Origin of the sequence: Pilimelia anulata (assembly GCF_014647895.1) — a bacterium.
Lineage (GTDB): Bacteria > Actinomycetota > Actinomycetes > Mycobacteriales > Micromonosporaceae > Pilimelia > Pilimelia anulata.
This window is the reverse complement of record NZ_BMQB01000009.1, coordinates 1-57,671: the sequence shown is the minus strand read 5'-3', so window position 1 is coordinate 57,671 and position 57,671 is coordinate 1. Positions and strand designations below refer to the sequence as shown.

The 57,671-nt window shown below is 76.6% G+C and carries 44 protein-coding genes and 1 riboswitch (1 of these 45 running past the window's edge); of the genes, 21 read left to right on the top strand and 23 right to left on the bottom strand.

Going from position 1 to position 57,671, the window contains the following annotated elements:
- The 4 genes from IEY94_RS18490 to IEY94_RS18475 all read left to right on the top strand — a co-directional run.
- A protein-coding gene (locus tag IEY94_RS18490) for an enoyl-CoA hydratase (protein WP_189171486.1) crosses the window boundary here: on the top strand, positions 1-172 show its final stretch. 608 nt of this gene lie to the left of the window's left edge; the window shows 172 of its 780 coding nt (coding positions 609-780); its start codon lies off the left edge, out of view; its stop codon occupies positions 170-172.
- A 57-nt stretch (positions 173-229) separates the two neighbouring features.
- A complete protein-coding gene (locus IEY94_RS18485; RefSeq protein WP_189171485.1) occupies positions 230-721 on the top strand; it encodes an SRPBCC family protein in 492 nt (163 codons plus the stop codon).
- 235 nt (positions 722-956) lie between these two features.
- Complete coding sequence (locus IEY94_RS18480; RefSeq protein WP_189171484.1) at positions 957-2,621, top strand: copper resistance CopC/CopD family protein; 1,665 nt, start codon at positions 957-959, stop codon at positions 2,619-2,621.
- A 96-nt stretch (positions 2,622-2,717) separates the two neighbouring features.
- Positions 2,718-3,857 carry a DUF2157 domain-containing protein gene (locus tag IEY94_RS18475; RefSeq protein WP_189171483.1) on the top strand — a complete coding sequence of 380 codons (1,140 nt, stop codon included), beginning with the start codon at positions 2,718-2,720 and terminating at the stop codon, positions 3,855-3,857.
- A gap of 10 nt (positions 3,858-3,867) precedes the next feature.
- Here IEY94_RS18475 and IEY94_RS18470 read toward each other — a convergent pair whose 3' ends face one another.
- Complete coding sequence (locus IEY94_RS18470) at positions 3,868-4,437, bottom strand: TIGR03086 family metal-binding protein (protein WP_189171482.1); 570 nt, start codon at positions 4,435-4,437, stop codon at positions 3,868-3,870.
- 107 nt (positions 4,438-4,544) lie between these two features.
- Here IEY94_RS18470 and IEY94_RS18465 point away from each other — a divergent pair, with 107 nt between their 5' ends.
- Positions 4,545-5,141 carry a YdeI/OmpD-associated family protein gene (locus IEY94_RS18465; RefSeq protein ID WP_189171481.1) on the top strand — a complete coding sequence of 199 codons (597 nt, stop codon included), beginning with the start codon at positions 4,545-4,547 and terminating at the stop codon, positions 5,139-5,141.
- Positions 5,142-5,150: 9 nt separating this feature from the next.
- On the opposite strand, the gene IEY94_RS18460 is transcribed toward IEY94_RS18465, so the two are convergent.
- The 3 genes from IEY94_RS18460 to IEY94_RS18450 all read right to left on the bottom strand — a co-directional run bounded on the left by IEY94_RS18460 (position 5,151) and on the right by IEY94_RS18450 (position 6,287).
- Positions 5,151-5,630: an SRPBCC family protein gene (locus IEY94_RS18460; RefSeq protein WP_189171480.1), complete on the bottom strand. Its 480-nt coding sequence runs from the start codon at positions 5,628-5,630 to the stop codon at positions 5,151-5,153.
- The gene (locus tag IEY94_RS18455; RefSeq protein ID WP_189171479.1) at positions 5,627-5,989 is read right to left on the bottom strand and encodes a metalloregulator ArsR/SmtB family transcription factor; all 363 of its coding nucleotides are present in this window, start codon (positions 5,987-5,989) and stop codon (positions 5,627-5,629) included. Before IEY94_RS18455 ends, IEY94_RS18460 begins: the two co-directional genes overlap by 4 nt.
- Before the next feature lie 124 nt (positions 5,990-6,113).
- Entirely contained in the window at positions 6,114-6,287 is a 174-nt protein-coding gene (locus IEY94_RS18450) for a hypothetical protein (protein WP_189171478.1), read from the bottom strand.
- 514 nt (positions 6,288-6,801) lie between these two features.
- On the opposite strand from IEY94_RS18450, the gene IEY94_RS18445 reads away from it, so the two are divergent.
- A complete protein-coding gene (locus IEY94_RS18445) occupies positions 6,802-7,008 on the top strand; it encodes a hypothetical protein (RefSeq protein WP_189171477.1) in 207 nt (68 codons plus the stop codon).
- 282 nt (positions 7,009-7,290) lie between these two features.
- Here IEY94_RS18445 and IEY94_RS18440 read toward each other — a convergent pair whose 3' ends face one another.
- Both IEY94_RS18440 and IEY94_RS18435 read right to left on the bottom strand, forming a co-directional pair.
- Positions 7,291-8,520: a helix-turn-helix domain-containing protein gene (locus IEY94_RS18440; protein WP_189171476.1), complete on the bottom strand. Its 1,230-nt coding sequence runs from the start codon at positions 8,518-8,520 to the stop codon at positions 7,291-7,293.
- 64 nt (positions 8,521-8,584) lie between these two features.
- A complete protein-coding gene (locus tag IEY94_RS18435) occupies positions 8,585-9,064 on the bottom strand; it encodes a hypothetical protein (RefSeq protein ID WP_189171475.1) in 480 nt (159 codons plus the stop codon).
- 134 nt (positions 9,065-9,198) lie between these two features.
- On the opposite strand from IEY94_RS18435, the gene IEY94_RS18430 reads away from it, so the two are divergent.
- The 3 genes from IEY94_RS18430 to IEY94_RS18420 all read left to right on the top strand — a co-directional run bounded on the left by IEY94_RS18430 (position 9,199) and on the right by IEY94_RS18420 (position 10,881).
- A complete protein-coding gene (locus IEY94_RS18430; RefSeq protein WP_189171474.1) occupies positions 9,199-9,471 on the top strand; it encodes a hypothetical protein in 273 nt (90 codons plus the stop codon).
- 100 nt (positions 9,472-9,571) lie between these two features.
- Positions 9,572-10,096, top strand: a complete 525-nt coding sequence (locus IEY94_RS18425) for a UTRA domain-containing protein (RefSeq protein ID WP_189171473.1) — start codon at positions 9,572-9,574, stop codon at positions 10,094-10,096.
- Positions 10,097-10,242: 146 nt separating this feature from the next.
- Positions 10,243-10,881 carry a GyrI-like domain-containing protein gene (locus IEY94_RS18420; RefSeq protein WP_189171472.1) on the top strand — a complete coding sequence of 213 codons (639 nt, stop codon included), beginning with the start codon at positions 10,243-10,245 and terminating at the stop codon, positions 10,879-10,881.
- Positions 10,882-11,318: 437 nt separating this feature from the next.
- On the opposite strand, the gene metE is transcribed toward IEY94_RS18420, so the two are convergent.
- The 4 genes from metE to IEY94_RS18400 all read right to left on the bottom strand — a co-directional run bounded on the left by metE (position 11,319) and on the right by IEY94_RS18400 (position 17,437).
- Positions 11,319-13,586 carry a 5-methyltetrahydropteroyltriglutamate--homocysteine S-methyltransferase gene (metE, locus tag IEY94_RS18415; RefSeq protein WP_189171471.1) on the bottom strand — a complete coding sequence of 756 codons (2,268 nt, stop codon included), beginning with the start codon at positions 13,584-13,586 and terminating at the stop codon, positions 11,319-11,321.
- 147 nt (positions 13,587-13,733) lie between these two features.
- Positions 13,734-13,928, bottom strand: a riboswitch (cobalamin riboswitch).
- A gap of 97 nt (positions 13,929-14,025) precedes the next feature.
- Complete coding sequence (locus IEY94_RS18410; protein WP_189171470.1) at positions 14,026-15,654, bottom strand: ricin-type beta-trefoil lectin domain protein; 1,629 nt, start codon at positions 15,652-15,654, stop codon at positions 14,026-14,028.
- Positions 15,651-16,304 (bottom strand): prepilin-type N-terminal cleavage/methylation domain-containing protein, encoded by a 654-nt coding sequence (locus IEY94_RS18405; RefSeq protein ID WP_189171469.1) that lies wholly within the window; start codon positions 16,302-16,304, stop codon positions 15,651-15,653. The genes IEY94_RS18410 and IEY94_RS18405 overlap by 4 nt, the downstream gene beginning before the upstream one ends.
- Before the next feature lie 248 nt (positions 16,305-16,552).
- Positions 16,553-17,437 carry an alpha/beta fold hydrolase gene (locus IEY94_RS18400; protein ID WP_189171468.1) on the bottom strand — a complete coding sequence of 295 codons (885 nt, stop codon included), beginning with the start codon at positions 17,435-17,437 and terminating at the stop codon, positions 16,553-16,555.
- 232 nt (positions 17,438-17,669) lie between these two features.
- Here IEY94_RS18400 and IEY94_RS18395 point away from each other — a divergent pair, with 232 nt between their 5' ends.
- Positions 17,670-18,122, top strand: a complete 453-nt coding sequence (locus tag IEY94_RS18395; RefSeq protein ID WP_229784244.1) for an SRPBCC domain-containing protein — start codon at positions 17,670-17,672, stop codon at positions 18,120-18,122.
- 125 nt (positions 18,123-18,247) lie between these two features.
- Positions 18,248-18,544 carry a hypothetical protein gene (locus tag IEY94_RS18390; protein ID WP_189171466.1) on the top strand — a complete coding sequence of 99 codons (297 nt, stop codon included), beginning with the start codon at positions 18,248-18,250 and terminating at the stop codon, positions 18,542-18,544.
- Positions 18,545-18,601: 57 nt separating this feature from the next.
- On the opposite strand, the gene IEY94_RS18385 is transcribed toward IEY94_RS18390, so the two are convergent.
- The 7 genes from IEY94_RS18385 to IEY94_RS18355 all read right to left on the bottom strand — a co-directional run bounded on the left by IEY94_RS18385 (position 18,602) and on the right by IEY94_RS18355 (position 25,970).
- Positions 18,602-19,456 carry a S1 family peptidase gene (locus tag IEY94_RS18385; RefSeq protein ID WP_189171465.1) on the bottom strand — a complete coding sequence of 285 codons (855 nt, stop codon included), beginning with the start codon at positions 19,454-19,456 and terminating at the stop codon, positions 18,602-18,604.
- Complete coding sequence (locus tag IEY94_RS18380; protein WP_189171464.1) at positions 19,456-21,144, bottom strand: CocE/NonD family hydrolase; 1,689 nt, start codon at positions 21,142-21,144, stop codon at positions 19,456-19,458. Before IEY94_RS18380 ends, IEY94_RS18385 begins: the two co-directional genes overlap by 1 nt.
- Positions 21,145-21,265: 121 nt before the next feature.
- A complete protein-coding gene (locus IEY94_RS18375) occupies positions 21,266-22,015 on the bottom strand; it encodes a S1 family peptidase (RefSeq protein WP_189171463.1) in 750 nt (249 codons plus the stop codon).
- A 36-nt stretch (positions 22,016-22,051) separates the two neighbouring features.
- Positions 22,052-23,281, bottom strand: coding sequence for a S8 family peptidase (locus tag IEY94_RS18370; RefSeq protein WP_195826243.1), 1,230 nt, complete (start codon positions 23,279-23,281; stop codon positions 22,052-22,054).
- 146 nt (positions 23,282-23,427) lie between these two features.
- Entirely contained in the window at positions 23,428-23,613 is a 186-nt protein-coding gene (locus IEY94_RS18365; RefSeq protein WP_189171461.1) for a hypothetical protein, read from the bottom strand.
- A gap of 50 nt (positions 23,614-23,663) precedes the next feature.
- Positions 23,664-24,245: a M23 family metallopeptidase gene (locus tag IEY94_RS18360; protein WP_189171460.1), complete on the bottom strand. Its 582-nt coding sequence runs from the start codon at positions 24,243-24,245 to the stop codon at positions 23,664-23,666.
- 204 nt (positions 24,246-24,449) lie between these two features.
- Positions 24,450-25,970: a S8 family serine peptidase gene (locus IEY94_RS18355; protein ID WP_189171459.1), complete on the bottom strand. Its 1,521-nt coding sequence runs from the start codon at positions 25,968-25,970 to the stop codon at positions 24,450-24,452.
- Between the two features lie 18 nt (positions 25,971-25,988).
- Between IEY94_RS18355 and IEY94_RS18350 the strand changes: the two genes are divergently transcribed.
- Positions 25,989-26,276 (top strand): hypothetical protein, encoded by a 288-nt coding sequence (locus IEY94_RS18350; RefSeq protein ID WP_189171616.1) that lies wholly within the window; start codon positions 25,989-25,991, stop codon positions 26,274-26,276.
- The gene (locus IEY94_RS18345; RefSeq protein WP_229784243.1) at positions 26,263-28,590 is read left to right on the top strand and encodes a glycosyl hydrolase family 18 protein; all 2,328 of its coding nucleotides are present in this window, start codon (positions 26,263-26,265) and stop codon (positions 28,588-28,590) included. The genes IEY94_RS18350 and IEY94_RS18345 overlap by 14 nt, the downstream gene beginning before the upstream one ends.
- Positions 28,591-28,612: 22 nt before the next feature.
- On the opposite strand, the gene IEY94_RS18340 is transcribed toward IEY94_RS18345, so the two are convergent.
- A complete protein-coding gene (locus IEY94_RS18340; RefSeq protein ID WP_229784242.1) occupies positions 28,613-29,545 on the bottom strand; it encodes an alpha/beta fold hydrolase in 933 nt (310 codons plus the stop codon).
- Between the two features lie 394 nt (positions 29,546-29,939).
- Here IEY94_RS18340 and IEY94_RS18335 point away from each other — a divergent pair, with 394 nt between their 5' ends.
- The 8 genes from IEY94_RS18335 (at position 29,940) to IEY94_RS18300 (ending at position 44,984) form a co-directional block, all read left to right on the top strand.
- Entirely contained in the window at positions 29,940-31,553 is a 1,614-nt protein-coding gene (locus IEY94_RS18335) for an aspartate aminotransferase family protein (RefSeq protein WP_444544022.1), read from the top strand.
- The gene (locus IEY94_RS18330; protein ID WP_189171456.1) at positions 31,550-35,614 is read left to right on the top strand and encodes a Pls/PosA family non-ribosomal peptide synthetase; all 4,065 of its coding nucleotides are present in this window, start codon (positions 31,550-31,552) and stop codon (positions 35,612-35,614) included. Before IEY94_RS18335 ends, IEY94_RS18330 begins: the two co-directional genes overlap by 4 nt.
- Positions 35,615-35,772: 158 nt before the next feature.
- On the top strand, positions 35,773-36,129 hold the full coding sequence (locus IEY94_RS18325; protein WP_189171455.1) for a hypothetical protein: 357 nt from the start codon (positions 35,773-35,775) through the stop codon (positions 36,127-36,129).
- 72 nt (positions 36,130-36,201) lie between these two features.
- Entirely contained in the window at positions 36,202-37,821 is a 1,620-nt protein-coding gene (locus IEY94_RS18320) for a SulP family inorganic anion transporter (protein WP_189171454.1), read from the top strand.
- On the top strand, positions 37,818-40,784 hold the full coding sequence (locus IEY94_RS18315; RefSeq protein ID WP_189171453.1) for a putative inorganic carbon transporter subunit DabA: 2,967 nt from the start codon (positions 37,818-37,820) through the stop codon (positions 40,782-40,784). Before IEY94_RS18320 ends, IEY94_RS18315 begins: the two co-directional genes overlap by 4 nt.
- Positions 40,781-42,070: a proton-conducting transporter transmembrane domain-containing protein gene (locus IEY94_RS18310; protein WP_189171452.1), complete on the top strand. Its 1,290-nt coding sequence runs from the start codon at positions 40,781-40,783 to the stop codon at positions 42,068-42,070. The genes IEY94_RS18315 and IEY94_RS18310 overlap by 4 nt, the downstream gene beginning before the upstream one ends.
- Entirely contained in the window at positions 42,067-43,515 is a 1,449-nt protein-coding gene (locus IEY94_RS18305) for a proton-conducting transporter transmembrane domain-containing protein (RefSeq protein ID WP_189171451.1), read from the top strand. The genes IEY94_RS18310 and IEY94_RS18305 overlap by 4 nt, the downstream gene beginning before the upstream one ends.
- 536 nt (positions 43,516-44,051) lie before the next feature.
- Positions 44,052-44,984 carry a LysR family transcriptional regulator gene (locus IEY94_RS18300; protein WP_189171450.1) on the top strand — a complete coding sequence of 311 codons (933 nt, stop codon included), beginning with the start codon at positions 44,052-44,054 and terminating at the stop codon, positions 44,982-44,984.
- An 86-nt stretch (positions 44,985-45,070) separates the two neighbouring features.
- On the opposite strand, the gene IEY94_RS18295 is transcribed toward IEY94_RS18300, so the two are convergent.
- From IEY94_RS18295 to IEY94_RS18275, 5 genes are all read right to left on the bottom strand, one after another.
- The gene (locus tag IEY94_RS18295) at positions 45,071-45,745 is read right to left on the bottom strand and encodes a YbhB/YbcL family Raf kinase inhibitor-like protein (protein ID WP_229784240.1); all 675 of its coding nucleotides are present in this window, start codon (positions 45,743-45,745) and stop codon (positions 45,071-45,073) included.
- Between the two features lie 73 nt (positions 45,746-45,818).
- A complete protein-coding gene (locus tag IEY94_RS18290) occupies positions 45,819-47,732 on the bottom strand; it encodes a non-ribosomal peptide synthetase (protein ID WP_189171449.1) in 1,914 nt (637 codons plus the stop codon).
- Complete coding sequence (locus tag IEY94_RS18285) at positions 47,729-51,841, bottom strand: non-ribosomal peptide synthetase (protein WP_189171448.1); 4,113 nt, start codon at positions 51,839-51,841, stop codon at positions 47,729-47,731. The genes IEY94_RS18290 and IEY94_RS18285 overlap by 4 nt, the downstream gene beginning before the upstream one ends.
- Positions 51,834-53,069 carry a MupA/Atu3671 family FMN-dependent luciferase-like monooxygenase gene (locus tag IEY94_RS18280; protein ID WP_229784239.1) on the bottom strand — a complete coding sequence of 412 codons (1,236 nt, stop codon included), beginning with the start codon at positions 53,067-53,069 and terminating at the stop codon, positions 51,834-51,836. Before IEY94_RS18280 ends, IEY94_RS18285 begins: the two co-directional genes overlap by 8 nt.
- On the bottom strand, positions 53,062-57,471 hold the full coding sequence (locus tag IEY94_RS18275; RefSeq protein WP_189171447.1) for a type I polyketide synthase: 4,410 nt from the start codon (positions 57,469-57,471) through the stop codon (positions 53,062-53,064). The genes IEY94_RS18280 and IEY94_RS18275 overlap by 8 nt, the downstream gene beginning before the upstream one ends.
- Between the last annotated feature and the right edge of the window lie 200 nt (positions 57,472-57,671).

Below are 57,671 nucleotides of genomic sequence, written 5' to 3'. Positions count from 1 at the left end.
GCCGGCGGCGCGGATGGTCAAGGAGGCGGTGAACCGGTCGTTCGAGGTACCGCTGGGGGAGGGGCTGCTGTTCGAGCGGCGGCTGTTCCAGGCGACCTTCGCGACCGACGATCAGACGGAGGGGATGGCGGCGTTCATCGCCAAGCGCCCACCCGCCTTCACCGACCGCTGAACCGCTCCGGAAGCTGTTAGTGTGCGTCCGTTCACTCGGGAACCGGAGCGCTCCGCCATGAAGTACGCCGTCTCGATGGAGATCGCCCTGCCGCGGGAGAGGGTGGCCCAGCTACTCGCCGACCCCGAACACCTGCCGAAGTGGCTGCGGGGCCTGGTGCTGCATGAGCCGCTGAGCGGGGTGCACGGGCAGGCCGGCACCAGGTCGCGAGTGGTGATGCAGATGGGGCAGCAGAGGATCGAGTGCACCGAGACCATCACGCGCCGGGAACCGGTGGACCTGCACGCGATCGCGAGGGAGGGCGTCGTCCAGTTCGACCGCGAGATCGTCGGCAACGGCATGTGGAGCGCCGTGCGCGACCGCCTGACCGAAACCGGCCCGGGGACGACGCGCTGGGTGAGCGAGAGCGAGTACCGGTTCAACGGCTTGCTGATGCGGCTGGTGGGGCTCCTGATGCCCGGCGCCTTCCGCAAGCAGTCGCTACGGCACATGCGGGACTTCAAGGCGTTCGCCGAGCACGGAACGGACGTCCGCGAAGCGAAGGGTTGAGCTGCGGCCCGCCGAGAGGCTGAGCGAACGGCATTCGCTGACGCATTCTTTACCACCTGCTCAGCCGTCACACCCACCTCACGGCCACGCGCAAGGCGAACCGCCGACGGTGGCGTGCGCCGCCGGCCGGCCGGCGGGGAGTCCCGATCGGGCACCGCGCGGGGCTGCTGGCCACCGGCGCCGAGTATTTCTTACCGCGCTGAACCAATCGTGCCGGTGAGCTGTACTAGAGGGCGTGACCCCACTCCACGGCCCGCCGCGACTGCGCCGGTGGGCCGCCACCGCCGTGGCCGCGCTCGTCGGTGCACTGTCGGTCCCAGCCGGGCCCGCCCAGCCGGCGAGCGCCCACGCGATCCTGACCGCGGCGACCCCGCAGCAGGGTTCGGTCGTCCCGCAGGCCCCGCCGACGGTCACGCTGGTCTTCAACGAACCGGTGGTCCCGGTGGCGGGAAGAACGCAGGTGGTGGCCCCCGACGGCAAGCGGATCAACGTCGGTGACCCGGTCGTCGACGGCCCGCGCCTGTCCATCGCGATCCGGGCGGCGGACCGCCCGCTCGGTACCTATGTGGTGAGCTACCGCATCGTCTCGGCCGACAACCACACGATCCCGGGCGCGTTCGCGTTCTCGGTCGGCGCCCCCTCGGAGCCCCCGCAGGCCGAGGACACGGGGGTGAACCCGACCGTCGAGACGGCGGCCGCGGCCGCCAGGTACGCCGGCTACGCCGGCCTGACCCTCACGGTCGGCCCCCTCCTGCTCCTGCTCGTCCTCTGGCCGCGGCGGCTGTCCAGGCGGGGACCGCTGCGCATGGTGGCCGCCGGGTTCGGGCTGTTGACGGTGTCGACCCTGGCGTCGCTCTGGTTGCAGGCGCCGTACAGCTCCGGGGCGGGCCTGTTCGACGTCTCCGGCGCGGAACTGCGCCAGGTGGCACTCAGCCGGTTCGGGCTGGTGCTGCTCGCCCGCCTGGCCCTGATCGCCGTCGCCGCCCTGCTGGTCCGCGAGATCCTCGGGGCGGGCAGGACGAGACCGGCGCGGATCGCCCTGGTCGGGGTCCTGCTGGCCGGAGCGGCGACGTGGCCGCTGGCCGGCCACCAGATCGCCTCCCCGCTGCCCGCGGTCATGGTGGCAGCGGACATGGTCCATCTGCTCAGCATGGCCGTGTGGCTGGGCGGCCTGGCGCTACTGGTCGGCTTCCTGCTCCGGCGGGCCGATCCGCGGGAGCTGCACGTCATCCTGCCCGCCTGGTCGCGCTGGGCCGCCGCCGCGGTGTGCTGCCTGGTCCTGGGCGGGGCCGTTCAGGCCCTCGTCCAGGTCGGCGCCCTGGACCTCCTGCCGAGAACCGACTACGGACGGCTCGTCATCGCCAAGCTGGTGTTGATGGCCGGCATGCTGGCGGTCGCGGCCTTCTCCCGCCGGCTGGTGCGCCGCCGCAAGGGCCCCTCCTACGCGACGTCGCTCCGGCGGTCGGTGTGGGCCGAGCTGGGAATCGCCGCGCTGATCCTGGCGGCGAGCGCCGCGCTGGCGCAGACCACACCCGCACGCTCGGCGGCCGTCGAGGCCACCGCACAGGCGAAAGCCAAGGGCTTCGCGACCACGCTGAACAGCCCGCTGTACGCCGTGCAGTTCGAGATCTTCCCCGTCCAGCTCGGCGAGAACAACACCTTCCACGCCTTCGTCTACACGCCCGACGGCAAACCGCTCGACGTCGCCGAGTGGAAGGTCACCGCCGCGCTGCCCGGCAGGGGAATCGAACCCATGGACAACCCGGTCGCGCCCCTGCTCGGCAACCAGGGCCTCGGCGGCATCAATTTCCCGGTACCGGGCGACTGGCAGCTCAGGGTGACAATTCGCGTATCCGACATCGACGAGGCAACCGTCACCGCCACCGTGCCGGTCAAATAGCGAGCGCCGAGCAGGGCTGAGTATTCGTACTCTGCCGGGTTGCCGCCCCCGCGGCGGATCCTGGCACGGTATAGCCCCAGCGACGAGGAGGCCAGCGTGGAGCAGCCCGGTGACCGGCCCGCCCGGCCGGATGAGAGCGCGCCCGCGCCGGCGGGGGAGGTCGCCGCGGCGCGGTCCGCCGGCCCGGTGGACCCCGGCCGGCTGACCGCCGCGCTCGACCGGCTCGTGGCGCGGGGAGTGCTCACGTCCGGTCAGGCCGGCGCCGTCGTACAGGAGTACGGCGCGGACGCGCCGGCCCGGCCGGAGGGGCTGCGGCGGCGGCTGGGGGAGATCGCCGGTTACCTGGGCGCCTCGTTCGTGGTCGGGGCGACCACGCTGTACCTCGGCGAGGAGTGGGAGGCGCTCGGCCCGGCGCGGCGGGTGGCGATCCTCGCCACCATGGCGGCGGTCCTGGTCGCGGCCGGCGTCGTCGTGCAGTGGCGGGCCGGGGCGCCGGGAGCCCGGTGGTGGCGGCCCCGGGCCGGGGACAGCGTGCGGCGGCGGCTGTCGAGCACACTGCTGAGCGGGGCGGCCGCCGTGACCGGTTTCGCGGTGTACGCCGGTTTCGACACGAGCAAGGAGCCCTACACGCCCCCCGAGTCCGCCACCCTGCTGGCGACGGCCGCGGGGCTCGCCGTCGCGATCGCGGGGTACCTGCTCGCCCGCAGCGCGCTCGGGCAACTGGTCGTGGCGTTCGGCGCGTGCGTGGTCTACGGCAACGCCCTGGCCCTGCTGGACGTTCACGAAGCGGCCATGATCGGCGCCGGCCTGCTCGGGCTGGGCGTGGTGTGGGTGGGGCTGGTGTGGGGGCGGCTGGTCGTCGAGCGGCGGTTCGGGATCGCGATCGCCGTGACGCTGGGGCTGATCGGCGCGCAGGTGGTCGTGGGCGGCGGCAGCGGGGACGACAACCACGTCGACTACGTCGGGTACGTCCTGACGGCGATCGTGGCGGCCGTCTGCTTCGCCGCGTACGCGCGGATCCGCGAGTGGGTCGTGCTGGCCGGCGGCGTCATCGGCGCCACCGTCGTGGTGCCGGAGTTCCTGTACGACATCACCGGCGGCTCGCTCGGCGCCAGCGGCGTGATGCTGGTCGCCGGGGTCACCCTGCTCGCCGGCAGCCTGGTCGGACTGCGGATCCGCCGCACCCCGGAGGACGGCCCGACCCCGGAGGGCGACCCGGTGCCGCCGGCACCCTGATCGGCCCGGGTCAGGCGGTCCACTCCGGATCGCGGCCGATGAACCCCAGCAGGCCGGTCTGCGGGTCGGCGTTCGCCGGTACCGGTACGCGGGGGCCGTACTGCCCGGACGAGCGGATGATCTCCTCCATCGGCTCCATGCCGGCCAGCAGTTGCGCGCAGAAGTCCGGGTCGAGCCGGTCGTCCTGCCCGGTGGCCCGGGCCAGGTCCCAGGTGTGCATGAACACGTCGGCTGTGTAGAACCGGTCGATCGCGCTGTCGAGCGGCAGTTCGCCGATATGCGGATTCGACAGGAGGCGTCCGGCTGTCGCCGGGTCATCGAGTACGGACTGCACCGCTTCGGTGTGCGCGAGCCACGCGGCGACCGGATCGTCGTCGACCGATGGCCCGGCCGGCAGGCGAATACCGGAGCCGGCGGCCAGGAATGGCGGGAACCATTCGGTCAGGTGGCGTACGACATCGCGGGCGGTCCACCCGGCGACCGGCGCGGGCGCATCCCAGGATCGGGCGCCCCGGACCCGATCGGTGAATCCGCTGCTGACCTGTCGGTGCCGCTCGGCGGGTGGGTCGGGCAGTGCCATCGGGATCTCCTCGAGTTCGGCCGGTACTGCGACCTGATGCTCGCATGCGCGCCGTCCCGGGGCACGCCATTGCGCCGACTGTCGTACCCGGCGGTTAGCCTCCTGTCATGCCCGGAGCCGAGCTGGATGAATTGGTCGTCGCGGACGCCGCGGCGCTGCGCGCGTGGTTGTCGAGCAATCACGCCACGGCGCCCGGCGTGTGGCTCGCGCTGACCAGGAAGGGCGGCACGGTCACCACGCTGACCTGGCAGCAGGCGGTCGACGAGGCGCTGTGCTTCGGCTGGATCGACGGACAGGCCCGCAAGCGGGACGAGGAGAGTTCCTGGATCCGGTACACCCCGCGCCGGCCCCGCAGTGCCTGGTCACAGCGCAACGTCGCCAACGTGGCCCGGCTGGAGGAGCAGGGCCGGATGCAGCCGTCGGGCCGCGCCGCCGTGGAGGCGGCGAGGGCGGACGGCCGGTGGGCCGCCGCGTACGCCCCGCCGTCGGAGGCCGAGGTGCCGGCCGACCTGCTGGCCGCGATCGCCGCCGTACCCGCCGCCCGGGCGATGCTCGAGGTACTGACCAAGGCCAATCGCTTCGCGCTCATTCACCGCCTGAACGCCGTCAAGCGGGCCGAGACGCGCGAACGGAAGATCGGCGAGTTCGTCGCGATGCTGGCCCGCCACGAAACCATCTACCCGCAGAAGGCCAAACCGCAGTAGGTACCCGCGTCATCGCTGCGACTCGAAATGCTCCTTCAGCGCCGGGTAGTAGTCGTGGAAATCGGGCGCCGGCAGGTCATCGCGCGAGGCCACCAGCGCATCCAGGTAGTACTCCCAGCCCGGTCCGACCTCGCCGACATTCTCGGTGCCGGTCAGGTGCTGGGTGAATCGCAGCTCCGTCACGCCCGCGCTCTCGGTCAGCGTCAGGTCCAGGTACCAGCTCCCGTGCTCGTTCACGGCGGACAGCGCCAGCCGGCGCGGCGGCTCGCACGCGTCGATGGTCATGTTTACCCACGGCTCGCCCTCCTCGTGCACCATCCGGACCTTGATCGCCTGCCCCGGACCCGCCTCGCCCTGCCACGGGCCGAACCAGCGGGCCGTGCGCGCGGACTCGGTGAGGCTCGCCCACACGTCCGCGATCGGCGCGCGGAACGTGCGGGTCAGCACGAGGTCGTCGCCGAACAGTCGGCCGGTCGGTGTCGGGCTCATGCGGTCTCCTCCTGGGACGGGGGCTGCCGGGCGGCCGTGCGCCGCTCGCGGCGGGTGCGGTGGACCTCGGTCGCCAGCGCGTCGAGGCGCGGTCCCCAGCCGGCCGGGCGCCTCAGCCGGCCCAGCCAGCCGACCAGCTCGTCGAGCGGGCCGGTGGCCAGGGTGTAGACCCGCCGGCGTCCGTCGGCGGTGTCGCGCACGAGGCCGGCCCCGCGCAGTACGCGCAGGTGCCGGCTGACGGCCGGCCGGCTGATCACGAACCGGTCCGCGATCTGGCCGGCCGAGAGCGGCTCGTCGCGCAGCATCAGCAGGATCTCCCGCCGCACCGGATCGGCGATCGCCCCTGCCACCTCGTCCACGCCCGAAGCGTAACCGATAGGTTACGCTTCGGGCAATCCCATGCCGCCACGTTCAGGCACTGCGGCGGTACCCCGGACCTGATGTTCGGCCGGGGTACCGCCGGTGACCGCGCTGCTCGTCCCCTCAGTCCCTTGCGGTTCTGAGGGGACGCGGGGTCTCGCCCGGCGTGTTCTCGGTGACCACGGCGGGGTAGGAGGAGTCGGTGTCGGTCGGAATCAGGAAGACCAACACTGCGGCGATCCCCAGCACCGCGGTGCCGAGCAGAACACCTCCGACAATCAGCAGCTTGCGCCTCATGGGACCCCTTTCAGCCGAGTGAACATACGAAATCTTTACCCGGTTCGAAATGGTTGGTCACGTACACCCGCAAGCACGGTCTGCTGTCCGGGAGGAACGCCACCTCGAACCAGTGCTGCGCCCAACCTCGCGACGTACCGACCACACCGGCGTCGGAATCGACCGTGCCCCGGTAGGTGTAGCCGGGAGTCTTGGTCTCCCCGCCGGTGCCGTCCGCGGTGACATCGGTGTTGTACCACCCCTTCTTCGGGTTGTGGCACCAGTTGATCTCGGTCCAGTACGTGTACAGCGTGTTCCCTGCTGGTGCCTTCAGTCCGTGCTTCTGCTGGTGCTTCCGACAGTCCCCGCTGGCGATGCTCTCGGCGGGATAGTCGATTTCCGCGAAGGCAGGTAGCCCGCATCGAACGCGGCCCGCTCGGTACGGGTGAGGGCGGCGTGCGCCGCTACGGGGTCCGCCGCGGCAAAGACCCGCCTCACGATGGTCAGTGGCTCGGGATTGGTGGGGGCTGCCGGCGTGGGCACCAACGCCAGCCCCACCGCGAACCCGGCTGTCGAACGCAAGAACACGAACGATCCTCCCCTCAGGATGGTGCGCTGTCACTTCGGTGCGGTGGCCGCTCTGCTCCTGGCAAGCGGAATCGAGGCCGATCTGATCTCGATGAAGCGGACCTCCGGCGGTGCGTGCGGCGTGGTCCGGGCGCATTTCACCGGAAGCCAGTAGCCCGAGCCGTCCAACCGAAGGGCGCCCACAGCGAGGATCTCGACCGCGATCAGGTCCCGCCCACGTCGGTACTCACCCTCGTGGAGGAGCAAGCGGTCACCAGTCCGCAGCACTGTCCCGCTCCGGTCGTAGCGCCAACGTGGAACCGCCGCAGGCCGGGCACCATCGATTCCTGATCTTGGTGAACAGGAACCCGAGCGAGAATCCGATCAAGAGACCGGGGATCAACCACCACATGCGAACGCAGCTATGGTGTTCGACCCGCTACAAAAGGTAGGAACGCTACCCGGCTGTGTCGGTGAGGCCGGCCAGGACGGCCACCTCCCGAGCCAGCTCGCGTTGGCCGCGGGTTTCGAGCAGGTCCATGCCGAGCTTGCGTGCGATGGGGCTGTAGACCACCGACTGCGGGCTGATGCGATGCGCCGCCCGCAGCGCGCGAGCCATCTCGTCGTACTCGCCCCGTAACTGATGCGCCCGCGCCACATCGACGTGGTGGCGCGCCCACCGCGGCCGCGAGGGTACGGCGCCATCCCGCTCCGCACGCGCCGCGGCACGCAGAGCTCCGTTGGGCTGCCGCAGTTCGACTTCGATCTGCACAGCCGACACCCGCACGTCGGACCTGCCGAAGCTGATGGGCGCGTAGAAGTAGCCGTGCGGCAGGCGTGCTGCGACCGCGGTTACCAGGTCGAGGTGCCGCAGGGACCGACCGGTCTCGCCGGCCCGCGCGAACGTGACAGCCTTCTCGCTGTGCAGCGCTCCCAGCGCCGCGAGGAAGGCGTGATCGGCGTCGTCGGCGTTGCGCTCCAGCTCGTCGATGGTCCGGTCGAGGAGCGCATGCGCGGCATCCCAACTGCCGGCCTCGCGATGCGCGATGGACGCCCAGCGGGCGGACACACCGAGGGCCGTCCTGCTGCCGCCGTCATGTCCGGCAATAAGGTTGCGCTCCACCAGTCGCCACAGCACGTCCGCCGCGCCGGACTGGAAGGCCGCGAAGTTCTGCCCCAGCCCGCATGCTTCGACCATCAGCGCGTACGCCCTCATGCGGTCCGAGCGGGTCTCCTGCGCCCGGACACAGGCATGGGCCACCGCCAGTAGGCGTGCGGCTCTGGGGCCGATGGCGCTCCGGTGGTTCGGGTCGGTGTCCCGGACTCGCCAGGCGGCGTCCAGTTCGGCGCGAAGCGCGGCGAGCGGGATCGGCTCGATCGGCTCGATCGGGTTCAGGGCGTCGCGGACCCGATCAAGGTCGGGCTGGCGCGGTCCACTCAGATTGGCCGAGGGCTGCTGGTCGGCGTCCAGCAGCTCGGTCACCGGGACGTTGAGTGTCTTCGCGATCTGGTTGAGCATCCCGAGCCGGGGCGGGTGGATCTTTCCCGTCTCGACGCTCTTGACCCACTCCACACTTCGGCTGACGAGCCCCGCCAGCACCGGACGGGTCATACCCCGTCGAGTGCGGTACACCTTGATCCTTTGCCCGGTCGTCAGCGTCGGCAGCCGCAGCGGGTCGTGGGTCATACGTCGAGCGTAAGTCCGCGCACCTCGGCGGGCCAGGGGCGCCGCCACAGGCGTGGCCCGATGGTCAGGCGGCGACGCGGAGGCGGGCGGCGAGTGGGGCGAGGCCGGGCAGTCGGTGGCGGTTCCGCCGGGGGAGAAGCTCGCCCACGATCATCCTGGCCACGGTCTGGTGCGCCAGCGCCTCCGGTGCGACCTGTTCGGCGCGCAGCAGCGTGCCCACCGCGTCCGCCGAGCGCCAATCGCAGGTCTGCGCCCGGGCGACGTTCAACAGGTACCGGGAGTGCATGGCGGGCGGCGTGCGTTCGGGCCGCTCCACCCGCAGCGCCAGGTCCAGGGCCCGGCGGTAGTCGCCGGCGGAGTTCGCCGCGTCGACCCCCGCGCATGGCGACGACGGTGGGGGAGAACGCGGTGCCGATCGCCCGGGTCCGCGCGCCGAGGGCCACCCGCTGAGCGGCCACCGCAGCAGCGCGATGACCTCGGCGACCTCGCTGTGGCGGCCGGCGCGCGACAGCGCGAGCGCGGCGTACCGCTCAGCTCGCCCCACACCGCGACCTGCTCCACCGGGGCGCTCGACAGGGCGGGTTCGATGTCCGCCGCGGTGTCGACGGCGAGGTGCTCGGCCTTGCTCCACAGCCCCTGGCGGGACAGCACCCAGGAGCGGGTGGCCTGGATCGCGGCGTGCCCGATCCGGTCGTCGGCCGCGGTCGACGCCCGCTCGGCCGCGAGCAGCGCCACGTGGGCGAGGTCCTCGTGTGCCAGGTGCGCGGCGGCGCCGTCCAGCGTGCCCCCGGTGACGAGCCGCACGCCGAAGAGCGGGATCCGCTCGCGCCTGGTCCGCCGCGGCATCTCCGGCACAACACCGCATCGATATCCCGCGCGTCGGTCGTGGGTGCGACCGCGTCGAACTCCGGACTTCTCGAGGCCATTGCGTTGTTACCATGGCGGCGCTGAGGCATCAGCCTGTCGCGGAGCCTGTCGGGGCGGAGGGCCATCGCTGGTGACGTTCGGGCGAGGCGCCGAAAAGTATGGTCGACTTCGAGCAGGAGTAGCCTTGACCGCGACCACCGAACCCATCCGGCGTCTTGCCCGTAACCGGGCCGTCCACGCCGAGCAGCGCGGGTTCTATGCCGATCTCCTTGACGCGGGTGTACGGCCGGATGTCACCACCACCATCGACCGCGAGCGCCCCGCGCCCGCCGAGGTGGCGAAGGTGCTCGGCGTTCCCGCCGGTACGCCGCTGCTGGCCCGCGCCCGCCTGATGTCCGCCGACGATCGCGTACTGCAGTTGGCGACGTCGTTCTGCCCGTCGGACGTGGCCGCTGCGCTCCCGGTTCTCGCCGAGCCCGACACCGGGCCGGGCGGCATGTACAGCCGACTTGAGGACGCCGGGCACACACTGGCCGAGTCCGACATCGTCGGCGGCCGCGCGGCGAGTGACGAGGAGGTCGCCGCACTCCGGCTCGATGCGCCGTTCGTCATCACGATTCTGCGGATCGTGCGCGACGCCGCGACCGACCAGGTTCTCGAAGTGGGGACGCTCGTCCTCGCGCCCGGCCGGCAGGAACTCGTCTACTGACGTGGCCCCCGGGTGCCGGCGGCGGTCGGCACCCGGCCGGGCGGGACGGCATTCGTGAGACGGCTGGGCCGGCGGCGCGAATTCACCATTCGGGCGGGGAGCCAGCGGGCGGAAGGGGCGTCGGTGGTGGCGTTGCGGGGCAGGCAATGACGGGCAAGGTCGACTTCAAGAAGGAGATCGACGCCTATCGTGCGCGGCAGGGCCGGTTCCGGATCGTCGATGTCCCCGACCTCCGCTACCTCATGGTCGACGGGCACGGCGACCCCAACACCGGCCGGGCCTTCGCGGACGCGGCCGAGGCCCTCTACCCCTTGGCCTACGGCCTGAAGTTCGCCAGCAAGCAATTCCTCGGCCGCGACCACGTCGTCATGCCCCTGGAGGGCCTGTGGTGGGCCGCCGACATGGACGCGTTCACGGGGTCGCGCGACAAGTCCCGATGGGACTGGACGCTCATGATCATGATCCCGGACTGGATCGACCGCGACATGTTCGGCGCGGCGCGCGACCGGGTTGCCGCCAGGGCGAGCCCGCGGCGACTCGGCGACGTCCGGCTCGAATCGCTGGCCGAGGGCCGCTGCGTGCAGACCCTCCACGTCGGCCCGTACGACGACGAGGCCGAAACGCTGGCCCGGATGCACCGCGAGTTCATCCCGGCCAACGGCTTCCGGATGGTCGGCAAGCACCACGAGATCTATTTGAGCGACGCCCGCAAAGTCGCACCCGGGAAGCTCCGCACCATTCTCCGCCAACCGGTAGCCACGACCGATCGGCTCGACTCGGAATGACCCGTCAGCGCCGCTCGAACACCGCCGGCCAAAAGCCCTTCTCGGTATAGAACGCGGCGACGTCGCCCGGGCGAGCACCTCGCCGTGCGCGGGCTCCCGCAGCCGGACCGCGTCGCCGTCCGTGCCCAGCACCACGGCGTCGTACCACCGCCACAGCACGACGCCCGCGCCGTCCGGCCCGGCGGCGAGCGCGACCGGGTGACCCGGCGACACGCGCTCCACCCGCGGCCCGGGGAACATCGGGGCGAAGGCGACCGAGCTGACCGTACCCCGGCTCCACACCTCGCAGTCCTGCTCGCGGACCCGCACGACGCGGGCCGTACGAAGGCAGGTACGGCGGCCGGGCGGCGGCATCCTGCGGGATCGGCATGCACCGAAGTCTGGCGCACCCGCGCGGCCAGCGGGGCCGCCCGCGCCACGGGCGGCCCCCGACACGGTCAGGGCAGCGTCGCCCGCACCTCCCGCGCCGCCTCGACCAGGTTGGCCAGCGACCGCTCCACCTCGGCGTACCCGCGCGTCTTCAACCCGCAGTCCGGGTTCACCCACACCCGCTGCGCCGGTACCGCCGCCACCGCCGCCCGCAGCGCCGCGACCACCTCGGCCAGCTCCGGCACCCGCGGCGAGTGGATGTCCCACACGCCCGGGCCGACCCCGCGCCCGTACCCGGCGGCGGCCAGGTCGGCCAGGATCTCCATCCGGGACCGGGACGCCTCGATGCTCGTCACGTCGGCGTCCAGGGCGTCGATCGCCGGCAGGACCGCGCCGAACTCCGAGTAGCACAGGTGGGTGTGGATCTGCGTGGCGTCGGCCACGCCGGAGGTGGCGGTGCGGAAGGCGGCCACCGCCCAGTCCAGGTACGCCCTGTGCGCACCCTCGCGCAGCGGCAGCAGCTCGCGCAGGGCCGGCTCGTCCACCTGGATGATCCGGATGCCGGCGGCCTCCAGGTCGCGCACCTCGTCGCGCAGGGCCAGCGCCACCTGGGCGGCGGTGTCGCCGAGCGGCTGGTCGTCGCGGACGAAGGACCAGGCCAGGATCGTCGTCGGCCCGGTCAGCATGCCCTTGACGGGGCGGTCGGTGCGGGACTGGGCGTACGTCGACCACGGGACCGTCATCGGTTCCGGCCGGGACACGTCGCCGTACAGGATCGGCGGGCGCACGCAGCGGGAGCCGTACGACTGGACCCAGCCGTGCGCGGTCGCGGCGAAGCCGGCGAGCTGCTCGGCGAAGTACTGGACCATGTCGTTGCGCTCGGGCTCGCCGTGCACGAGCACGTCCAGGCCGAGGCGCTCCTGGACGGCCAGGACCGCGTCGATCTCGGACCGCATCCGGTCGGCGTAGCCGGCGGCGTCCAGGGTGCCGGCGCGCAGGGCCGCCCGGGCGCGGCGGATCTCGGGCGTCTGCGGGAACGAGCCGATCGTGGTGGTCGGCAGGGGCGGCAGGCCCAGCCGGTCGCGCTGGGCGGGGACGCGCTGGGCGTACGGGGTCCGGCGGCACTGCTCGGGGCGCAGCGCGGCCAGGCGGGCGCGGACCCGGTCGTCGCGCCAGGCGGCCGGGGCCGCGGGGGCCGGCGGCGGGAGGGTGTCGACGCCGTCGCGCAGGGCGCGGCCCAGCGCGACGACCTCGTCGACCTTCTGCCGGGCGAACGCCAGCCGGTCGCGGACCGCCGGGTCCAGGTCGGCCTCGGCGGCCAGGTCGACCGGTACGTGCAGCAGCGAGCACGACGTCGACACCGCCACCCGGTCGCACAGGCCGAGCAGCGTCGCCGCGGTCGCGGCGGCGGCCCGCAGGTCGGTACGCCACACGTTGCGGCCGTCGACCAGGCCGGCGACGATCGTGCGCCACGGCATCGGGCCGCGCTCGGCCAGCCGGGCGAGGCTGCCGGCGCCGGCGACGAGGTCCAGGCCGACGGCCTCGACCGGGGTGTCCAGCAGGGCCGGCAGGGCGTCGCCCGGCTCGCCGAAGTAGGTGGCCACGAAGAGCTGCGGGCGCTCGCCGGGGGCGGCCAGGTTCTCGTACGCCCGCCGCAGCGCGGCGACCTCGTCGGGGGTGCGGTCGGCGACGTACGCCGGCTCGTCGAGCTGCACCCAGGCGACGCCGGCCCGGTACAGCTCGCGCAGCACGTCGGCGTACACGGCGACCAGGTCGTCCAGGCGGTCCAGCGGCCGGAAGCCGGCCGGGGCGCCGGGGGCGGGCTTGGCCAGCAGCAGGAACGTCGCCGGGCCGACCAGCACCGGCCGGGTCTCGATGCCCAGCCCGCGGGCCTGCGCCACCTCGGCCAGCAGCCGGCCGGCGTGCGCGGCGAACGCCGTGTCCGGGCCGATCTCCGGGACGAGGTAGTGGTAGTTGGTGTCGAACCACTTGGTCAGTTCCAGCGCCGGCTCGTCGTCGGTGCCGCGGGCCATGGCGAAGTAGGTGTCCAGTTCGGTGCGGCCGGGCCCGCGGTACCGGTCCGGCACCGCGCCGACCGTCACGGCCGTGTCGAGCACGTGGTCGTACAGCGAGAACGTCCCCGACGGGATGCCCGCCACCCCGGCGTCGCGCAGGTCCGTCCAGACCCGGGCGCGCAGCCGGGCGGCCGCGTCGGTGAGCGCGGTGGCGTCGATCCGCCCCGCCCAGTAGTCCTCGACCGCGGTCTTCAACTCCCGCCGCGGGCCGATCCGCGGATAACCCAGCACCGTCGTGGCGCCGAACGAGGTCGCGTTCATCCTCGTGCTCCCTTTCGTCGAAATGCCCTGGCATTCCCGCCGGGCCGACGTGGGAGGGGTGCGCGCAGCGGCGGGACGCCCGCATGGCGGCCCGCACGACACGCGGCCCTCCCGCGGGGCCGGCGGCAGGCGCGCCGCAGCGCGCCGGTGCGGGCAGGTCTTCGGACTCGGGAGCACGGGCGCGTGGCACGCCCACCTACTGACCGTCACTTCCCGAGCCGGTCGGCTCAGTGTTCTCGACGGCGGTCGTTCTCCCATACCGCTGCGGGGCAGTCCCGGATTCCCACCGGGTTCCCTCTTGCGACGCCCCGCCATCGGTCCGGCGGCGGGGCGAACCCGTACCGCCCGCCAGGCTACGCGCCGCCCCCGGCCGGCGGAAGGCGCAGCGGCGCGGGTGCGACGGCGACCACTCCGCCGGGGCGTCGGGGCACCCCGGACGTCAGCGCGGGCCCTCGCCGAAATCCTTCAGTGGGTCGGCCGAGACGAGTTGCGGCGGCGCGTTCCATTTCTGCAGGTTGCTGTCGTCGCACCCCGCCACGATCAGCTTGCCGATCTCGAACTGCGGGTTGTCCTGCAACTCGTGGAAGTCCGGGTAGGTGCTGCTGTCGGTGGCGGACAGGCAGTAGCCCTCCTCGACCCCGTCGCCGTCCTCGTCGGCCTCGCGGATGCGGTAGCTGGTCGCCGGGTCGTCGGTCGCCCGGGTGACCGTCCAGCGGGTGCCGGCCGGGGTGCGGCCGGCCGGGTCGCAGGTGACGAGCCGGACGTACCGGCCGCGCGCCGTCGAGCCGGGGCTGAGCAGGCAGTGGGTGGCGAGGTACTGGGTATCGGTGAAGTTGTACTCCGCCACGACCACCGGGCCGGTGGCGGTCGGCGCGGTGGCCGAGGGCGCGGGCAGGGTGAACCGCTGGTTCCAGTGCGCCTGCCCGACCGCCTTCTGCTTGCAGGGCCACAGGATCAGGTACGGCTGCTCCACCTCCTCGGCGGTGACGTCGATGCAGCGGCCGAACTGGTGCCGGTTGACCACCTGCCCCATCGCCGGGCCGGACCGCCCGGCGCCGGCCGTCGGCGCCGGCACGAACGTCTTGGTGGCGGTGTACAGCGGGTCCGACGGGCCGCACTGCGCCAGCCCGTTGGCGTCGTCGCGGTTCGTCACGCCGAGCCGGACCGGGCTGTTCACCACATTGGCCTGCGTGGCGTTCAGGCAGTACTCGTCGATGTCGGTCCCGGCCGCGTTCGTCCCGCGGAAGTTGCCCCAGTCCTCGTAGATCCACTGCTGTCGGGGGGCCATCGGGGACAGGCAGCGGCGTAGGAAGACCGCGGCCCCGGCGGCGTGCGGCGCGCCGCCGTCGATGCACAGGGCGTCCGCCCCGCGCGTCGCGGTCAGCGCCAGGCTCAGGTCCGGCCGGTACGCGAAGGTCTGCCCCGCGTCGCCGTCGGCGCAGGTCGCCACGACGACCGGCACGCCCGCCGCCGGGGTGCCGCCGGCGGCCAGGCACAGGTTCACCCCGAAGCCGCGGATCAGCCCGCCGGGGATGATGTCGTCGATGGTCCGGAACACGTACGTCGCCCAGACGCTGCGCCCCGGCGCGGCGTCCAGCGCACCGCTGCCGCTGGTGCTGCCGCGGGCGCGCAGCAGCGCGAACGCCGGCGTCTGCGCCGGGCCGTCGGTGGCGGTGCAGGCGACCGTGTTCGCCGCCCACCAGGCGGTATCCCCGTCAGCCCGGCCGTGTGGGTCGGCGCGCAGGTAGCGGATGTCGACCCGGTATCGGCCGGCGACCGCGTCGGTGCCCGACAGCGGCCCGCACGGCAGCTTCGCCCGGTCGCCGGCCGTGGCGTCGGCGGGGGTGTGCGCGGCGCGGATGCCGCCGATGGCGAGGTCGAGCGCGGTCCGGGCGGCGGCCAGCGAGCCCTCCCGCTGGGCGTCCTGCCGGCTGGCCACGATCTCCACGACCGAGGTGGACAGGGCGACCGTGCTGACCGACACCGCCGTGCCGACCAGCACCAGGGCCAGCGGCAGCGAGCCACGCTCCGCCCCGCGGAGCCGGCGGAGCCGCGCCGCGGGGCTCACGCCGCCACCGGCGCGGCGCCCGTCCGGAGCAGCGCGACGGGTGGGAAGTACGGGTCCGTGGCGGCGGCCGTCCGGACGGCGGCCGCCCGGTAGACGCAGCCGTCGGCGGGGCAGTCCCGGCCGGTCCAGGTAACGGCGAGGACGACCCGCAGGAAAGGGTTCCCGACCGCCGGCGCGGCGCAGCCGCTGTCCGCGCTCGCCTGCCAGCACCGGCCGACGTAGTACGTGCGGGTGAACGCGGGTCCGGTCCGCCCGGCGTACGGTACGGGGATGGTCGGGACGGCCGCGCCGGCCCCGGCCCCGGCCGCGGCGGCCGGGTCGCTGGCGGGGGTCATCCCGGCGAGCGACTCGCGCACGGCGGCGGGCGCCGTGGCCCACTGCGCGGCGACGGACCCGGCATCGCGGCCCCTGACCAGCGCGGCGGCGGGCATCGCGCGGATGCTGTCCAGGCCGTCGGCGGCGAGTCGGGTCGCCTCCTGGAGCGCCCCCTGCGCGTCGGTGGTCCGGACGGCCCGGACCAGGAAGGCGGTGATCGGGATCAGCACAGCAGCCACGAGCGCCGCGGCGACCAGGACCTCGACCAGCGTGAAGCCGTCCGCGGAGCCGGCTCCGCGGACCGTCCGGCGGCCCACCGGGCGCGCACACTGCACCCGTCCACCATCGGCAGGTCCGCCGGCGGCCTGACCGGATGCGCCGCGGGGCGGCGAGGGGCCGCCCCGCCGGGGCCCGGCGTCATCGCCCACGGCACCGGGACCGGCGGCGACCGGGTCCGGGGCCGGCGGGGCCGGCGGGGCCGATGGTGCGCCCGGGCCGGAGATCCGGGCCGGGACAGTCCCGCTCACCGGGAAATTGTGCCGCGCGGTCGACCGGAATTCCGGTGGACCGCGGCATCGGGCCGTCACTCGGCGCGACGGACCAGGGCGGCGATCCGGTCGGCCAGCTCCGGCCACAGGTCGCGCGGCAGGCTGTGGCCCATGCCCGGGTACGTCACCAGCGCGGCGCCGGGGATCGCGGCGGCCGTCGCCCGCCCGCCGCTGACGTCGATCATGCGGTCGTCGGTGCCGTGCACGACCAGCGTCGGCACCCGCAGCGCGCCCAGTCGGGCCGTCCGGTCGCCGGAGGCGACGACCGCGACCGCCTGGCGCAGCATCCCGGCCGGGTCGTGCCCGCGGTCGTACGCCCGCCCCGCCCGCTCGGCCACCGCGGCGGCGTCGTCCGCGTACCCCGGCGAGCCGATCGCCCGCACCGCCGCGACCTGCCAGGCCACGTACCCGTCCCGGTCGTCCGGCGGGGCGCCGAGCGGGGCGAGCGCGGCGAGGTCGGTCCGGCCGACGGCCGGGTCGCCGGTGGTCGAGAACATCGAGGTCAGCGACCGGACCCGGGCCGGGTGCTCCAGCGCGACCGTCTGCGCCACCATCCCGCCGAGCGACGCGCCGACGAGGTGGGCGCCGTCCCAGCCGAGGGCGTCGAGCAGGCCGACGGTGTCGGCGGCCAGGTCCGACAGCGTGTACGGGGCCGAGGACAGGTCGCCGGCCAGCGCGGCGGGCACGTCCGGCACCGGGGCGTCGGGCAGGTGGGTGGACCGGCCGGTGTCCCGGTTGTCGAACCGGACCACGGCCAGCCCGCGCTCGCCCAGCGCCGCGCAGAACCCGTCCGGCCAGTTGATCATCTGGGCGCCACCACCCATGATCAACAGCACCGGCGGGCCGGTCGGGTCGCCCAGCCGCTCGTACGCGATGTCGATCCCCGCCGGCCCGACGCCGCGGGCCAGTTCCTCGGTCATGCGCTGCTCCCCTCGCCGGTCAACGGCCGGGAACGCTAGCAATCCGGCCGGCCGCGCCGCGGCCGAACGCGGCCGATCCACCGCCCTGCGCACAGCCGGGAATCCCCGCTGGGCGCCCGGCGCCCGGCCGCCCTATCGTGGAAGGGGAGCGGGGCGTTACACCGGCCGCGGGTGCGAGGACGCTCAGCGCGCGGGCCGGGCCGATCGCGCGCCGGCGGGGCACAATACGGCGGTGCGAATCATCGACACCTCCGTGGTCGTGGCGGCCCCCGTCGACGTCGTCTGGCGGACGCTGCTGGACTTCGGGGCGTACCCGCTGTGGAACCCGTTCATCGTCTCGATCAGCGGCGCCGCGGTCGTCGGCGCCCGGCTGACCGTCCGGATCCGGCCGCCCGGCGGCCGGGCGATGACGTTCACGCCCACCGTCCGGGCGGTGGAGCCGGGGCGGCGGCTGAGCTGGCGCGGCGCCGCGCCGGTGCCGGGGCTGTTCGCCGGCGTGCACGAGTTCGTCCTCGACGCCGACGGCGACCGCACGGTCGTCGGGCACCGCGAGCGGTTCACCGGCCTGCTCGTCCCGCTGCTGCGCGGCACCCTCGACCGGACGGCGCGCGGCTTCGTCGAGTGCAACGAGGCCCTGCGCGCCCGCGCCGGGACCCGCCCCGCGGGGCCCGCCGCCGGGGTGTGAACCGCGCGCCCGTGAACGACCGATTTTCACTCTCGGCATGACGATCTCCGGGCCGGGTATCGCCGTACCCGGTGCGCCACAGCGCATCGAACCCGCATCGTCCACAGTGTACGAGAGGAATAGATATGCGCACGAAGAAGGCCCTTGCCGCCCTGGTCGTCGGCTGCGCGGCGCTCGCCCCGGCCGCCCTCGCCCCGTCCCCGGCCGCCGCCGCGTCCGGCTTGGTGAACATCTCCATCAAGGACGCCGTGAACGGCAACCAGGTGGCCATCCTCAACAACCTCAGCATCCCCGTCGCCGCGGCCGTCTGCGTGGTCGACGTGGACGTCCTGACCAAGCAGCTCGCCGACGTCGGCAAGGCCGACTGCCCGGCGCAGAGCAACAGCAAGCAGGTGGCGACCGTCGTCAACGCGATCGGCTGACCGGGTCCCGACCGCCGCCGGCCGCACGCCCCCCGGGCGCGGCCGGCGGCGGCCGGTTCACCAGCCGGGCGGCGGTTGGCCGCCCAGCTCGACGATCGCCGCCCGCAACTGCGCCAGCCGGCGACTGACCGCCACGTAGTGGCCGGGCCGCTGCTTCTGCGCGCAGCCCCAGCCCCAGCTCACGATCCCGACCAGGACCCACCGCTCGCCGTCGCGGGCGATCAGCGGGCCGCCGGAGTCGTTCGTACAGGAGTCGATCCCGCCGTTGTCCCAGTCCCCGGCGCAGATCTCCCAGCCCTCCTTCTTGCCGTTGAAGTCGGGGCACCGGTTCTGGCCGACCAGCGGCAGGTCCACCTCGTTGAGCGTCTCGGAGTTGGGGCTCCCGGTCGGCTCGGTGTGCCCCCAGCCGAGCGCCCGGAACGCCGGCGCCGCGTCGAGCGCGCCGTCGCGGGGGAGCGCCACCGGCGCGGCGCCGGCGTACGGGCGGTCCAGCCGCACGACGGCCCAGTCGCCGACCTTCGGGCCGCCGCCGAGCCGCCACCGGTCCGGCGTCGAGGTGCGCCGGGCGCCGGCCGGCTCGGCGTCCTTCCAGCGGACCCGGCCGATGTCGGCGGTGAGGCCCTTGGCGTACTCGAGGCAGTGGTGCGCGGTGATCACGATGTCCGGCGACACCAGCGACCCGCCGCACTGGCCGCTGGCGCCGAAGCCCAGCCGCACCATCCACGGGTACGCCCCCTCGGCCGCCGGCCGCCCCCCGATGATCCGGGTGCCCGGGCCGGCCGGCGCCGCCCCGGCGGGACCGGCCGCCGCGGCGGCGCCGGCCGCGATCAGTACGCCCGCCGCGAGCGCCCGGGCCCCCCGGCGGGGCGGCCGCCCGCGCCCACCGCGGGCGGCCGCCGCCGGGCCCGCCATCACGCACCCACCAGCGGGAGCGCGAGGCTGCTGCCGTCCGGCGTGATCCGCAGCTCGGTACCGGGCGGCGGGCGCAGCGAGTTTGCGTTGTCGGTGGACAGCACGACCAGGCCGATCCGGGACTGCGGGCCGAACAGGTACTCCTTGGGCTGCATCGCGAACCGGACGGTGTAGTCCCGGCCGGGCACCAGCGGCTCGCCGCGGGCGACGTCGACGTGGTTCTGCGGGTCCGCCCAGCCGCGGGTGACGATCGTCGGGCGGCCGCCGTCGTAGTCGACGAGCAGGGCGGTCAGGTTGGCGGCCGTCCGGTTCGGCACGGCCACCCGCAGGGTCACCGTCGGCGCGTCGACCAGCCGCACGGCCCGGCCCTGCGCCGGCAGCCGGTACACGAGGCGGTGGGGGTGGTCGGCGTCCGGATCGGCCACCAGGTCGGTGATCCTGAGCTTGCGGCCGTTGTCGGTGAACGTGCGCGGGCCGGTGGCGCCGAGCGCGGCCAGCGGGTGCGTCACCGTGCGGGCGGCCGGGTCGGGCCAGGAGCGCGCCGTCCGGACGGTCCCGTGCTGGTCCTGGACGGTCGCCATCGGCTCGGTCGGCACGCCGGTGTCGACGCCCTTGACGAACCGGTCGAACCACTTCTCCACCGACAGCCGGTACTCCAGCGAGGTGGGGATGTCGTGCGCGCCCCGGTGCAGCCAGATCCGGCGCGGCACGCCGCGGGCGGCGAGGGCGTGGAACCAGGCGCCGTACTGCGCGGCCCGCACGTTCCAGTCGTTGTGGCCGTGCACGACGTACACCGCGGCGGTGACCCGGTCGACCGTGCGCAGGTAGTCGCGCTCCCGCCAGTACGGCGTGTAGTCGCCGGTGGCCCGGTCCTCGCCGGCCAGGATCGCGGCGAGCTGCGCGGCGCACTCCCGCGGCCGCTTGGCCACCTTCTGCGCCAGCGTGTCGAGGTCCCCGCCGGCGTCGGCGGCGCCGACGACCAGGCCGTTCGCCCGGTAGTAGTCGTACCAGTTGGAGATCGCCGCGATCGGCACGATCGCCTTGAGGCCGGGGGTGCCGGCGGCGGCCACGGCGTTGGCCAGCGACCCGTCGTACGACGCGCCGGTCATCCCGACGCTGCCGCTGCTCCAGTCGGCGGCGACCGGCGCGCCGGCGGCGTCGAACGCCCGGGCCCGGCCGGTCAGCCAGTCCACGACCGCGGCGGCGGCCCGCACCTCGTCGGGGCCGCCGCTGCTCGGGCAGCCGTCGGACTCGCCGGTGCCGAGGCTCTGCGCCTCCACCTCGGCGTACCCGCGGGCGACGAAGCGGCCGTCGAGCCGGGCGGCCAGCGCCGCGGCCCGCATCCGGTCGCCGGCGGCGTCGCCGGCGGCGACCCGGCGGGCGGCCGGGCCGGTGCCGGGGGCCTCCTGGGGCAGCCGGTCGACGTCCCGGTCGTGGTACGGGTACGGGTTGAACGCCCCGTTGTACGGCGTGACCGTGAGGATCGACGGGACCCGCGCGCCGCGCCGGGCGGCCGGCGGCAGCGAGACCCGGACGGCGATCCGGTCCGCCCGGCCGTCGCCGTCGGAGTCCACCGGGGACTCCACGAACACCTTCTGCGCGAGCGCGCGCGGCGCCGCGACGGCGGGCGGGGTCGGGGCGGCGACCAGCAGCAGGGCGGGCAGCAGCAGCACGGCCAGCCTCGTCACCGCAGCACCTCCCCCTCGGCGCGGGCGCCCACGACCGGGGTCGCGGCGCCGACGACAGGCCAGGAGTATCGATCGGCGCGCCGGCCCGGGCAACGCGGGCGCGGGTACTGGCAAGTCACGGTCACACCCCCGCGACCGAGCGGATCCAGGCGCGGCCGTTGGCCACACTGCTGTAGTACGCGTCGGTCTTGCCCTTGTTGCCGGCCCAGAGCACGCCGACCTGCACCCCGTCGACGAACGCCGGCCCGCCCGAGTCGCCCATCCACGGCGAGCCGGTGATCTTCTCCAGGTACAGCACCGGCGCCCCGGTCGAGTCCTTCTCCGGCCGCACGTACGTCATCTGCGCGGTCTTCAGCACCGTGGTGGCGGGGCAGTTGCCCTGGCAGGTGCGGCCCCAGCCGAAGATGGCGACAGCGGTGCCGACCGCCGGGTCGGCCTCGGCGAGCCGGGCCGGCTGCGCGTTCGGCACCGCCCGGTCGAGCTTGAGCAGGGTCAGGTCGGAGTTGGTCGAGCGGGCGACCGAGCCGACGGTGTACCGCTCGCCCTGCGTCCGGTCGGCCCGGCCGACGGCCACCGCGGCGCCGGGCGCGGTCGCGCAGTGCTTCGCCGTCAGCACCCACTGCGGGGCGATGAGCGAGGCGCTGCAGTTGCCCAGCGCCGCGGCCCAGGGGACCGGGTCGGCGGCGTCGGCCCCGCCGATGATCCCGTGCCCGGGGTCGGCCGCGGCGGGGGTGGCCGCGGGCAGCGCGGCGAGCGCGGCGAACAGGACGGCGGCCGTGCCGCGGCCGAGGGCGCCGCGGCGCAGGGGTGCGGCGGTGCGCGGCGGGCGGGTGTCGGCCGGGCGGGGCGGGATGGCGGGGATGCGGCGCATGGGTGGTACCTCCGGTCGGGGTGGGTGGGGCCGGGGTCAGGGGCGGGTGACGTTCAGCAGCCGGTTGGCGGTGTTGGCCGGCGGGTCGGTGACCGCGCCCGGCGTCGCGGCGCCGACCAGGTCGGCGTGCACCTCGGCGGGCGTCCGGGCCGGGTTCGCGGTCAGCACCAGCGCGGCGGCGCCGGCGGCCATCGGCGCGGCGAGCGAGGTCCCGCTGGCGGTCTTGGTGGCGTTGTCGTCGTCCTTCCACGCGGTCTCCAGGCCGACGCCCGGCGCGTACAGGTCGAGGCAGGTGCCGTGGTTGCTGAACGCGGCGACGGCGTCGGTGTTCTGCGTGGCGCCGACGGTCAGCGCCGCGGGCACCCGGGCGGGGGACTGGGTGCAGGCGTCCACCGGCTTGCCCGGCGGCTGCCCGTTGCCGGCGGCGACGGCGTAGAACACGCCGGACTTGATCGACTTGTCGATCGCGGCGTCCATCGGCGGGTACGCGGCGCCGATCAGGCTCATGTTGGCCACGGCCGGCTTGGCCGCGTTCGCGGTCACCCAGTCGATGCCCTTGATGATCGTGGCGTTGCTGCCGGTGCCGTCGCAGCGCATCACCCGCACCGGGTGGATGCTCGCGCCCTTGGCCACCCCGTACGTGCGCCCGGCGACCATCCCGGACACGGCCGTGCCGTGCCCGTGGCAGTCGTCGGTGGACTTGCCCTCGGCCGCGTCGAACCCGCCGGTCACCCGCCCGCCGAACTGGGTGTGCGTCGCCCGCACGCCGGTGTCCAGCACGTAGACGTGCACGGCGGACGACGAGGCGGGGTACCGGTACTGCCGGTCCAGCGGCAGCTTCGCCTGGTCGATCCGGTCCAGTCCCCACGGCGCGTCGGCCTGGGTGCCGGCCGGTACGTCGGCGAGCGCCACCGCGGACACCCGGTCCGCGACGACGGCGGCCACCCGCGGGTCGGCCGCGACCCGGGCGGCGGCGGCCGCGTCGCCGAGGAGCTGGAAGCCGTGCAGCGCGGCGCTGTACGTGTGGCCGACCGCGCCCCCGCCGGCGGCGGCGAGCGCGCGGGCGGTGCGGTCGACGGCCGCGGCGGCGTCGGCGGCCCGGGCGTACGGCGCGTCGCGCAGGACGACGACGTGGCTGCCCGGCACGACGGACCCGACCGCCGGCGGCCCGGCCGGTACGGGCGCGGGCGGGGCGGCGGCGGCCGGGAGCGGCAGCGCCGCCGCGGCGGCCAGGGCGGTGGCGACGGCGATTCTCGGCAGTGGCATGGCGGGTCCCGTCCCTCGTCCGATGGTGGACCCGACCATAGGGAAGGGGAATCGACGCCGATAGATGAGCGGGTGGGCGGGAATCCCACAGTTGCACGGTTATCCGCGGCCCGCGGAAATCCTTTTCGGGGGCCGCGGAATGGCGGTCAGTGGCGGTGGTCGGGGAGCAGGACGTCGGCGACGCCGCTGCGGTGGCGGTCGCGCAGCGGCGCCGCGGTCACGTGCTCGTCGTCCCAGAGCACGTCGGTGAAGCCCCAGCGGGCGGTCCAGTCGAGCGGCCGGGTGCGGGGGGCTGCGGAGCGGGGCGCGCGCCGGCGCCGGTCGGTGGTCATGCCCGGACGGTTCCCCGTCCGCCGCCGCCCACCCGCGGATGTGGCCGGGCTCACCGTCCCGGCGGGTCGGCGGGGCGGGTGGGCTTGGCCAGGTCGACGCCGCGTTCGCGCAGGAAGGGCACCGGGTCGACCGATCCCTTGGCGGTGGAGTCCCCGTCGACGTGGACAGCGAAGTGCAGGTGCGGGCCGGAGGAGTTGCCGCTGCTGCCCACCATGCCCAGCACCCGCCCGGCGGGGACCGGGTCGCCGACCGCGACGGTGGGCTGCCGGCCCAGGTGGCAGTACCGGGTGATGACCCCGCCCGGGTGGGCCAGGTCGACGTACCAGCCGCAGCCGCCGATCCTCAGGCCGCCGTCCCGGTCGCAGCCGTGCTCGACCGGCGTGACCTGGCAGCGGGCGACGGCGACCGTACCGGCGGCGACCGCGCGGACGGGGGTGCCGCGGGTCGCGCCGATGTCGACGCCGTGGTGCTCGGGGCGGTCGGGGGTGTGGTAGCCGGAGGTCAGCGGCGCGCGCACCGGTGCGGTCCACTCGGCGTCGGCGGCCGCGGGCGGGGCGGTAGCGGTGACCAGCAGGAGCGCCCCGATCGCCAGCGCCAGCCCGGCCGTGCGCGTGCGGTACGCGTCCGTCACCGTCGCTCCATCCACCCGTGCGGCATCTCACCCGATGCTCCGAGGCTATGAACAACCAGTGACGATCGTCAATGACACTGAGAGTATTCCGAGGACGGACAGCAATGCACTGCAACCCCATCGGCAACAATGGCCCCGACCACGAATGCGATCGCGGGCCCGCGCATTCGGCGCAGGCCCGCGATCGTTCGCGCTGGGGAGTGGTCAGCTCCAGTCGTCGCTGGACCAGCTCCGGCCGGTCCAGGTGCCGCCGGTCCAGGAGCGGCCGGTCCAGCTCCGGCCGGTCCAGGAGCGGCCCTCCCAGGCCGGGTCGGTCCAGGTGGCGGCGCCGCTCCAGGGCTTGCTCGTCCAGGTCGCCGGGGCCCACGTCCGGCTGGCCCAGGAGGTGCCGGTCCAGCCGTCGCCGGCCACGCGGTACCCCATCCAGGTGCCGCCCGACCAGGCGGTGCCGGCGGCGGCCTTCGGGGCCCAGGTGGCCGTCTTCAGCGGGCCCCACACCGACCTGTCGCCGGCGAGCGCGACGTTGTCGTACATGACCCGGCTGCTGCCGCGGGCGTTGTCGAGGCTGCCCGTGCCGTTGCTCCTGGAGAAGTTCTGCGGCGTCACCGCGGTGGTGCTGCGGGCGAGCGCGGCGTTGACGTTGACCTCCTTGAGGCCCATGGTGGCGGCGATCCCGTTCGGGACGTACGTCGCGCTCTGGGTGATCCACGACTTGATCTGGTCCGGCGTGGCCGACGGCTTCGACTGGCGGATCAGCGCGACCGCGGCCGACACGACGGCGGCGGCCTGCGAGGTGCCGCTGCCCTTGAACAGCGTCTCCCCGCTGCGGGCGGCCGGGTAGGTGCCGTCGATGTAGGACAGCGGGTCCCGCAGCGACAGGATCGACGCGCCGGGGGCCAGGATGTTGAGCTGCTTGCCGCCCCTGGGCTGGTTGGTGAACGTGGTCAGCACGTCGTCGCTGACCGTGGTCGTGCCCTTGGTGTCGGCCGCCCCGACGGACAGGATCCACTCGTCGGAGGCCGGGTTGGCCAGCGAGCCGAAGCTGTTGCCGTCGTTGCCGGCCGCGGCCACCACCACGATGCCCGACTGCCAGGCCTTCTCCGCGGCGAAGCCGAGCGAGTCGTTCCACTCCTCGACGGTGCCGCCGGACCCGTACGACAGGTTGATGACCTTGATCGGGTTGGCCGGGTCGTCGTTGCGGTGCTGCACGACCCAGTCGACCGCGGCGATGACCTGGGACACGTCGACCGTGCCGTTGGCCGTGCCGACCTTGATCGAGGTGAGCTTGACGTCCGGGGCCAGACCGACCGTGCCGGTGGCGGTGTCGTTGCCGACGATGATGCCGGCCATGTGCGTGCCGTGCCCGTACGAGTCGAGGTACCGCAGGTCGGCCGACTGCGACTCGAACGACAGGTCCGGCCCGTTGACGACCTTCGCGGCGGGCAGGCCGGCGACCGGCGCGACGCCGGTGTCGATGAGCGCCACGCCGACGCCCTTGCCGGTCAGCGCCGCGGCGGTACCGGTGTCGGCGCCGATGAGCGTACGGACCTGCTTGAGCGTGGTGGCGGGCGACTTGTCCGTCGCGCCCAACCAGCTCGCCCAGTGCGACCCCGCGGGGGAGGCGGGCGCGGCGAGCGCCGCCGCCGGCGCGACGCCGGTGAGTCCCGATGCGACGAGCCCCGCGGCGACCGCCGCCAGTCCGGCCCGCTTGGTTCTGTTGATCATCGAGACTCCGCTCATTCGGTGACGACCGCCGGGGGGAGCCATCGGCCGGGACGCCGCGAACTGAACGAAAAGCCGGTACGAACGTCTCCGCCGGAGAACTTCCCGAAAGCCCACCAACAGGACATCGGCGGGCAGTGGCGCAGCAAGGGCGATCCCGGATCGGTCGACCTCGCGGGGCGCGGCCCGGTGTCCGCCCGACTATTGAACGGCGGGCCGAACATTGACATCCTTGACTACGTCGCGCCCACTCCCGGCCCCGGTCGGGAGTCCGCTGATGGTCTGGAGTACCGCTGTGCCCACCCCTGACCGCATCCGGCGCGCCCTCCGCCGTACCGGCGCCGCGCTCGGCGCCGCCCTCCTTTTGCTGACCGCCGCCGCGGCTCCCGCGGCCGCCCGCCCGGCCGCCGGCCTCACCGCCACCCACGTGGCGACGGGGTCCGACGGCCGGTACCAGAACAAGCTGGTCGTCGCGAACCCCACCGGCGCGACCATCACCGGCTGGACGATCGAGTTCGAACTGCCCGCCGGCGTCACGTTCAGCCAGAGCGACCACGGCACCGTCACCCGCGACGGCAGCCGGATCCGGGTGACCAACGCGCACTACAACGGGACGGTCGGCGCGGGCCGGGACACCGAGCCGTACAGCTTCTGGTACCTCACGTCGTCGGCCGGCGCCGCGCCGGTGGGCTGCCGGATCGACGACGCCAAGTGCGACGGCACCGCCGACCGCCCGCCGAGCCCGCCGGCCGCGCCCGCGGTCGCCGGCCGGACGACCCGGACCGTCTCGCTGACCTGGACCGCGCCGCCGGCCGGCGACCTGCCGGTCGCCGGCTACGAGGTGTACCGCGACGGCGCGGCCGTGGCGACGGCCGCCGGCACCGCCGCGACGGTCACCGGCCTGACCCCGAACACCGGGTACACGTTCACCGTCCGGGCCCGGGACCGGCGGGGCAACGTCTCCGCCGACAGCGCCCCGGTCGCCACGACGACCCTGGACCCGGCCGACGACACCACCGCCCCGGCCGCGCCGACCGGGCTGCGGGCGACCGGCAAGAGCGCCTCGTCGGTGACGCTCGCCTGGACCGCCGCCACCGACCCCAGCGGCATCGCCGGCTACGACGTGTACCGCGGCGGCGCCCTCGCCGCCAGCGCGACCGGCCCGGCCGCGACGGTGACCGGGCTGGCGCCGCTGACGGCGTACCGCTTCTCCGTCCGCGCCCGCGACACCCACGACAACGCCTCGCCGGCCAGCGCCGAGGTCACCGTCACCACCGACGACTCGATCGGCCCCGGCCACGCCAGGGTCGGCTACTTCGTCCAGTGGGGCATCTACGGCCGGCAGTACTTCGTCAGGAACCTCGACACCTCCGGCGCCGCGGCCGGGCTGACCCACCTCAACTACGCGTTCGCCAACATCGACCCGAAGACCGGGACCTGCCTGCAGGGCGTCACCAAGGGCACCTCGCCGAACCCGCAGGACCCGAACCAGGGCGACGGCGCCGGCGACGCCGAGGCCGACTACGGCCGCCCGTTCCCGGCCAACCAGTCCGTCGACGGGCAGGCCGACACCGGCTGGGAGAAGCTGCGCGGCAACTTCAACCAGCTCCGCAAGCTCAAGGCCAAGCACCCGAAGCTCAGGGTGCTGATCTCGCTCGGCGGCTGGACGTACTCCAAGTACTTCTCCGACGTGGCGGCGACCGCCGCGAGCCGGGAGAAGTTCGTCAGGTCGTGCCTGGACATCTATCTGCGCGGCAACCTGCCGGCGGCCGGCAGCGCGGGCGGCGACGGCGTGGCCGCGGGGATCTTCGACGGCATCGACCTGGACTGGGAGTGGCCGGGCGCCGAGGGGCACCCGGGCAACCACGTCAGCCCCGCGGACAAGGCCAACAACACCCTGCTGTGCGCGGAGTTCCGCAAGCAGCTCGACGCGCTCAGCGGGCCCGGCAGGCGGTACCTGCTGACCGCGTTCACCCCGGCCGACCCGGCGAAGGTCGCCGCCGGCTGGGACATCAGCACCGCCGACGGCACGCCGAGCGTCTTCGACTACCTGGACTTCGCCAACGTCCAGGGGTACGACTTCCACGGCGCCGGCAGCGACAACTCGTGGGAGCCGAACCGGGCCGGGCACCAGGGCAACCTGTTCCGGGACGCCCACGACCCGTACCCGTTCGAGTTCAGCGTCGACCTGGCCGTGCGGACGTACCTGGACGCCGGCGTGCAGCCGCGCCGGTTGACGATCGGCTTCGCCTTCTACGGCCGCGGCTGGCAGAACGTCACCGCCGGCAAGCTGCCCGACGGCAGTTCCGCCAACGGCGAGTGGCAGGACGCCAGGGGCGCGGCGCCGGGGCAGTTCCCGGAGGAGGCCGGCACCCGCGGGTACAGCGACCTGCTCGCCCGGGTGCCGAACTGCCGGGTGCAGCACGACGAGCAGTCGGTGTCGACGTACTGCTACACCGGCGAGAACGGCCAGTGGTGGAGCTTCGACGACGCCTGGTCGATCCAGCGCAAGTCGGCCTGGGTGCGGTCGAAGGGGCTCGGCGGCGGGATGATCTGGGAGATGTCCGGCGACACCGCCAGTGGCACCCTGATGTCCGCCCTGCACACCGGCCTGCCGGGGTAGTCCCGGCTGCCGCCCCGGCGCGCTATCCGCGCCGGGGCGCGCGATCCGGTCCGCCGATCGGCCCCGGGGCGGGCGACCGTTCCGGGGCGAGGAAGTCGGCCAGGGCCGCGGTGAGCGGCGCCGGCGCCTCCTCGGCCGGGTGGTGGCCGGAGTCGATGCCGGCCGCCCGCACGTCGTCGGCCCAGTCGCGCCAGATCGCCAGCGGGTCGCCGTACAGGGCGGGGAGGTCGTCGCGCAGCGACCAGAGGACCAGGGCCGGGCAGCGCACCCGCCGCCCGGCGGACCGGTCGGCCTCCTCGGCCCGCCGGTCGACGGTGAGGCCGGCGCGGTAGTCGGCGAGCATCGTCGCCACCACATCCTGGTCGCGGACCGCCGCCCGCCACTCGGCGTGGTTCGCCGCGCCCATCGCCGCCGGGTCGCCGCCGTACCAGCGCTCGGGGTCGGCGTTGATCGCCCGCTCCGGCTTGTCCGGCTGCGCGTAGAAGAACCAGTGCCACCAGCGGGCGGCGAACTCCGGGGTGATCCGGCGCAGGTGCTCGCTGATCGGTACGCAGTCCAGCAGCGCGACCCGGCTGACCAGCGCGGGGTGGTCCAGGGCCAGCCGGAGGGCGACGTAGCTGCCACGGTCGTGCCCGACGACGGCGGCGCGGTCGTGGCCGAGCGCCCGGAGCACCGCGACGATGTCGCCGGCCTGCGCCCGCTTGCCGTACCCGGCCGGGTCGGCGGCCGGTGCCGGGCCGCGGGAGCGGCCGTAGCCGCGCAGGTCCGGGCAGATCACGGTGTGCCCGCGCGCGGCGAGCGCCGGGGCCACCCGGTGCCAGGTGGCCGACGTGCGCGGGTGGCCGTGCAGCAGCACCACCGGCGGACCCTGCCCGCCCCAGCGGACGAAGGCCGTGGCCGGGCCGGTGTCGATCGTCGCCGCCGCGAAGCCCTCGAACATCGACCCGCCCTCCATGCCGCCGCACCCCATACCGGCACCGCAGCGCCTCCCGGTGCGCGCTCGGAACATGCTCGCGCGGGGGTGGTGCGAAACATCGGATCGGCGCAATCGGCAATGCCATTCGGACATCCGTTTCCTCGGAGTTACCCGGGAACGTGCCCGGGCGGGTGCGCGCTCCCGGGTAACTTTCAGTTGACAGGATCGATGTACCGGTGGCACAGGGCGCGCGTCCATTCATCCACCGCCGATCCGGCGAAATGCGACGGTTGTCGACAGTCCAATCGGGATCGGCGCAAACGGCGGTGCCGTACCGGCCGGTAACCAGAAACATTTGCCCTGATCCACCTCCTATGGACCGTGTTCGGCGTTGTCCCGAATCGTGCTCGGCGAGTGTCGACATTGACCTTCCGTGTGCTCTGTCCCGGTGCCCCGACCTGTCGCTAGCGTTAGCGGCTGCGTCGCCCTGGGGCCGAACGGGGCAGGTGCCGGTTGTTGGCGGCCAGGGCTGGGAAGCGACGGGAGCCGCATTGTGACCACTCTCCACCTGGCCTCACCCCCTACCGGACCGCGCGTGTCGGGCGATCTTCCGGGCCCGGGCTCGGCCGAATTCCTCACTCGACAGCAGCGTCGCGAGTCGAATGCGCGCAGTTACCCCAGACGTCTGCCGATCGCGATCGCGGAGGCGTCCGGGAGCTTCGTCCGCGACGTGGACGGCAACATCTTCATCGACTTCCTCAGCGGCGCCGGGGCGCTGCCGCTGGGCCACAACCCGCCCGAGTTGGTGCGGGCCGTGAACGAACAGCTCGGCCGGTTCACCCACGGACTCGACTTTCCGACACCGGCCAAGGACGACTTTGTCGAGGCGCAGTTCTCGATGCTCCCGCCGGGTCTGCGGGACCGCATGAAGGTCCATTTCTGCGGCCCCGCGGGCGCGAATGCGGTGGACGCCGCGATCAAGCTGTGCAAGATCGCCACCGGGCGCGGGGACATCGTCTCGTTCCACGGCGGGTTCCACGGCAGCAGCCACGCCGCGATGGCGCTCACCGGGCTGGTCGAGCAGAAGCAGCCGGTCGTCAACGGGGTGCCGGGGGTCCACTTCTTCCCGTACTCGTACTGCTCGCGCTGCCCCGTCGGGCTGTCCGCCGACACGTGCGCGACCAACTGCGTCACCGTGCTGGAGCGGTGCCTGCACGACGCCAACGGCGGCGTGCCCCGGCCCGGTGCGGTGATCCTGGAGCTGGTCCAGGGCGAGGGCGGGGTGATCCCGGCGCGGCCGGAGTTCGTCCGCCGGGTCCGCGAGCTGACCCGGGAGCTGGGCATCCCGCTGATCCTCGACGAGGTGCAGACCGGCTGCGGGCGCACCGGCACCTGGTTCGCGTTCGAGCAGTACGGCATCGAGCCCGACGTGATCATCGCCTCCAAGGGCCTGTCCGGGATGGGCCTGCCGGTCGCGCTGATCCTGTACGACGCCGCGCTGGACCAGTGGCTGCCCGGCGCGCACACCGGCACGTTCCGCGGCAACCAGCTCGCGTTCGCCGCCGGTGCCGAGGCGATCCGGCTGGTCCGCCGCGACGACATCCTCGGCAACGTCCGCGCCCGCGGGCGGCAGCTCGCCGACCGCCTGGGCGAGCTGCGGGACAACCCGTGGGTGCGGGAGGTGCGCGGGCTCGGCCTGATGTGGGGCGTCGAGCTGGCCGACCCGCGCACCGGCCGCCCGGCCACCGCGGTCGCCCGCGAGGTGCAGGCCCGGGCGCTGCGGTCCGGGTTGATCCTGGAGGTCGGCGGCCGGCAGGACGGCGTGGTCCGGATGCTGCCGCCGCTGAACGTCACCGCCGACGTCGTGGACACCGCCTGCCGGCTGCTGGCCGACGCCCTCGCCGCCGCCACCGGCGCGACACCCGCCGACGCGCCGCCCGCCGGGACGCCCGGCGCCGCCGTACCGGGTGCCGCTACGGGCGCCGGTGCCGCGCCGGGCCCGGGCGCCGCGCCGGTCGACGCGGTGGCCGGTCGGGGCGGGGCATGAGCGCCAGCGTCGGGACGGCGGAGGCCGCCGCGCTCGTCCGGCACTGCCCCGGCTACTCCGACGACATCCGGTGGCGGGCCGGCGAGCGGCTCGAGCACCTGTTCGAGCAGCAGTGCGACCGGCTGCGCGCCACCGGCCACGCCGGGCAGCTCGCCGTGGACGGGCCGGAGGACCGGCTCACGTACGACGAGCTGGACGCCCGGGCCAACCAGCTCGCCCGGCACCTGCTGGCGGTCGGCGCCGGGCCGGGGGACCGGATCGGGCTGCTGTTCGACCGGCCGGTGCACGCGTACGTCGGGATGCTCGCCGTTCTGAAGATCAACGCTGCGTACGTGCCGCTGGACGTCGCGTTCCCGGCCGACCGGCTGGCGTTCATCACCGCCGACGCCGGCGTCCGGCGGGTGCTGACGCAGGCGCACCTGCGCGACCACCTCGCCGACGCCGACGCCATGCCGGTCTGCGTGGACGCCGCCGCGGCGGCGGTGGCCGCGCGGGACCGGCGGCGGCTCACCGACGCCGAGCGCGGCGCCCCGGTCGACGAGCTGTGCTACGTCGTCTACACCTCCGGCACCACCGGCAGGCCCAAGGGCGTGGCGATCGAGCACGCCAGCATCTGCAACTTCCTCCGCGTCGCCGACGAGGTGTACGGGGTGGTGCGGGCCGACCGGGTGTACCAGGGGCTGACGATCGCGTTCGACTTCTCGGTCGAGGAGATCTGGGTGGCGCTGGTCGCCGGCGCCACCCTGGTGCCGAAGCCGGGCGGGGCGAGCCTGCTCGGCCACGAGCTGCACGCGTACCTGACCGAGCAGCGGGTGACCGCGCTGTGCTGCGTACCCACGCTGCTGGCCACGGTCGAGGAGGACCTGCCGGGCCTGCGCTTCCTGCTGGTCTCGGGGGAGGCGTGCCCGCAGCACCTGGTGTCCCGGTGGCACCGGCCGGACCGCCGGTTCCTCAACGTGTACGGCCCGACCGAGGCGACCGTGACGGCCACCTGGACGCCGCTGCACCCGGACCGGCCGGTCACCCTCGGGGTGCCGCTGCCGACGTACCACGTGGTCGTCCTCGACCCCGACGACGCCCGGGCGCTGCCGCCGGGCGCCGTCGGGGAGATCGGCATCGCCGGGATCGGCCTGGCCACCGGGTACCTCAACCGGGACGACCTGACCGCCCGCGCGTTCGTGCCCGACTTCCTCGGCATCGACGGCAACCCGTCGGGGCGGATCTACCGCACCGGCGACCTGGGCCGGGTCAACGACGACGGCGAGATCGAGTACCTGGGCCGGCTGGACACCCAGGTCAAGGTCCGCGGGTACCGGATCGAGCTGACCGAGATCGAGTCGGTGCTGCTGGAGCTGCCGGGCGTCGCGCAGGCGGTGGTGGACACGCACGAGCCGGAGCCGGGCGCGGTGGAGCTGGTGGCGTACTACAGCCGCCGCTCGGACGCCGCCGCGCTCGACCCGGCGGCGCTGCTGGCCGCGCTGCGCGGGCAGTTGCCCGGCTACATGGTGCCGGCCTACCTGGAGGAGCTGGACCGCATCCCGATGCTGCCCAGCAACAAGGCGGACCGCAAGAGCCTGCCGCCGCCGTCCGGGCCGCGCAGCCGGGCGGCGGCGGGGGAGTACGCCGCCCCGCGCACCGACCGGGAGGCGGCGCTGGCCGACCTGCTGGCCGGCGTGCTGAAGCTGGACCGGGTGTCGGTGGACAGCGACTTCTTCACCGACCTCGGCGCCAACTCGCTGCTGCTGGCGCACTTCTGCGCCCGGATCCGGGAGCGCGCCGACCTCGGCGCGGTGTCCATGCGGGACGTGTACGGGCACCCCAGCGTCGCGGCGCTCGCCGCGGCCCTGCCGGCGGTCATCCCGGCCCAGCGGCGGCCGGCCGCGGCGGCGCCCGCGCCGCCGGCCCCGACGCGCGGGCGGACCGCCCGCTACCTGACCTGCGGGGCGGCGCAGGTGGCGCTGTTCCTCGGGTACGCGTACCTGAGCGCGACGGTGCTGGCGGCCGGCTACGGCTGGGTGACGGCCGGCGCCGGCTGGGCGGACACCTACCGGCGGGCGGTGGCGGCGGGCGCGCTGGCGTTCGTCCTGCTGTCGGTCCTGCCCGTGGCGGCCAAGTGGCTGCTGATCGGGCGGTTCAAACCCGGCCCGATCCCGGTCTGGGGGCTGGCGTATCTGCGGTTCTGGACCGTCCGCACGCTGATCCGGTGGAGCCCGCTGGCGATGTTCACCGGGTCGCCGCTGTACACGCTGTACCTGCGGCTGCTCGGCGCCAGGGTCGGCCGCGGGGTGCTGTACCTGTCCCGCAACGCGCCGGTCTGCACCGACCTGATCACCATCGGGGACGGCGCGGTGGTGTCCAAGGACGCGTACCTCACCGGCTACCGGGCCGAGGCCGGCGTGCTGTACCCCGGCCCGGTCTCGATCGGGGCGGGCGCGTTCGTCGGGCAGGCGTCGGTGCTGGACGCCGACACCGCCATCGGCGCCGGCGGCCAGCTCGGGCACACCTCGTCGCTGCACCCCGGCCAGCGGGTCCCGGCCGGCGCGCGCTGGCACGGCTCGCCGGGCCGGGCCACCGACACCCGGTACGACATCGTGCCGCCGGCGCCGGGCGGGCGGGCCCGCCGGCTCGGCTACGCGGCCTGGCAGCTCGTCTCCGCGCTGGGCATCTACGCGCCGCTGGGGATCACGCTGGTCGTGGTCGTGCTGGAGAAGCTGCCGGTCGCCGCGGTCGTGCTCGGGCCGCAGGACGCGGCGCTGACCTCGTGGTCGTTCTACCGGGCGGCGCTGGTCAGCTCGCTGGTGCTGTTCGCCGGCGGGATCGTCGCCGGGCTGGCGCTGGTCGGCACGGTGCCGCGGCTGCTCGCCCGCGGGGTGCCGGCCGACCGGGTGCACACGCTGTACGGCTTCCGGTACGGCCTGCACCGGACCGTGTCCCGGCTGACCAACCGGCAGTTCCTGCTGTACCTGTTCGGCGACAGCTCGGCGGTCGTGCACTACCTGCGCGGCCTCGGCTACGACCTGGGCCGGGTCGAGCAGACGGGCTCCAACTTCGGCATCTCGGTCCGGCACGACAGCCCGTACCTCAGCGTGGTCGGCACCGGCACGATGGTCTCCGACGGCCTGTCGTTCAACAACGCCGAGTACTCGGCGACGTCCTTCCGGCTGCGCCGCACCGACGTCGGCGCCGGCAGCTACCTGGGCAACAACATCGCTTACCCGGCCGCCGGCCGGACCGGCGACGACTGCCTGCTGGCCACGAAGGTGATGGTCCCGGTCGACGGGCCGGTCCGGACCGGGGTGGGCCTGCTCGGCTCGCCCTGCTTCGAGATCCCCCGGGCGGTCGACCGGGACCGGCTGTTCGACGACCTCAAGAGCGGCCCGGTGCTGCGCCGCCGGCTGGCCGCCAAGCTGCGGCACAACCTGGTGACGATGGCGCTGTTCCTGTTCGTCCGCTGGCTGTTCCTGTTCGGGGTGCTGCTGCTCGGCTTCGTCGCCGCGGAGCTGCGCGACGACGGCTACGGCACGGCCCCGCTGGCCGGCGCGCTGGCCCTCACCCTGGTGTACGGCACCGGGCTGTTCATCGCCGCCGAGCGGCTGGTGCTGGCCACCGGCGCGATGACGCCGCGGTTCTGCTCGATCTACGACCCGTACTACTGGTGGCACGAGCGGTTCTGGAAGGTGCCGGTGACCTCGTACCGGGCGTTCGACGGCACCCCGGTGAAGAACCTGGTCTGGAAGCTGCTCGGCGTCCGGATCGGCAAGCGGGTCTTCGACGACGGCGCGTGGGTGACCGAGCGGCGGCTGGTCGCCATCGGCGACGACTGCACGCTGAACGTGGGCAGCGGCATCCAGTCGCACTCGCTGGAGGAGGGGACGTTCAAGTCCGACCACACGGTGCTCGGCGCCGGCTGCACGCTGGGGGTGAACGCGTTCGTCCACTACGGGGTGACGATGGGCGACGGGGTGCGGCTCGGCCCGGACTCGTTCCTGATGAAGGGCGAGCAGGTACCCGCCGGCGCCCACTGGGAGGGCAATCCGGCCAGCCGCGCGGATATATCGTGATCCATCGTGGACTTGACGGCAGGGTATCGAACATGATGAATAGATAGCCGAGCGGGGCGTGCGGCGGTCCGAGGGCCGGAGCACGCCCCCGGCGGCACGGGGGCCGCCGCGCGCCCGGTTCCGCCGGGCGTCCACGCAAGTCGGGTTACGGGGGCCTGATGAGGGTACGCGCGCCGCTCGTCGCCATCCTGGCGACGCTGCTCGCCGCGCTGCTCGGCCCCGTACCGCACCCGCACGCCCCGGCCGCGCCCGCGGCGCCGGGCGCCGCCGCCGGCGCGCAGCCCCGCGCCTGCGCCCTGCCGCCGCTGCTCACCGACGCGTACGCCGGCCTCGACGGTACGGCCGCCCGCCCGTGGTGCACCGACGACGGCGAGGATCCGATCCCCGCCCGCCCGCGCGCCGCCGCGCCGCCGCGCGCCCGCGCCGGGCGCCGCCCCCGCGCCGCGGCGCCGCCGCGCGCCGGCCGCCGCGCCCGCGGCGCGCGGGCCCCGCCGGGGCGGGCCGCCGGGCGCTGACCCGGCCGCCGACCTTCCCGCCCGTCCGCTGCCGGACGGGACCCGCCACGTCACCCCACGTGAGGATCACCCATGCCCGTCGACGCCGCCGCGCCCGCGCGGCCCCGCTCCGGCCCCTTCACCCTCGCCGACCTGCGCGCCGGCTTCCTCGTCTCGCTGATCGCCCTGCCGCTGTGCCTCGGCATCGCCGTCGCCAGCGGCTTCCCGCCCGTCGCCGGGCTGGTCACCGCCATCGTCGGCGGCGTCCTCGTCACGCTGCTGGGCAGCGCGCCGCTCACCATCAAGGGCCCCGCCGCGGGGCTGATCGTCATCGCGCTCGGCGCCGTCCAGGAACTCGGCGGCGGCGACCCGGTCGCCGGGTACCGGCGGGCGCTCGCCGTCGGCGTCGTCGCGGCGGCCGTCCAGATCGGCCTCGGGCTGCTGCGGACCGCGAGCGTCGGCATCGCCCTCTCCCCGTCGGTGGTGCACGGGATGCTCGCCGCGATCGGCGTGATCATCATTGCCAAGCAGGTGCACGTGCTGCTCGGCGTCAAGCCGGCGAGTACCGACCCGCTCGGGCTGATCGCGGAGATCCCGGCCAGCGTCGGCCGGGCCAACCCGGGCGTGCTGCTGCTCGGGGTGCTGTCGCTGGCGCTGCTGTTCGCGCTGCCGCTGATCCGGGCGCGGTGGGCCCGGGCCGTACCGGCGCCGCTGCTGGTGCTCGCCGTGACCGTGCCGCTCGGGCTGTGGCTGCACCTGGCCACGCCGCACGACTACACGCTGTTCGGCGCCGCGCACCACCTCGGCCCGGAGTACCTGGTCCGGCTGCCCGGCAGCCTCGCCGACGCCGTCGTGTTCCCCGACTTCTCGGCGATCACCAGCGCCACCTCGATCAAGTACGTGGTCATGTTCGCGCTGATCGGCAGCATCGAGTCCACGCTGACCGTGCTCGCCGTCGACGGGATGGACCCGCGGCGGCGCACGTCCGACCACAACCGCGACCTCGTCGCCCTCGGCGGCGGCAACCTCGTCGCCGCGCTGCTCGGCGGGCTGCCGATGATCTCCGAGATCGTCCGCAGCCGGGCCAACATCGACGCCGGCGCCACGTCCCGGTGGGCGAACTTCTGGCACGGCGCGCTGCTGCTCGGCATGATCGCGCTGATCCCCGGCGCGCTCCAGCTCATCCCGCTGGCCGCGCTGGCCGCGATGCTCATCTACACCGGCAGCCGGCTGGCCTCGCCGCGCGAGTTCCGGCACGCCTTCCGGGTCGGCCGGGACCAGCTCGCGCTGTTCCTCACCACGCTGCTCGTCACCCTCGCCACCGACCTGCTGATCGGCGTCGCGGCCGGCCTGGCCCTGGAACTGGTCCTGCACCTGGCCCGCGGCGTCCGGCCGGGCGCGCTGCTGCGGCCGCGGCCGCGCGCCCACCGCGAGGGCAGCGCGCTGCACCTGCACCTGCCCGGCGCGGCGACGTTCGCCCACCTGCTGCCGGTCCGCTCCGCGGTGCGCGGCGCCCGGGCCGGCACCGGGGACGGGATCACCGAGGTGGTGATCGACGTGCAGCGGGCCGCCGTCGTGGACCACACCTTCCTGTCCCGGCTGGACACCCTCGGCCGGGAGTGGTCCGGCGCGACGGTGACCGTCCGCGGGCTGGACACCATGGTCGCCGCGTCCGCCCACCCGGCCGCCAGCCGCCGCCGGAGCCGGCGGTGACGGCCACGGTCGGCCGGGCCGGACCGGCCGCCGACGTCGCGGCGCTCGTCGCGCACGCGGCGCGGCTGCTGCCGAGCCAGGCGCCGCTGTCGGCGTTCGTGCACCACAACACCCTGCACGCGTACGAGCACCTGCCGTTCGACGCGGCCGTGCGGGCCGGGGCGGCGCGGTACGGCACCGAGCCGTACCCGGCCGAGGCGGCGCTGACCGCGCTGCTCGCCGACGGCCGGATCACCCCCGCCGACCTGGCGGCCGTCGCCGCCGACGTCGCCGGCGACGAACCCGTGCTGCCCGGCGGGCCGACCCACCGGGAGTTCGTCGCCGGGCGGCTCGCCCTGGCCGTCGAGCTGCCCCGCGGGGCGGCGCTGACCTGGCTGCTGACCGAGACCGACGCGCTGGCCCGGTACGCCGGCGGCCTCGCCCCGGACCGGCACGCCGACCTGGCCGCCGCGGGCCCCGCGCCCGCGGTGCTGGGCCGGCTCTGGCAGCGGCTCGCCGCCGCCACGCCGCCCGCCGCGGCGGCGCCGGCCGACGGGGTGCGCTGCCGGGACCGGATCCTCGCCCGCACCGGCGCGGACACCGACGCCGTCGTCCACCCGCTGCTCATCCGGGTGTGCGCGGCGTTCCTCGACCAGGGCGTCGCGTACTGGCCGATGCCCGGCCGCGCGCGCGGCCTGCTCGCCGCCTTCCGCGACCTGTACGGCGCCGGCGGCGCCCCGCCCGACCGGGCGCTGCGCGGGCTGCCCGCGCTGCTGGCCGCGCAGCGCGGCTGGCCCGCCGAGCGGACGGTCGACTGGGCGCTCGGCGAGCTGGCCGTCGCCCCGGCCGACCGGGCCGAGGCGGTCGCCGCGACGCTGCTGTCGCTGCGCGGCTGGGCCGGCATGGTCCGGCAGTTCGAGGAGGCGCCGGACCGGGCGCCGGTGCACGCCCCGCCGGCCCGGCTCGTCGACCACCTCGCCGTCCAGCTCACCCTCGACGTGGTCGCCGCCCGGGCGGCCATCGCCGACCACCTCGGCCCGCACGCCACCCCGGCGGACCTGGACCTGCTGCGGCCGCCGCCGGCCGCGCCCGGCCCGGACCGCGCGCTGGCGTACGAGGGGTTCGTCGTCGCCCAGCACCTGCCGGTACCGCTGGACGCGTTCGCCGACCCGGCCGCCGTGCGGGCCTGGCTGGCGGCCGTCCGGGCGCTGGACCCGGTGACCCGGCGCGGGCTGCTGCACCGGGCGTACGAGCGGCGGCATGCGGCCGACGTACTGGGCGGGCTGCGCGCCCACGCCCGGTACGCCGCCCCGGCCGCCGCGGCGCCGCTGTTCCAGGCGGTGTTCTGCATCGACGAGCGGGAGGAGTCGCTGCGCCGGCACCTCGAGGAGGTGTGCCCGGGCGCGGAGACGCTCGGCTACGCCGGCTTCTTCGGGGTGGCGATGGCGTACCGCGGGGTGCGCGACGTGCGGCCCCGGCCGCTGTGCCCGGTCGTGGTCACGCCGCGGCACCTGGTCACCGAGGAGCCCGTCAGCCCGGCGCCGCCGCGCGGGCGGCGGCGGGCCGCGCTGCGCCGGGCGTACGACATCGGCAGCCGGACGCTGGCCCGCGGCGCGCTGATCGGCGTCGGCACCGGCCTCGCCCACCTCGCGCCGCTGGTCGGGCGCAGCCTGCTGCCGCGCCGGTTCCACCGGTGGGCCGCGGCCGCCGGGCGGCTGCCCGACCCAGGGCCGACCAGGCTGGCGCTGCACCGCACCGCCGCCGGCCCGGACGCCGCCGGCCGGCAGCCCGGCTTCACCGTCGCCGAGATGGCCGACGTCGTCGCCGCGGCGCTGCGCACCACCGGCCTGGCCGGCCGGCTGGCGCCGCTGGTGCTGCTCGTCGGGCACGGCTCGGCCAGCCTGAACAACCCGCACGAGGCGGCGCACGACTGCGGCGCCACCGGCGGCGGGCGCGGCGGGCCGAACGCCCGGGCGCTCGCCGCGATGGCCAACGACCCGGCCGTCCGCGGCGCGCTCGCCGCCCGCGGGCTGCCGATCCCGGCCGGTACCCGGTTCGTCGGCGCGTACCACAACACCTGCGACGACTCGATCACCTACTACGACGCCACCGGCGTGCCGCCCGCGGCGGCCACCGCGCTGGACCGGGCCCGCCGCGCGCTGGACCGGGCCCGCGCGCTCGCGGCGCACGAGCGGTGCCGCCGGTTCGCCACCGCGGCGCCGGACCTGCCGCCGGAGCGGGCGCTCGCGCACGTCGAGACGCACACCGTCGACCTCGGCCAGCCCCGGCCCGAGTACGGGCACGCGACCAACGCGGTCTGCGTCGTCGGCCGGCGGTGGCGGACCCGCGGGCTGTTCCTGGACCGGCGGGCGTTCCTCGTCTCGTACGACCCGGCGGCCGACGACGACGCCGCGATCCTCACCGGGCTGCTGCTCGCCGTGGGGCCGGTCTGCGCGGGGATCAACCTGGAGTACTACTTCAGCCACGTCGACCCGGCCGGGTACGGCTGCGGCACCAAGCTGCCGCACAACGTCACCGGCCTGCTCGGGGTGATGGACGGCGCCGCGTCCGACCTGCGCACCGGCCTGCCCTGGCAGATGGTGGAGATCCACGAGCCGGTCCGGCTGCTGCTGGTGGTGGAGGCGGCGCCGGCGCGGCTGCTGGCGCTGCTCGCGGCGCAGCCGGGGCTCGACCGGCTCGTCCGCAACGGCTGGCTGCGGCTGGCCGCCTGGGACGGGCCCGACCTGTACCGGTACGCCGACGGCCGGTTCGTCCCCGACGACACGCCGCCGCCGACGCTGCCGGTGCTGGACGGGTCGGCCGCGGCGTACCGCGGGCGGCGCGGCCCGGTCGGCTGCGCCCACATCCGCCCCGCCGCCGATACCGCACCGGTCGCCGGGCCGGGGTCCCGCGCGGGCGCGTGCGGCGGGCCGTCCACCGCGGGCGCCGGGGGGCCGGCGTCGGGCCCGGGGCGGGCGCGGTGAGCGCGGGGCTGGTCGCGCTCGCGGTGCTGCCGTTCGCCGCGTTCGCCGGGCTGGCGCTGCCGGCCTGGCTGGGGGTGGGCTGGTCGGAGCGGGTGGTGTCCGGCGTGGTCACCGGCGCGTTCGCCGCGTCGACCGGGGTGGCGCTCGCCGTGGCGCCGTTCGGGCGGGTGACGGCCGCGCTGGCCTGGTACCCCAGCGGCGCCCGGCTGCGGCTGCTGCTCGACGGGCTGGCGCTGCCGTTCGCGGTCCTGGTCCCGCTGCTGCTCACGCTGGTCGTGGTGCTGTCCCGCCGGTACCTGCACGCCGAGCCCGGCTACCTGCGGTTCCACCTGCTGCTGGCGCTGTTCGGCGGCGGCGCGCAACTCGTCGTCGTCGCCGGCTCGCTGGACACCCTCGTGGTCGGCTGGGAGCTGGCCGGGCTGGCGTCCTGCCTGCTGATCGCGTTCTTCCACGAGCGGCGGCAGCCGGTGGCGCACGCGCTGCGCGCGTTCGCGGTGTACCGGGCGTGCGACGTCGGCCTGGTCGGCGTCCTGCTGTGGGCGCACCACGGGCCCGGTACGGCGTTCACCGCCGCCGGCGGGCTCGCGCCGCCCGGCGGGGCGAGCGCGCTGGTCGGGCTCGGGCTGCTGTGGGCGGCGGTCGGCAAGGGGGCGCTCGTCCCGCTCGGCGGCTGGCTGCCCCGGGCGATGGAGGGGCCGACGCCGTCGAGCGCGCTGTGCTACGGCGCGGTGTCGATCACCCTCGGCCCGTACCTGCTGCTGCGCGCCACCGCCGGCTGGCCGCCGGCGGCGGTGGTGAGCGCGGCGACCGTCCTGCTCGGACTCGCCACCGCCGCCCACGCCACCCTGGTCGGCCGGGTGCAGACCGACGCCAAGACCGGCCTGGCGTACGCGGCGATGGCGCAGGTCGGCCTCGTCGTCGCCGAGATCGGCGCCGGCCTGACCGCGCTGGCCGTCTGGCACCTGCTGGCGCACGCGGCGCTGCGCAGCGCCCAACTGCTGCGCGCGCCCAGCCTGCTGCACGACCACCAGCACCGCGAGGCGGCGCACGGGGCGGCGCTGCCGCCGACCGGGGCGTACCTGGACCGGCTGGTGCCGGCGGGGGTGCGGCGGTGGGCGTACCGGCACGCGCTGGAGCGCGGCCACCTGGACGCCCTCCTGCGCGACCTGTGGGACCCGGTCGCGGGGGCGCTGCGCCGTCGGGACGCCGCGGGCGACCGGCGGCACCGGGCCCGCCGGCGGCCGGCGGCCGGCGCGGCGGGGGCCCCGCGGGCGGTGGCCGAGTGAGCGGGCCGCTGTGGCTGGCGGCCGGGGCGCTGCTCGCCGGCGCCGCCCTGGTCGGCCGGCGCGGCGTCCCGCCGCGGGGCGCGCGCCGGGCGGCCGTCGTGGCGGCCGCGGCGGCGATCGGCCCGGCGGCGGCCGCGTGGCCGCTGCGGCCGGTGGCCCCCGGGCTCGCCGGCGGTACGGCGGCCGCGCTGCTCGGTACCGCGGCGGCGGTGGCGACGCTGCTCGCCGTGGGCCTGGCGCCCGTGTCGAGCCACCCGCCGGCCGTCCTGCGGCGGGTGTTGGAGCTGGGGGCGCTGACGCTGGCCGGGCTGGCGGCGGGCACGCCGCTGGCGGTGGCGGCGGGGTTCGCGGCGACGGCCTGGCTGGTCGGGCGGCCCCTGCGCCGCGCCGCCGCCGGTCCGGCGGACGGGCCGGTCGGGCAGCCGCCGGTCGCCGCCGGCCTGCCGGGGAGCTTCCCCGGGGGTGGGGCGGCGAACTTCGGCGGCGCGGCCGCGGTCCGGCCACCTGCCTCGGGGACCGTGGCGGCTCGGTCGGCCGGGCCGTCGGCCGCTGGCGCGGCGGTGCCGGCCGCCGCCCGGGCCGGCTCGTCGGCCGCGGGCGTCGGCGAACCGGCGGGCGGTCCGGGCATCGGTGGGTCGGGTGGGCCCGCGTTCGCGGTGGGTCGGTGGTTGGCGGTGGGGCTGGTCGCCGCCGGGGTGCTGGTGCCCGGCGGGGTCGGGGGCGGGCTGCTCGCCGCCGCGGTACTGCTGCGGCTCGGGGCGCCGCCCGGCCACGGCTGGCTGCCGCCGCTGGTCCAGCGGGCGCCGCTGGGGCTGGTCGCGGCGTGGCTGGCCAGCGCGCTGCCGGGGCTGCTGCTCGTCGCCGCGCACCCGCCGCCGGGCGCGGCCTGGTGGCTGGTCGGCGGCGGGCTCGGCGCGGTCGCCGTGGCGCTGCGCGCGGTCGTCGCCGACGACGCCCGGCGGGCCCTGGCGTACCTGCTGGCCGGCGAGGCCGCGGCCGTCGCCGCGGCGTTCGGGGCCGGTCCGGGCGCGGCGCTGGTCGCGGGCGCGGCCGGGGTCGTCGGGGGCGCGGCCACGCTGATGGCGGCCGCCGCGCTCGCCGGGCGGCGGGGGGCGCTGCGGCTGCGCGACGGCGGGGCGTACGCCCGCACGCCCCGGCTCGCCGTCGGCTTCCTGCTCGCCGGGCTCGCCGTCGCCGGCTGCCCGCCGCTGCTCGGCGGCCTGGCCGACGAGCTGACCCTGCGCGGCGCGCGGCCGGCGTACGCCATCCCGCTGGTGCTGGCCGCGGCGGTGCAGGCGGTCGCGGTGCTGCGGCTGTACTTCGGGCTGTTCACCGGCGTCCGGGCGCACGACGGGCAGCGGGACCTCACCGGGCGGGAGGTGTTCGCGCTGACGGTCGGGCTGGCCGCGCTGCTGCTGGCGGTCGCGCTGCCGGTACCGCTGTGATCGACAGGGATAGACGTCGTGAATGGCAGCGTCTATTTCCGCCGGGCGGCGATGATCGGCGACGATGAGCGGGCCAACGCGCGCGCCGACCGGAGCACGTCCGTCCGGCGGGCCGCGACACCGCACCCCACGGCCGGGACCGCACCCGCGCGCCCCGATCCGCTCACCGGTTGCCCACCGGCGGTCCGTCCGCCGGCCGGATCGCTGTTCGGACCGGATCGGCGGGCTCCCGGCCGCCCGGTGGACCGGCACCCCAGCGGTGCCCGGCCCGCCGGCCGGTCCGGCGCGGACGGACCCCCGCGCCGGACCGGAACCGGGGCGCGGTACGGGGGCGTCCGCGTTTTCGGGGTGGAAGCGCGGACGCCCTCCCCAGTGGATCATGGGGTTATGTACCCCGAAGCGGGCCGATGACGTACTTGGCCGCTAGGCGGCCCTCGGCCCGTTCCGGTGCGGGGCGGCGGGATGTGGTGGCGATCCGGTCACCGTCCGGCGCCGGCTGTTGAGGGGGTGGACGGGCGGGTCCTAGGGTGGCATCGATGGAACTCGAACTGCGCCACCTGCGGACGGTGTGCGCGATCGCCGAGACCGGCAGCCTCACCAAGGCCGCGGCGTCGATGCGCATGTCGCAGCCCGCCCTGACCGCCCGGCTCAAGCGGCTGGAGGCGGAGATCGGCGCGCCGCTGTTCGTCCGCGGCGCCCGCGGCATGATCCCCACGCCGGTCGGCGACTACGTCCTGCTGCGCGCCCGCGGCATCCTGCACGGCGTGGCCGAGCTGCGCGGCGGGGTCGCCCGGCAGGGCCGCGGCCCGGCGCCGGTCATCGCGCTCGGCGGCGCGGCGTCCTCGGTCTCGCTGGGCCTGGCCGACCGGCTGACCGCGCACCTCGGCGCCGAGGTCCGGCTCACCATGGCGGACTCGCCGCTGCTGCTGCGCGACCTCGTCGCCGCCGGTCGGTTCGACCTCGTCGCCACCGTCGACTACCCCGGCTACGAGCTGCACCCCACGCCGGAGCTGCACTGCGTCACGATCACCCGCGAGCCGGTCGCCGTGGCGCTCGCCGCCGGCGACCCGCTGGCCCGGCACGGCAGCGTCGCGCTGGCCGACCTCGCCGACCGGGACTGGGCGATGACCCCGTCGGACGGCGCCGGCTGGCCCGAGTGCTTCCTCGCCGCCTGCGAGCAGCACGGCTTCCGCCCGCGGGTGCGGTACACGGTGCCGGGGTCGGACACGATCCGCGAGCTGGTCGCCGCCGGCCGCGCGGTCAGCGCCTGCCAGATCGCCTGCTACTCGGACGGACCGGTGGTGGTCCGGCCGCTGATCGGCGAGCCGGTGTCGATGCGGCACCTGCTGATCTGCCCGCGGGAGGGGCGGCTGGCGGGGGAGCTGCCGACGCTGGCCCGGCTGGCCAGGGCGTCGTACCGGTCGTACGTGCACGACCGGCACACCCGCGCCAACCAACCCGGCCGGTAGCCCGCGGCGGACGGCCGGCGGCTTGCGCGCCGGCCGGCGGGCGGGTGTGGACGGCGGTGGTCGGCTCGGCCGGGGATTCGGCGGAGTCAGGATTCGCCGGTCAGGCGGGCCGTGCCGAGGGAGGCGCGGGTGACGGCGGCGGCCACGTCCCGGATGGACGAGTCCCGGGACAGGCCGGGCAGCGCCGCCCGGTCGACCGCGTGGACGACGAACTCGTAGGTGTTCACGGCGTTCGGCGAGCACGGCCCCTGGTACCCGAACAGCGTCGCGCTGCCCCGGTAGTACGCCTGCCGGGCGCCCCGCGGCACGGCCGGCTCGTACGCGTGCTCGACGTTCTGCGGCAGGGCCGCCGCGTCGGCCGGGATGTCGTAGAGGACCCAGTGCAGCAGGTCGCGGTTGTCCAGGTCGCGCATGACGACGGCGTACGCGGCGGCGCCGGCCGGTGCGCCGGACCAGGCCAGCGGCGGGGACTCGTTGCGGCGGCGCGGGTCGGGGCCGGCGCTGGTGCACTCGTGCACGGCGGGGATGGTCCCGCCCTCGGCGAACGCCGCACTGGTCAGGGCGAAGGCACTCCGGCCGCCGGCCGGCGCTCCCGGCGCGGCGACCGCTGCCGCGGCGGCGGCGGGCGTGGCGAGGACGGCGGTCGCCAGCGCGGCGGCCACCGCTCGGCCGCCGGCGACTCGGCCGACGGCGGCGACTCGGGCAGCGGCGGCGACTCGGGCAATGGTGGCGGGGCGGGTGGTGGGCAGGGGGTGGCTCACGGTGGCTCCCACGGGTCGGCTGGCCGGGCGGGTGGGTGCGCCGGGCCAGCCTACGATCCGCGCCGCCCGCCCGCTACCGGTCGGCGCCGGTCAGGTGCGCGGCCATCGCCCGGATCGTCGGCAGCCGGAACAGGTCGATCACGTCCACCGGCCGGTGGAACTCCCGCGCCAGCACCGCGCTCAGCCGGATCAGCCCCATCGAGGTGCCGCCGGCGTCGAAGAAGTTGCAGCCCGGGTCCGCCGGGTGACCCAGCACCGACACCCACGCGCCGGCCACCCGGCGTTCGGCGTCGGTCAGGCCCGGCGCGGCCGAGCCCGCGCGGGCGACGGCGCCGAGGATCGCCCGCGGGTGCGGCCGGCCGGTCGGCAGGCGGGGCAGGTCGGGCAGCAGCGCGAGCGCGTCGGGGACCAGCGGCGCCGGTACGGTCGCGGCCAGGTGCACCCGCAGCCCCGCCACGGTCGGGGCGGCGCCGGTGCGGGCGACGGCGGCGGCGACCAGCCGGCCATCGGGGGCGGCGACGACCGCGGCGTCGGCGACGTCGCCGTGCCGGCGCAGCGCGGCCTCGGCGACCACGGGCGGGCGCGGCCGGTCCGGTACGCCGGGGCACTGGTCGAGCCGGCCGACCCAGCGCAGGACGCCGTCGGCGCCCCGCCGGACCAGGTCGTCGGTGGCCAGCATCCGCGCGCCGGGATCCGCGGCGTACGGGTCGGCGGGGTACCGGGTGGCGGTCAGCGCCGGCTGGCCGAGGTAGCCGCGGGTGACGGCGGAGCCGCCGAGGTACAGCCGGCCGACCGCACCGGCGGGGACGGGCCGCAGGGCGGCGTCCAGGGCGTACGCGGTCGTGCCGGGGCGCGGGGGGCCGAGGGCCTGCGGGTCGTCGGCGCGCAGCGGCCCGGCCAGGGCGGGGCCGGCGGTCTCGGTCGCGCCCCAGGCCAGCCAGGGCGCGGGGGTACCGGGGAGCGCCGGCCCGCGACGGACCGGCCCGGTCACCGGGCCGCCGAGCAGGACCAGCCCCGCCCCGTCGGCCGAGGCGGCGGCGTGCCGGCCGGGCGGTCCGATCCGGACGGTCGGCTCCGGCGCCGGATCGTCGGCGAGCAGGGTGCCGCCGGCGGTGAGCGCGGCGGCGAGCTGGGTGAGGGCGAGGTACGAGTCGACCGGCGCGTCCAGCGGCACCCGGTCGAGGGTGCCGGGCGGCAGGGCGGCCGCCAGCCAGGCGGCGGGGCCGGCCAGGTCGGCCCGGGTGACGACGACGGCGCGCGGCTCCTCCTCGACGCCGGCCGAGCGAATGATCACCGCCGCCTGCCCTCGGCGGGCGCCGCCCGCGTCCACCCCGGGCGGCCCGGCCGGTGCCGGGTCGGGTTCGCCCCGCGGCACCTCCGCGTCCGACGGGGCGCTCCCGCCGCTCGGATCCCCGTCGGGTGGCCCGGGCGGGGGCGGCAGGTGGGTGAGGGGGACGTCGAGGTCGGCGCAGTCGGCGGCCGTACCGGGCGTGACCAGGATCGTGGCGGGGTCGACGTCCGCGGCCCACAGCCGGCGCGGCAGCGCCGGTGTCGCCGGGTCCAGCGGTACCGCGACCAGGCCGGCGGCGACGGCCCCGAGCAGGCCGGCGACCAGCTCGGGGCCGCGCGGTAGGCAGAGCCCGACCCGGTCGCCGGGGTCGACGCCGGCGGATCGCAGCGCCGCCGCCGTCGCGAGCGCGGCGGCGTGCAGGCCGCGGTAGTCGAGCGCCCCGCCCCGGCCGCGGACGGCGACCGCGGCCGGCCGCCGGACCGCGTGGCGGGCCACGGCGGCCAGCAGGTCCGGGGGCGAGGGCGCCGTCGCGTCCGGCGTGCGCGGCGCGGCTCCGTCCGGAGCGGGTGGCGCGACTCTGTCCGGAGTGGGCGGTGTGACCTCGGCGGTGCTGCGGGCGGTGACGGGTGGCGGGCCGGCCCGCTTCGGGTCGGGGGTGGGCGTGCCGGCCGGGCCGGCGGTGGGCGCCCCGGTCATGATCCGCTCCCGGCCGCGGTCGGGCCGGGCGTGACCGCGCCGGCGGCGGCGTCGATGATCGCCGCCACCGTGCCGGCGTGCGGCGGGCGGAGCATCCCGTGGTGGTCCGCGGCGACCGCGTGGCGGGTGAGCCCGCCGGTCGTCAGCCGCTCCCACTCCGCGAACCGGGCGGGGTCGGCCCCCGCCGCCCGGACCAGCGTCACCGGTCCCGCGATCGGCTCCGGTGCGTGGGCGTGCAGCAGGCCGAGGTTCACCGTCCAGCCCGCCACCACCGCGGCCATCCGGCCGGGGTCGACGCCCGCGAGCCCGGCCAGGTACGCGATGTCGGCCGCGGCGTCGCTCCCCGCCGGGCCGGGGTCCGGCGGCGGGCCGCCCGCCAGGTGCGCGGCGAGCAGGGCCACCACCGCCGCGCGGGTCGGCGGGCCGTCGGCCCGGATCCGCTCCGGCGGCTGCGCGTCCAGCAGGACCAGCCGCGTCCGGGCGCCGCCGCGCTCCAGGGCTGCCGCCGCCGCGTGCGCGTGGGCCCCGCCGTGGCTCCACCCGACGACCGCGTACGGCCCGTCCGGCTGCGCCCGCCGGATCAGCGCCGCGTGGGCGGCGGCCCGCGCCGCGAGGGTCGGGTACGCGACGCCGGGCGGCGGGACCAGCGCGTACGCCGGCCGGTCCGCCCGCAGCGCCGCGGCGCACGCGGCGTAGCAGGTGACGTCGTCGCCCGCGGCGTGCGCGAAGAACACCGCCGGCCCGACCCCGCCCCGCAGCCGCACCAGCCCCGCGGAACCCCCGTCGACCCCGGCCGGGCGGGCGGTCGTGGGGATGCCGTCGCGCGCGCCGGCCCCCGCCGGGTCGGCGTCGCCGAGGAGGTCGTCGGGGTACGGGTCGCGCAGCAGCCGGGCGAAGCTCTCCACCGTGGCGCCGCGGAAGATCGCCGACAGCGGCAGCCCCACCCCGAACTCCGCCTCGATCGCCGCCATCAGCCGCAGGACCAGCAGCGAGTGCCCGCCCAGGTCGAAGAACGCGTCCCGGACGCCCACCGGTCGCACGTCCAGCACCCGCTCCCAGACCGCCGCCACCCGCGCCTCGACCGCGTCGCGCGGCGCCACCCGCCCGGCCGCCGGGCGAACCGGCGGGGCCGGCAGCGCGCGCCGGTCGAGCTTGCCGGTGGGCGTCAGCGGTACGGCGTCGATCGGGACGAACGCCGCCGGCACCAGGTACGCCGGCAGGGTCGCCCGCAGGTGGGCGCGCAGGTCCGCGTCGGCCGGCGGCGCCCCGGCGCAGACCAGGTGGGCGACCAGCCGCCGGTCGCCGGGCCGGTCCTCGCGCACGGTCACCACCGACCGGCGGACGGCGGGGTGCCGGTCCAGGGCGGCCTCGACCTCGGCGGGCTCCACCCGGTACCCGCGCACCTTCACCTGGTCGTCGTTGCGCCCGACGAACACCAGCCGGCCGTCGTCCCGCCAGCGCACGACGTCGCCGGTCCGGTACAGCCGGGCGCCGGGCGCCCCGCCGAGGTGGTCGGCGACGAAGCGGGCCGCGGTCCCGGCCGGGTCGCCGCGGTAGCCGCGGGCGAGGCCGGCGCCGCCGAGGTACAGCTCGCCGGGCACCCCGACCGGGACCGGCCGCAGCCGGGCGTCCAGGACGTACGCCCGGCTGCCCGGCAGCGGCCCGCCGATCGTGACCGGCCCGCCCGGCGCGACCCGGTCGGCGGTGGAGTAGATCGTCGTCTCGGTCGGCCCGTACGCGTTGCACAGCGGCCCCGGCAGCGCGGTCAGCGCGGCGGCCTGCCCCGCCGGCAGCGCCTCGCCGCCGCTGCACAGCCGGATGCCGCGCGGGTTGCGCCAGCCGGCGTCCAGCAGCAGCCGGGTCGTCGCCGGGGTCGACTGCAGAACGGTCGCGCCGGCGTCGTCCAGGGCGGGCCCGAGCCGGCGGGCGTCGGCGGCCACGGCCGGGTCGACCAGGACCAGCGCGGCGCCGGCGGTGAGCGCGCCGAACAGGTCCAGCCCGAAGATGTCGAACGAGATCGACGCCACCGACGCCACCCGGTCGGCCGCGGTCAGGGCGAGCCGGTCGCCCATCGCGGCGACGACGGCGGCCAGCCCGCGGTGGGTGACCTCGACGCCCTTCGGCCGGCCGGTGGAGCCGGACGTGTACACGACGAACGCCCGCCCGTCCGGCCGCGGCGTCGCCGCGGCGGCGGTCCGGGCGGCCGCGGCGGCGGGCCGGTCGGCGAGGACGGCGGCCGGGTCGAGCACCGGGGCGGCGCTGCCGGCGAGCAGGCTCGCGCGCTCCGGCGGGGCGAGCGCCAGCACCGCGCCGCTGCGGTCGACCATCGCCGCCAGCCGGGCCGCCGGCAGCGCCGGGTCCAGCGGCAGGTACGCGGCGCCGGCCAGCAGCACCCCGAGCAGGTCCGCCGGCAGGTCGGCCACCCGGTCCGCGCACACCGCCACCACGTCGTCCGCGCCCACCCCGCGCGCCCGCAGCCCGGCCGCGACCGCCGCGGCCCGGCCCAGCAGCTCGCCGTACGTGCGCCGCCCGTCCCCGGCGACCACCGCGAGGGCCGACGGGTCGGCCGCGGCGCGCTCGCGCACCGACTCGGTGACCGGCCGGGTCGCGGGCGGTGGGGCGGTGCCGGCGGCGAGCAGGTGCGCCCGGTCGGCCGGCGACAGCAGCGGCAGGTCGGCCAGCGGCCGGTCGGGGTCGGCGACGGCGGCGGCGAGCAGGTGTTCGAGCTGGCGCCAGAGCCGGGCGACGGTGCCGGCGGCGAACAGGTCGCTGTTGTACTCGATCATTCCCCACAGGCGGTCGCCGGTCTGCTTGTCGTCGAAGACCCCCAGGCACAGGTCGTCCTTGACGGTGCCGTTGTCGAACCGCAGCGGCTCCACGTCCAGGCCGGGCAGCGGCGCCGGCCGCTCGTGCCGGAAGTCGACCAGGATGAACCCGACCTGGTACAGCGGGTGCCGGCTCGGGTCCCGGTCGCCGCCGAGTTCGTCCAGCAGCAGGCCGAGCGGGGTGTCGTGGTGGTCCAGCGCGCCGAGCATCGTCGCCCGGGTCGACCGGACCAGGTCGGCGAAGCTGCCCGCGGCCGGCACGGCGATGCGCAGCGGCAGCATGGTGAGGAAGTAGCCGATGAGCGCCTCCGTGCCCGGCCGGGTCCGGGTCGAGGAGGTGGTGCCGACGACGACGTCGTCGGTCCCGGCGAGGCGGTGCAGCAGGTACGCCCACGCGGCGAGCAGGGCGACGTTCAGGGTGACGTTGGCGGCCCGGGCGTACCCGCGGACGGCGGCGGTCAGCTCCGCCGACATCCGGAACTCGTGCCGCGAGCCGCGGGCGCGGCGGACCGCCGGGCGCGGGTGGTCGGTGGGCAGGTCCAGCGTCCGCGGGGCGCCGGCCAGCTTGTCCCGCCAGTACGGCAGGTGCCGGCGGCGCACCTCCCGCTCGATCCAGCCGGGCTGCCAGGCGGCGTAGTCGGCGTACTGGATCGGCAGCCCCGGCGGCGAGTGGGCCGGGCCGCCGGCGTACGCGCCGTAGAAGCCGGCCAGCTCGGCGCTGAAGATACCCATCGAGGCGCGGTCCCAGACGAGGTGGTGGAACGTGCCGACCAGGACGTGCTCGGCGTCGCCCAGCGCGACCAGGGCCAGCCGCAGCGGCCGGTCGGTGGCCAGGTCGAACGGCCGGCGGATCTCGGCGTCCACCGCCCGCCGCATCGCCTCCTCCCGGCCCGCGGCCGGCTCGCCGGTGAGGTCGACCAGCCGGACGTCGACCGCCGCGTCGGGGTGGACCACCTGGACCGGCCGCGCGTCCGGGCCGGCCGGGAACGTGCTGCGCAGCACCTCGTGCCGCGCCGCCACCGCCCGGGCGGCCCGGCCGAGCGCCGCCCGGTCCAGCCGGCCGCGCAGCCGCGAGCAGGAGAACACGTGGTACGCCGGGTCGGCCGGATCGAGCCGGTGGATCAGCCACAGCCGCTCCTGGTCCAGCGTGAGCCGGCCGCGGTCGCGGTCCGGGCGGCGCGGGATCGGCGCGGCCGGGCCCGGCGCCCGGCCGGCCAGCCGCGCGTCGAGCAGCGCGCGCTGGGCCGGGGTCAGCGTGCCGAGGCGGGCGGACAGGTCAGTCATCGGTCCCCTCCGGACGGTAGCGGCGGTGCAGCTCGCGCAGGTGGGTCAGGCCCGCCCGGACGGCCGGGGCGGGCAGGCCGAAGTCGACCAGGCAGGCGATCTCGTCCACGTCCAGGTCGACCAGGGTCTCGACCAGGTCCTCGGCGGTGTCCGGGGTGCCGAGCAGGGCCAGGCCGCGGGCGTACCGGTCGAACGCGGCGTCCAGCATCGCCGCCCGCCCGGCGTCGTCGAGGTCGCCGAACCCGCCGGCCGGCCCGGGGAGCTGGCGCAGGAACGTCTCCAGGTACCCGGTCAGCGGCCCCCGCGCCGCCGCCCGGGCCGCGTCGGCGTCGTCGCCGAGGTACGCGTGCAGCATGACCGTCACCGTCCCGGCGGCCGGGTCGTGGCCGCCGGCCGCGCGGGCCGCCCGGTACGCGGCGATCTTGTCGCCCAGCTCGGAAAGCCGGTGGCCGACGACGCCGGTGAGCAGGTTCGCGCCGATCGCGCCCGCCCGCTCGTACGTCGCCAGCGTCCCCGCCGCCGACACCCACACCGGCAGCTCGGGCCGCACCGGGCGGGGCAGCGGGCGGACCTCCCGGTCGCCGTCCGGCGTCGGTACGGTCACCGGCGCCCCCGACCACAGCCGCCGGACGGTCTCGATCGCGGCGAACATGTCGGCCCGCCGGTGTGCGTACCGGGCCGGGCCGCCGGGGGCGAGCGCGAAGTCGTGCGGGTGCCAGCCGGACGCCGCCGAGATCGCCGCCCGCCCGCCGGACAGGTTGTCCACCACCGCCCACTCCTCCGCCACCCGGACCGGGTGGTGCAGGGGCAGCACCACGCTGCCGGCGCGCAGCTCCACCCGCTCGGTGACCACGGCCAGGGCGGCGGCCAGGACCGCCGGGTTCGGGTACAGGCCGCCGAAGTCCACGAAGTGCCGCTCGGGCACCCAGACCGCGGCGAAGCCGTGGGCGTCGGCGAAGCGGGCGCAGTCGAGCAGCAGCCGGTACTTGTCCGGGCCGGCGGTCGAGCCGTCGCCGGAGAAGAAGAACAGGCTGAACGCCATCGTGCTCCCGGCCCGCCGCTGCCGGCCCACCCGCTCGGGAGCGGGCGCGGTGCCCGCCGGCGGGCTGCCGGGAGCGGCGGGTCCGGCGGCGCGGGCGCGCAGGGCGCGGTCCAGGGCGGCGCGCTGGGCCGGGTCGAGGGCGGCGAGGCGGTCCGTCAGCGCGGTACCGGGCGTCGGCTCAGTCACGGCCGCCGCCCGCGACCGCCTCGTCCGCCGCCGGCGCGGCCTCGATCTCCCGGAGCAGGGCGTCCAGCTCGTCCGGGTCCAGGCTCGCCGCCTGCCGGACCCGGATCGCCGCGGCCAGCCCGGCCACCGTGGGCGCCTCGAAGATCGCGCTGAGCGGCAGGTCGCCGTACCGGTCGCGGAGCCGGGCGACGATCTGCATGGCGAACAGCGAGTTCCCGCCGAGGTCGTGGAAGTCGTCGTCGGGGCCGCACTCCGGTACGCCCAGCACCTCCCGCCAGATCTCGGCGACCGCGGCGGCGATCGGGTCGGCCGGCTCGGCGGCGGCGACCCCGGGCGCCGCGGCGGTGGCCGGGTCGGTCGCGGCGGCGGTGGCCCGGCCGCCCCGGTCGCCGGTCGGCGCGGGGCCGACGACCACCTCGGCGGCGCCGTGCCGGACCGCGGCCCACGCCGCCGCGGCGATCCCCGCCGGGTCCGCGCCCACCGCGGTCGCCACCCCGCCCACCGCGGCCGGAGCCGTCGCGATCCCGTCGCCGGTACGGACGGCCACTGTGGGCAGTCCGGCGGCCGTGCGGTGGGCGGCGAGCGCCCCCAGCGCGGCGCCGTCCCCGCCGGTGGTGGTGAGGACGAGGAAGTCCGGGGCATCGGCGGCCAGCAGCTCGGCGACCAGCCGCGCACCGGCCGTCCCGCCGGGGTCGTCCCCGCCGCCGGGTGCGGTCGGGTCCGACGCTCCCGCGGCGGGCGGCGGGTCGGCGGCGTGCAGCGCGCCGCGTATCCGCCCCAGGGCCGCCCGCCCCGCGGCCACCGCCTCCCGTACGGCCGCCGGGTCCGCCGGGTCGGCGGACGCCCAGGTGACCGCGCCCGGCCGGGCCGCGAGCAGCCGTCCCAGCCGGGCCGCCAGCGGGTGCGCGGCCGCCGGGTCGGCGGGGTCGGGCAGATCGGGGTCGCCGACCAGCGCCAGTCGCGCCCCCGCGGCGGCGAGCTGCTCGGCCAGCAGGACGCCGAGCGGCCGGGACGCGCCCGTCACCAGGTACCCCGCGCCCGGCACCACGACGTCCGCCGCGCCGCCGGGGGCCGCCGGCAGCGGTACGTGCGCCCGCCCGAACCGCCGCCCCCCGCGGTACGCCACGTGGGTGGGCCGGTCCTGCGCCCCCCACTCGGCCAGCAGCCGACCCGGGTCCGCACCGTCGGCGCTCGCACCGTCGGTGTCGGTGAAGTGGAAGCGGACGCCCGGATACCGGTCGGCGAGGTCCGCGGCGACGCCGTGCAGCGCCGCCCGCCCCGGCCCGGCCACCGGCGCGCCGGCCACGTCGTACAGCCCCGGGGTGACCACGTCCACCGCGATCGCCCCGCCCGGCCGCGCCGCCCGCAGCGCCCCGACCAGCGCCGTCAGCGCCGCCGGCCGGGCGTCGCCGGCGGCGACGAGCAGCAGCCGCTCGGGCGCGCCGGCCGCCTCGACGAGCGCCCCGGCCCACCCGTGACCCCCGCCGTCCGGGCCGGACGGCGGCGGCGCGTGGTGCGCGTGGTCGCCGCGCGCGGCCAGCGCCTCCGGTACCGCGGCGTCGCCGCCCACGACCAGCCACCGCTGCGCCCGCAGCGCCGGTCGGGGCCGCGGCGGGGGCGCCGGGAACCACACCGGCGTCCACCGCCCGCCGGCCGCCGGGGCGACCCGGGGCAGCAGGTACTCGTCCCGCGCGAACGGGTACGTCGGCAGCGGCGTGCGCCGCGCGTCCCCCCGCCGCGCCGCCGGGTCGGGCTCGACGCCGTGCTCCCACAGCCGCGCCACCGCCGCCGGCGCCGCGTACGCCGGGTCGGTGCCCGCCCGCGGCAGCAGCCGGACCACCGGCCCCGCCGCCATCGCCCGCACCGGACCGGCCAGCCCGGCCGGTCCGACCTCCACGAACACCGGGTCCGGCAGCGCGGCCGCGGCCGCCACCCCGGCCGCGAACCGGACGGGCCGGCGCAGGTGCTCCGCCCAGTACGCCGGGTCGGTGGCCTGCGCGTCGGTCAGCCAGTCGCCGGTCACGTTGGACGCCAGCCGCACCCGCGGCGGGAGCAGCCGCACCCCGCGCGCGACGGCGGCCAGCGCCGCCCGGGCCGGCTCGGTGTGCGCGGTGTGGAACGGCCGGCGGACCGGCAGCTCGCGGACCACCGCGCCGGCCGCGGCCAGCCGCTCGCGGATCGCGGGCAGCTCGGCGTCGGCGCCGGCGACCACGCAGGCGTCGGGGGCGTTGACCGCCGCGACCGTGCCCTGCCCGCCGAGGACCGCCAGCAGCTCGTGCTCCGGCAGCGCGACGGCGAGCATGCCGCCGGGCGGCAGGTCCTGCATCAGCCGGGACCGCGCGGCCACCAGCCGGGCCGCGCCGGCCAGGTCGAGGACGCCGGCCAGGCACGCCCCGGCCAGCTCGCCGAGGCTGTGCCCGAGCAGCGCGCCGGGGGTGACGCCGTACGCGCCGAGCAGCCGGGCGCACGCGTAGTCCAGGGTGAACACCGCCGGCTGCGCGTGCAGCGTCTCCGCGGCGGCCGGCTCGTCGGCGCCGAGCAGCAGCTCGCGGACGTCGCGCAGGCCGTGCCCGGCGAACGCGGCGGCGCACTCGTCCACCGCGTCGCGGAACGCCGGTTCGGCGGCGTACAGGGCGCTGCCCGCGCCGGCGTACCGGCTGCCCTGGCCCGCCAGCAGGTACACCACCGTCGGGTCGGCCGCCGCCGCGACGGGCGGCGCCGGGGTGCGCAGCGCGGCGGCCGCGGCGGCCGGGTCGGCGGCGACGACCGCCCGCCGGCACCCGAACCGCGCCCGCCCCGCCCACAGCGTCCACGCCGCGTCCCCGAGCGCCGGCGCCGCGGCCGCGGCGGGAACCGGGTAGTCGGCGGGAACCGGACGATCGGCAGCGACCCGGTGCTCGGAAGGAACCCCGTCGTGGGCAGGGCCCCGGTGGTCGGCGTGGACTCCACGGTCGGCGGGGTCGAGCCGGTCGGCCAGCCGGCCGGCGGCCGCGGCCAGCTCGTCGGCCGTGTGCGCCGACAACGGCAGCACCCACGGCCCGGCCGCCGGGCCGCCCGCGCCCGCCCCGGCGGGCGCCCCGACCGCCCCGGCGGCACCCCGCCCGGCGGCGACCGCCCGCTCCGGGGCCTGCTCGACGATGACGTGGGCGTTCGTGCCGCCCATCCCGAACGCGCTCACCCCGGCCCGCCGCGGTCCCGCGCCGCCCCACGCCTCCCCGTGCCCGCTGATCCGGAACGGCCCGCCGGCCAGCGCGAGCGCCGGGTTCGGGGTGCGGAAGTGCGGCGTGCCGGGCAGGTACCCGCGGTCGACCGCCAGCACCGCCTTGACCAGCCCGGCGATGCCGGCGGCGGCGTCCAGGTGCCCGATGCTCGCCTTCACCGCGCCGACCGTGCAGGCCCCGGCCGACCCGTACGCCGCGCGCAGCGCCCGCAGCTCGATCGGGTCGCCCAGGGCGGTGCCGGTGCCGTGTGCCTCGACGTACCCGATCGTCGCCGGGTCGACCCCGGCGTCGGCCAGCGCCGCCCGCAGCACCGCCGCCTGCCCCTCGGCCGAGGGTGCGGTGAGGCCGACCTTCGCGGCGCCGTCGTTGTTGACCGCCGAGCCGCGCAGCACCGCGTACACGTGGTCGCCGTCGGCGAGGGCGTCGGCGAGTCGCTTGAGGACGACCACCGCCGCGCCGTCGCCGGAGGCGGTGCCGCTGGCGGCGGCGTCGAAGGCGCGGCAGCGGCCGTCGGGGGCGAGGATGCCGCCGGGCTCGTACCGGACGCCGGACGGCTCCAGCAGCCGGACCGACGCGCCGCCGGCCAGCGCCACCGCGCACTCGCGGGCGCGCAGGCTGCGCGCGGCCAGGTGCACCGCGACCAGGGACGACGAGCAGGCCGTCTGCACGGTGAGGCTCGGCCCGGTGAGCCGCAGCTTGTACGACACGCGCAGCGCGAGCATCCCGGCGTCGCCGCCGGCGGCGACGTGCAGCGGGTGCGCCGCCCGCCGGGCCCGGTCCGACGGGTCGACCCGCTCGGCGTGGTGCCGGGTGGCCGACGCGGCGGCGAACACGCCGACCGGGCCGCCGGGCGGGTACCCGGCGTCCTCCAGCGCCGTCCAGCAGCACTCCAGGAACAGCCGGTGCTGCGGGTCGGTCACCTCGGCCTCGGCCCGGCCGACGCCGAAGAAGTCGGCCGCGAACCGGCCGGGACCGGCCAGCGGGTAGCAGGTCCGGACCAGGGTCGGGTCGGCGACCGCGTCGGCCGGCAGGCCGGCGTCGACCAGCTCCCGGTCGGTGTACGTGCGGGACACGTCGGCGCCGGCGACCAGGTTGCGCCAGAACTCCTCGACGGAGTCGGCGCCGGGGAAGCGGCCGCTCATCCCGATGACGGCCACGGGGTCGCGCGCGGGGTCGGTCACGTCGATCCTCCGTTGTGGGTACGGCGGGGGCCCGCCCGGCGGGCCGCCGGGCGGGGTTCGTCGACCGGTCGGCGGCGTCAGGTGGGCTGCCGGCGGCGGCGCAGCTCGGGGCGGGCCGGGCGGGCGGCGGCCACGTGCGGTTCGAGGGTGGTGACGGTGGGGTTTTCGAAGAGGTGGCGGACGGTGATTTCGGCGTTGAG

Coding starts and splice junctions, on each gene's coding strand:
- IEY94_RS18485 (WP_189171485.1), top strand. CDS start 230: ATGAAGTACGCCGTCTCGATGGAGATCGCCCTGCCGCGGGAGAGGGTG.
- IEY94_RS18470 (WP_189171482.1), bottom strand. CDS start 4,437: ATGGCACTGCCCGACCCACCCGCCGAGCGGCACCGACAGGTCAGCAGC.
- IEY94_RS18465 (WP_189171481.1), top strand. CDS start 4,545: ATGCCCGGAGCCGAGCTGGATGAATTGGTCGTCGCGGACGCCGCGGCG.
- IEY94_RS18460 (WP_189171480.1), bottom strand. CDS start 5,630: ATGAGCCCGACACCGACCGGCCGACTGTTCGGCGACGACCTCGTGCTG.
- IEY94_RS18450 (WP_189171478.1), bottom strand. CDS start 6,287: ATGAGGCGCAAGCTGCTGATTGTCGGAGGTGTTCTGCTCGGCACCGCG.
- IEY94_RS18440 (WP_189171476.1), bottom strand. CDS start 8,520: ATGACCCACGACCCGCTGCGGCTGCCGACGCTGACGACCGGGCAAAGG.
- IEY94_RS18420 (WP_189171472.1), top strand. CDS start 10,243: ATGACGGGCAAGGTCGACTTCAAGAAGGAGATCGACGCCTATCGTGCG.
- metE (WP_189171471.1), bottom strand. CDS start 13,586: ATGAACGCGACCTCGTTCGGCGCCACGACGGTGCTGGGTTATCCGCGG.
- IEY94_RS18400 (WP_189171468.1), bottom strand. CDS start 17,437: ATGACCGAGGAACTGGCCCGCGGCGTCGGGCCGGCGGGGATCGACATC.
- IEY94_RS18390 (WP_189171466.1), top strand. CDS start 18,248: ATGCGCACGAAGAAGGCCCTTGCCGCCCTGGTCGTCGGCTGCGCGGCG.
- IEY94_RS18385 (WP_189171465.1), bottom strand. CDS start 19,456: ATGGCGGGCCCGGCGGCGGCCGCCCGCGGTGGGCGCGGGCGGCCGCCC.
- IEY94_RS18375 (WP_189171463.1), bottom strand. CDS start 22,015: ATGCGCCGCATCCCCGCCATCCCGCCCCGCCCGGCCGACACCCGCCCG.
- IEY94_RS18370 (WP_195826243.1), bottom strand. CDS start 23,281: ATGCCACTGCCGAGAATCGCCGTCGCCACCGCCCTGGCCGCCGCGGCG.
- IEY94_RS18365 (WP_189171461.1), bottom strand. CDS start 23,613: ATGACCACCGACCGGCGCCGGCGCGCGCCCCGCTCCGCAGCCCCCCGC.
- IEY94_RS18355 (WP_189171459.1), bottom strand. CDS start 25,970: ATGATCAACAGAACCAAGCGGGCCGGACTGGCGGCGGTCGCCGCGGGG.
- IEY94_RS18340 (WP_229784242.1), bottom strand. CDS start 29,545: ATGGAGGGCGGGTCGATGTTCGAGGGCTTCGCGGCGGCGACGATCGAC.
- IEY94_RS18330 (WP_189171456.1), top strand. CDS start 31,550: ATGAGCGCCAGCGTCGGGACGGCGGAGGCCGCCGCGCTCGTCCGGCAC.
- IEY94_RS18325 (WP_189171455.1), top strand. CDS start 35,773: ATGAGGGTACGCGCGCCGCTCGTCGCCATCCTGGCGACGCTGCTCGCC.
- IEY94_RS18320 (WP_189171454.1), top strand. CDS start 36,202: ATGCCCGTCGACGCCGCCGCGCCCGCGCGGCCCCGCTCCGGCCCCTTC.
- IEY94_RS18300 (WP_189171450.1), top strand. CDS start 44,052: ATGGAACTCGAACTGCGCCACCTGCGGACGGTGTGCGCGATCGCCGAG.
- IEY94_RS18290 (WP_189171449.1), bottom strand. CDS start 47,732: ATGACCGGGGCGCCCACCGCCGGCCCGGCCGGCACGCCCACCCCCGAC.
- IEY94_RS18285 (WP_189171448.1), bottom strand. CDS start 51,841: ATGACTGACCTGTCCGCCCGCCTCGGCACGCTGACCCCGGCCCAGCGC.